Genomic DNA, 56,845 nt, shown 5'->3' with positions numbered 1-56,845 from the left:
GGACGCGGCCACCAGCTTCATCGTCGACCCGGGTTCGGTGCACAAGGCGATCACGTTCGGGGCGGCGTTGCAGGAGGGCGTCATCACCAAGGACACCGTCTTCCCGGTCGCCAACGGAATCCGCAAGGGCGACACGTGGTTCCGGGACACGTTCCCGGCGAACGGGAGGCGGATGAGCGTGGCCGGGATGATGGCCCACTCCTCCAACGTCGGCACCATCCAGATCGCCGACCAGCTCGGCCCGGAGCGGCTGCTCGACTACCAGCAGCGGTTCGGGCTCGGCAAGCCGACCGGTGTCGGGATGCCGGGCGAGGCGGGTGGGCGGCTGCTGCCGGTGCAGGAGTGGAGCGAGTCGTCGCACGGCTCGGTGCCGATCGGGCACAGCGTGGACGCCACCCCGTTGCAGATGGCCGCCGCGTACGCCGCCATCGCCAACGACGGCACGTACGTGCAGCCGAGGCTGGTCAAGGAGACGATCGGGCCGGACGGGAAGCCGACACCGGCCGAGGCGCCGACGACCCGTCAGGTGCTCAGCCCGGACAACGCCGCCGCGCTGCGCACCATCCTGGAGGCGGTCACCACCGTCGACAACGCCACCGGCCTGGCGGCGGCGGTGCCCGGTTACCGGGTGGCGGGCAAGACCGGCACCGGGTGGCGGCTGGTCGAGGGGAAGAAACAGCCCGGCGAGGTCGCCTCGTTCATCGGGATGGCGCCGGCGGACAATCCGCAGTACGTGATCGCGGTGTTCGTGCACAGCCCGAGTGGTGGCGGCGGCAGGGTCGCGGCACCGGCTTTCAAGGAAATGATGACCTTCGCGCTGCGGCATTTCCGGGTGCCGCCGTCGAGCGATCCGGCGCCGAAGTTCACCGTATTCCCGTAACTGTCGTCGTCGTCAATTCCTCGGGTCGCCGGCACCGCCACCGGTGACCCGAGGAATTGACGTACGCACATTCGTCGACCTGTTTTCCGGTGTTTTTGCGGCGACCGTGCCCGGGTGCGTCGTCTTTCCGAATCCGCCCGCCTCGAAATGGTCGTCCGGTGACGACGTCGTCCGGATCGCGCCCGCTGCGGTGGCCGGGCACCCGGTGACCGCGCGCTCAGGCGCGCCGACGGCGGTACGCCTGTCGGGTGCACCGGCTGCCACCTGCGGTTCGACTTCGTGCGGCGGAGATTCAGGCGCGCCGTGCGGCCGGGCCCGGGCGACCGGGTAGGGTCTGACGCCGTGCGCGGCAATCCTCGTCCCCGTACCGTGACCGGAATCCGGCTCGGTGACCTAGCCGCCCTGCTCACCGTGGCGCCCTCCACCAGCGCCGATCCGTTGGTGACCGGGGTGACCCACGCCAGTCAGGAGGTCCGACCCGGCGACCTGTACGCGGCCCTGCCCGGCGCGCGCCGGCACGGCGCGGAGTTCGCCGCCGGTGCGGCCCAGGCCGGCGCGGTCGCGGTGCTGACCGACCCGGCCGGTGCCGAGTCGGCCGCCGGCACCGGACTGCCGGTCCTGGTGGTCGACGACCCGCGCGCGGTGCTGGGCCCGGTCGCCTCGACGATCTACGGCGACCCGACCGCGCACCTGCTGACGATCGGAGTCACCGGCACCGCCGGGAAGACCTCCACCGCCTACCTCGTCGAGTCCGGGCTACGTGCCGCCGGCCACACCACCGGCCTGATCGGCACCGTCGAGACGCGCCTGGGCGACCTGGTGGTGGACAGCGTGCGGACCACGCCGGAGGCCACCGACCTGCACGCGATGCTCGCCGCCGCCCGTGAGCGGGGCGTCACCGCAGTGGTCATGGAGGTCTCCAGCCACGCGCTGGCGATGGGCCGGGTCGGCGGGGTGCGATTCCGGGTGGGCGGCTGGACCAACTTCGGCTCCGACCACCTGGACTTCCACGCCGACGCCGAGGACTACTTCGCGGCCAAGGCGCGGCTGTTCGACGGGCGCTGCGCGGTGGAGGTGCTCAACCGCGACGACCCGGCGCTGGAGCCGCTGTTCCGACCGGCCACGGTCAGCTACTCGGCGGCCGGTGACCCGACCGCCACCTGGTGGGCCGACAAGATCGACGGCGACGGGTACGCCCAGCGTTTCACCGCGCACGGCCCGGACGGGTTGACGCTGCCCGCCGGGGTGGCGCTGCCCGGCCGGCACAACGTGGCGAACGCCCTGCTGGCCATCGCCGCGCTGGTCGCCGCCGGAGTCGACCCGGCGACCGCCGCCGAGGGGGTGGCCGCCTGCGGTGGCGTACCCGGGCGGTTGGAGTCGGTGGGCGTGGCCGGCGGGGTACGCGGGGTGGTCGACTACGCGCACAAGACCGACGCCGTGGTGGCCGCGTTGGCCGCACTGCGCGAACTCAGCGCCGGCCGACTGATCTGCGTGATCGGTGCGGGCGGCGACCGGGATCGGGGCAAGCGGCCCCTGATGGGTGCCGCTGCCGCGGAGGGAGCCGACGTGGTCGTGGTGACCGACGACAACCCGCGCACCGAGGAGCCGTCGGCGATCCGCGCCGAGGTGCTCGCCGGTGCCTACCAGGCCGGTGCGGCGGCTCGGATCATCGAGGTGGCCGGGCGTCGCGCGGCGATCGACGAGGCGGTCCGGCTGGCCGAGCCGCAGGACGTGGTGGCACTGTTGGGCAAGGGCCACGAACGCGGCCAGGAGATCGCGGGCGAGACGCACCCGTTCGACGACCGGACGGAGCTCGCCGACGCGCTCCGGGCCCGTTTCGGGGACCTGGCGGGCCAGCGGTGATCGCGCTGCGCCTGGCCGAGATCGCCTCGGCCGTCGACGGTCGGCTGGTCGACGCCGACCCCGCCGCACAGGTCACCGGCAGTGTCGAGTTCGACTCGCGCAAGGTCGTCGCCGGTGGACTCTTCGTCGCGTTCGACGGGGAGAAGGTCGACGGGCACGACTACGCGGCGGGGGCCGTGGAAAGCGGCGCGGTGGCGGTGCTGGGCACCCGCGAGGTGCCCGGCGTACCGATGATCGTGGTCGCCGACGCGCTGACCGCGATGGGCCGGCTGGCCCGGGCGGTGGTCGACCGGCTGCCGGAGCTGACCGTGATCGGGCTGACCGGTTCCTCCGGCAAGACCACCACCAAGGATCTGATCGCCCAGCTCACCGCCCGACTCGGGGAGACGGTGGCGCCGCCCGGCTCGTTCAACAACGAGCTGGGGCACCCGTACACCGCGTTGCAGGCCGGGCCGACGACCCGCTACCTGGTGATGGAGAAGGGCGCGCGGGGCATCGGCCACGTGCGCTACCTCTGCGAGGTGGCGCCGCCGCGCATCTCCGTGGTGCTCAACGTCGGGGTGTCACACATCGGGGAGTTCGGTTCGCAGGAGAACATCGCGGTGGCCAAGGGCGAACTGGTGGAGGCGCTGTCGGCCGACGGTCTGGCGGTGCTCAACGCCGACGACCCGCTGGTCGACGCGATGGCGAGCCGCACCGTGGCCCGGGTGGTCCGGTACGGCGAGGCGGCGCACGCCGACATCCGGGCCGAGGACGTGACGCTGGACGAGCGTGGCCGACCGGCGTACACCCTGGTGACGCCGGAGGGGGACGCGCCGGTGCGGCTCGGGCTCGCCGGGCGGCACCAGGTCTCCAACAGCCTGGCCGCCGCGGCGGTGGCCCGGGAACTGGGCATGCCGCTGACCGAGCTGGCCGTCGCGCTGGGCGCGCTCGGCTTGGTCTCCACCCGTCGGATGGACGTCTTCGAACGCACCGACGGGGTGACCGTGATCGACGACTCGTACAACGCCAATCCGGCGTCGATGGCGGTGGCGCTGCGCGCGCTCGCCGGCATCGGCACCGGGAGGCGGACCGTCGCCGTGCTCGGCTACATGGCCGAGCTGGGTGACTTCGAGACGCAGGGGCACGCCGACATGGGCCGTCTCGCGGCCGAGCTGGGCGTCGCCCGGCTGCTGGTGGTCGGTGAGGCCGCGGCGCCGATTCACCACGGGGCGACATCGGTAGGTGACTGGGGAGGAGAGTCGGTGTTGCTCACCGATCAGGCGGCGGCCGTCGAGGTGCTGCGCAGCGAGCTACGACCGGGCGATGTCGTCCTGGTGAAGGGCTCCCGGTACCGGACCTGGGAGGTGGCCGACGCGCTGCGCGTCGAGGCGGCCGCAGACGGCGAGGGTGACGCTTCGTGAGAGCGGTCATCGTGGCCATCGGGGTGGCCTTCCTCGTCTCGCTGTTCTGCACCCCGATCGCGATCAAGGTGTTCACCCGGCTGAAGGCCGGGCAGCCGATCCGGGCCGAGGGCCCGCAGATGCACCAGGGCAAGAAGGGCACCCCGACCATGGGCGGGGTGGTGTTCATCCTGGCCACCGTCATTGCGTACGTGGCCGGGCACCTGGCCCTGACCACCCTGCCGGACGCGCAGATCGCCCAGGTCGAGCCGACGATCACCGCGCTGGTGCTGCTGGGTCTGATGGTCTTCTGCGGTGCGGTCGGCTTCGTCGACGACTTCCTCAAGGTGCGTAAGCGGCACAGCGGCGGGTTGAGCGCGCGGGGCAAGCTGCTCGGCCAGATCCTGGTCGGTGCGCTGTTCGGGGTGGTGGCGCTCTACTTCCCGTCCACCATGACCGACTCCAGCGGGGAGGTGACCAACACCGAGACCGTCGGCAGCACGACGCTCAGCTTCATCCGGGACATCCCGGCGCTGGACGTCACCAAGATCGGCGCGGTGATCATCTTCATCTTCGTGGTGATGGCGGCGACCAACGGCGTGAACCTCACCGACGGCCTCGACGGTCTGGCCACCGGTGCCTCGGTGATGGTGCTCGGCGCGTACGCGGTGATCGCGTTCTGGCAGTACCGGCACTGGTGCGCCGACCCGTCGTACACCGCCAACCCGAACAACTACTGCTACGCGGTCCGGGACCCGCTGGAGATCGCGTTGATCGCCGGTGCCGCCGCCGGTGCCTGTGTCGGCTTCCTCTGGTGGAACACCTCGCCGGCCCGGATCTTCATGGGCGACACCGGCGCGCTCGGCCTGGGCGGCCTGATCGCCGGCATGGCGATGTCCACCCGGACGGTGCTGCTGCTCCCGATCATCGGTGGCCTGTTCGTGATCATCACGATGTCCGTGGTGATCCAGATCATCTCCTTCAAGACCACCGGCAAGCGGGTCTTCCGGATGTCGCCGCTGCAACACCACTTCGAGCTCGCCGGCTGGAGCGAGGTCAACATCGTGGTCCGCTTCTGGATCATCGCCGGCATCGGTGTGGCCATCGCCCTCGGCCTCTTCTACAGCGACTTCCTGGCCAACATGGGCTGACCCCACCGCATCCGCCCCCACGCTCCACCGCCTCGGCGATCATGGAGTGGTGGCACGGACGAAAGCCCCGTACCGGGACTCTTCGCCAGCCACCACTCCATGATCGCGGGGGCTGGGCGGGTGGGGACGGCGGGGCGGGGGTGTCGGAGGGTGATCGGGAGGCGGCGGAATGTGGCTGAACGCAAGTTCGACACGCCGACCGGCCGGTACCGCCGGTGTCAGGTCCCCGGAGCGGCGATGATGGCGCTGTGGGGGAGGTGCGAGAAGACGACGGCGCGCGGCCTGCCCGGCGGTCGTCCCGGGTAGGGCCCGCCGGGGGGACGTCCGTGGCGGTCGGGACCGAGGAGGTGGCGCGGCCGGGTGGACCGGGAGCGACCGGCGGCACGCGCGCGAACGCCGGATCGGGTACCGGTCGTACCGGTGGATCGGGTACGGCCGGCGCGGCACCGGGTGGTGGGCCGTGGCGGGGCCTGGACGCGGTGGGCGGGTTGGCCGCGCTGCGTGGCCTGCTGTCCCGGCCGCTGGCCTCCTACCACCTGCTGCTCGCCAGCGCCGGACTGCTGCTGCTGATCGGCCTGACCATGGTCTTCTCGGCCACCAGCGTGCGCGACTACGCGCAGGGCGGCAGCGCCTCGACGTCGCTGACCAGGCAGGCGATCTTCGCGGTGATCGGCATCGTGGTGTTCTGGGCCTGCCAGCGGCTGCCCGCCAGCACCTACCGGTCGCTGGGTCGCCCGGCGCTGGCCGTCTCGGTGGCACTGCTGGTGGTGCTGAACCTGCTGGAGGCGTACGGGCGGCTGACCGACGGCGATCCCCGGATCGGCCCGCTGGAGGCCGACCTGCTCTGGCTGTACGTGTTCGGGTTCGGCCTGCAACCCTCCGAGCTGGCGAAGTTCGCCCTGGTGCTGTGGGGGGCGTACGTGCTGGCCCGCAAGGGCGCGGCGCTGGGCTGGTGGCGGGAGCTGGCCACCCCGCTGTTCCCGGTGGTGGCCCTGATGTTCGTCCTGGTCGGCTACAACGACCTGGGCAGCATGCTCTGCCTGCTGGCCCTGGTGGTCGGTCTGCTCTGGGCGGCCGGGGTGCGGTTGCGGATCTTCGCCGCGCTCGGCGCGATCGGTCTGGCCGGCATCGGACTGCTGGTCGCGGTGGCCTCGCTCGGCGCCGGCTCCGGCGTCCGTGGCGAGGAGAACTACCGGCTGGCGCGGCTCACCGTCTTCTTCAACCCGCCGCCGCTGGACGACTGCCGCGACGCGCTCTGCTACCAGATGGTCCAGGCCCGCTACGCCATCGCCAACGGCGGCTGGTTCGGCACCGGGCTGGGGCAGGGGCGCACCAAGTGGGCCTGGCTGCCGGCGGCCGAGAACGACTTCATCTTCGCGGTCATCGCCGAGGAACTCGGCGTGGTCGGCTGCGCGGTGGTGGTGGTGCTGTTCGCCGTGCTCGCCTACACCGGCCTGCGGATCGCCCGCCGGATCGACGACCCGTTCCGCCGGCTGGCCGCCGCCGGGGCCACCGCGTGGCTGGTCGGCCAGGCGTTCATCAACATGGGTGGCGTGATCGGGCTGCTGCCACTGACCGGTGTGCCGCTGCCGTTCATCTCCGACGGCGGCAGCGCCCTCGTCGTCACGCTCGCCGCCGTCGGCATGCTGGCCTCATTCGCCCGGGCGGAACCCGATGCGGCCCGGGCCCTGCATGCCCGTCCGCCGGCCCGATGGGTCCGACTAGTGTGGGCTCCGTTGCCGCCGCTTCCCGGCCGGCGCCGCCGCGCGGCGCCGCCGACGGCTGCCCGTGGGTCCGTACCCCAGGCACGCAAGCGGCGCAGGGACGACCAGGCCGCACCGCGTGGCACCCGGGAGAGCCGGGGCCGTGGCGGGTCGGCGGACGAGAGGAGACGTTGATGGGTCCGCTGCGTTCGGTGGTGCTCGCAGGAGGTGGCACCGGGGGGCACATCTACCCGCTGCTGGCCTTCGCCGACTGCCTTCGCCGACACGACCCCGGCGTCCGGATCACCTGCCTCGGCACACCCAAGGGCCTGGAGAACGAGCTGATCCCGCCGGCCGGCTACGACCTGCGCAACATCCCGGCCTACCAGTTGCCCCGGTCGGTCAACCTGAACCTGGTCCGCACGCCGGGCCGGATGTGGACCGCGGCCCGCGCCGCCGGCAAGGTGATCGACGAGGTGCGCGCCGACGCGGTGGTCGGCTTCGGCGGGTACGTGTCGGTGCCGGCGTACCTGGCCGCGTGGCGGCGGGAACTGCCGATCGTGATCCACGAGGTGAACGTGCCGCCGGGCGTGGCCAACCGGCTGGGCATGAAGTTCACCAAGCACGTGGCGGTCGGCTTCCCGCACCAGCCGGCCCAGGCCGAGTCGCTGCGGGACGCCCGGGTGGTCGGGGTGCCGCTGCGCCGGGCCATCGCCGGGCTGGACCGCGCCGCCATGCGCAACGCCGCCCGCGCCCACTTCGGACTCCGTCCCGACCTGCCGGTGCTCTTCGTCGCCGGTGGCTCCCAGGGCGCCCGGTCGATCAACCTGGCGGTGGCCGGGGCGGCCAAGGAGCTGGCCCGCAACGGCATCCAGGTGCTGCACGTGATGGGTGCCCGCAACGAGCCGGTGCCGATCCCGACCGACCTGCCGGTGCCGTACGTGACCCTGCCGTACCTGTCCGACATGGATGCCGGGTACGCCGCCGCGGATCTGCTGCTGGGCCGGGGCGGGGCGATGACCTGTGCCGAGGTGGCCGCGATCGGCCTGCCGACCATCTACGTGCCCTACCCGCACAGCAACCAGGAGCAGAAGCGTAACGCGCTGCCGGTGGTGGAGGCCGGTGGCGGGCTGCTGGTCGACGACGCCGAGCTGACCCCGGACTGGCTGGAGCGGACGGTGATCCCGCTGGTCCGCGACCCGCAGCGGCTGCACGCGATGGGCACCGCCGCCGCCGCGTACGGCCGGCGGGACGGCGACGAGGCGCTGCTGAACTTCGTCTACGAGGCGGTGAACCGGTGAAGCGACCGGATTCCCGAACGAAAGGTTGGTCCCGATGACCACGTTCAGCCCGGCCGGCACGCTGACCGCCGAGGACCTGGGCCACATCCACCTGATCGGGGTGGGTGGCGTCGGGATGAGTGGCCTGGCCCGGCTCTTCCTCACCCGGGGGTTGCCGGTCTCCGGCAGCGAGCTGCGGGAATGGCCGTCCCTGGCCGGTCTGCGGGCGCTCGGCGGGACGATCCACATGACCCACGAGGCGACCAACCTGGACGGTGTGGACACGGTCGTGTACTCCTCGGCCATCCCCGCCGACCACCTGGAGATGGTCGAGGCGCGGGAGCGGGGGCTGCGGGTGCTGCACCGGTCGGAGGCGCTGGCGGCGGCGATGACCGGCCGGCGCACGGTGGCGGTGGCGGGGACGCACGGCAAGACCACCACCACCTCGATGGTGACCATGGTGCTCCAGCGGGCCGGCACCGATCCGTCCTTCGTGATCGGTGGGGAGATCTCCGAGGGCGGCTCCGGGGCGCACCACGGCACCGGTGAGTACTTCGTGGTCGAGGCGGACGAGAGCGACCGCTCGTTCCTCATCTACCGGCCGTTCGTCTCGATCATCACGAACGTCGAGGCCGATCACCTGAACACCTACGGTGACCTGGCCACCCTGGAGGCGGCGTTCGCCGAGTTCGCCCGGCTCACCGACCCGGCGGGTTTCGTCATCACCTGCGCCGACGACCCGGGCGGTCGGCGGCTGGCGGCCACGCTGCGCGCCGAGGGGCGGCGGGTGTACACCTACGGCGAGGCCGACGACGCCGACCTGCGGTTGAGCGACATCGTGTCGTCGGCCCAGGGGGTGCGCTACCGGGCCCACGTCGACGGCCGGTCGCTGGGCGAGTTCCGGCTGCCGGTGCCGGGTCGGCACATGGGGCTCAACAGCGCCTCGGCGGTGCTGGCGACGTACCTGCTGGAGCTGCCGCTGACGGCGGCCGAGGCCGCGTTGGCGGCCTTCCCCGGCGTCCGCCGACGGTTCGAGCGCAAGGGCGTGGTGGACGGGGTGCTCGTCTACGACGAGTACGCCTACCACCCGACCTCGATGACGCTGGCCCTGCAGACGCTGCGGGAGGTGGCCGGGGAGGGACGGCTGATCGTCGTCTTCCAGCCCTACCGGCTCTACCGCACCCGGGACCTACAGGCGGAGATCGCCGAGGCGCTGGCGATCGCCGACGAGCTGGTGCTGCTGGAGGTCTTCGGCCCGGGCGAGCTGCGCGGCCCGGGCGAGGGTTCGGCGGCGCTGATCCAGGCGGTGGAGTTGCCGGCGGCGCAGAAGGTTTTCGTCGAGTCGTGGGAGGACGCGCCGGTGGAGGTGGCCCGGCGGGCCCGTCCCGGTGACGTGGTGGTGACCATGGGCGCTCCGCCGATCTCGCTGATGGGCGACGAGCTGCTCGTCGCCTTGACCGCGCGGGCCGCAGGTTCGCCGGTGGCGGCCGGCGGTGGCACGGCGCTCGGCGTGGACCGTACGGCGGAATGAGTCCCGGCCCGGCGCGCGGGCGCGGCACCGGTGTGGACGGCGGCGGAGGTCGCCGTCCCACCCGGCGGTGGCAACTGGTCCGGGCGGGCCGGGACGCGGTGCCCGCCTCGACCCGGCGGTTCATGGCCCGGGCCCGGCGTCGGCGGATGCGCGCCGCGCTGCCCTGGGCGGTGGCCGGTGGCGTGCTCGCCCTCGCCGGTCTGGTCGTGTGGACGCTGCTGGGCACCGGCTTGTTCGGGGTGCGCGAGATGCGGGTGGAGGGCGCCGAGCTGGTCACTGCCGTGCAGGTGCGGGACGTGGCCGGGGTGCCCGACGGCGCGCCGCTGGCCCGGGTCGACCTGGCCGAGTTGGCCGCCCGGATCGGCACGCTGCCGCCGGTGGAGCGGGCCACCGTGCACCGGGACTGGCCGGACGGGCTGGTGGTGCGGCTGACGGAGCGGACCGGTGTGGCGGTGGTGCCGCGTGGGCAGCAGTTCGACGTGATCGACGCGTCCGGGGTGGCGTTCCGGACGGCGCCGCAGCGGCCGGACGGCCTGCCGTTGCTGCGGCTGACCGACGCCGGGCCGGAGGATCCGGACACCCGGGCGGGGCTGACGGTGCTCGGCGAGCTGACTCCGCAGTTGCGCGGTGAGCTGGTGGAGGTACGGGTCGAGGGACTGGCCCGGATCAGCGTGCTGCTGCGCGAAGGCCGCACGGTCTTCTGGGGTGACGCGACCCGTGGGGCGGACAAGGCCCGGGTCGCCACCGCCCTGCTCGGCGAGGAGGCCGACCGGATCGACGTCAGCGCGCCGGACGTGGTCACCTTCCGGTGAGTGACCGATCAGGCTGTGAGGCGCCCCGCTCCACCGGCGACACGCCGGAAAGGTCCTTGGCACATCGCTCGGCTGCGCTTACGTTGCCCGGAAGAGGATCAGTGGTTGACATAACTGTAACCCTCTAGTAGAGGGTGAGGGTTTGCCTCGCGACCTCGCTGGTGACAGCCGAGTCGACCGCAGGTCTGGCCACGCCGAAGCCGGTCGGGGAGCAGCCAATCTCGAAGGGAAAGGACCGGAGATGACACCTCCGCACAACTACCTGGCGGTCATCAAGGTCGTCGGCATCGGGGGCGGCGGCGTCAACGCCGTCAACCGGATGATCGAGGTTGGGCTCAAGGGCGTCGAGTTCATCGCGATCAACACGGACGCGCAGGCGTTGCTGATGAGCGACGCCGACGTGAAGCTCGACGTCGGTCGCGAACTGACCCGGGGCCTCGGCGCCGGGGCCAACCCGGACGTCGGCAAGAACGCCGCCGAGGACCACCGCGACGAGATCGAGGAGGTGCTCAAGGGCGCCGACATGGTCTTCGTGACCTGCGGCGAGGGCGGCGGCACCGGCACCGGCGGCGCTCCGGTGGTGGCGAACATCGCCCGCAAGCTGGGCGCGTTGACCATCGGTGTGGTGACCCGTCCCTTCTCCTTCGAGGGCAAGCGTCGGCAGGTGCAGGCCGAGGCCGGCATCGACGAGCTGCGCAACCAGTGCGACACCCTGATCGTCATCCCCAACGACCGGCTGCTGGCCCTCGGCGACCGCAACATCAGCATGATGGACGCGTTCCGCACCGCCGACCAGGTGCTGCTCTCCGGTGTTCAGGGCATCACCGACCTGATCACCACGCCGGGTCTGATCAACCTGGACTTCGCGGACGTCAAGAGCGTGATGAGCGGCGCGGGCAGCGCGCTGATGGGCATCGGCAGCGCACGCGGTGAGAACCGTGCCGTGGAGGCCGCCGAGGCGGCCATCTCCAGCCCGCTGCTGGAGCAGAGCATGGACGGCGCGCGTGGCGTGCTGCTCTCCATCGCGGGCGGCTCCGACCTGGGCCTGTTCGAGATCAACGACGCCGCTCAGCTGGTCACCGACGCGGCGCACCCGGACGCCAACATCATCTTCGGTGCGGTGATCGACGACGCGCTCGGCGACGAGGTGCGGGTGACCGTCATCGCCGCCGGATTCGACGGTGGCACTCCGGCGTACAAGGCGGCCGAGTCGCCGCGCAAGACCAACCAGAACCAGCCGACGCAGCCGAGCACGCCGGTCGTGCCGTCGCCCGCCGTGCCGGCGCCACCGCAGTCGCCGCGTCGGGTGCTGTTCGACGACGTCGACGTGCCCGACTTCCTCAAGAACGGGTCCTGAGCGGCACCGATGACCGACAGCCCCGCACTGGTACGACCCGACCGGCGTGCCGAACTCGCCGCCGGGCTGGCCCGGGTGCGCGCCCGCATCGCCGACGCGTGCGCCGCCGCGGGCCGGGACCGGGCCGAGGTGACGATGATCGCGGTGACCAAGACCTACCCGGCCGCCGACGTGGTCGCGCTGGCCGGGCTCGGCGTGACCGACGTGGGGGAGAACCGCGACCAGGAGGCGGCCCCGAAGGCCGCCGAGGTCGCCGCGGCCGGCGTCGCGCCCCGCTGGCACTTCGTCGGTCGGCTGCAACGCAACAAGGTGAAGTCGGTGCTGCGCTACGCCGACATGATCCAGTCCGTCGACAGCGTGCGGCTGGCGTCCACGTTGGCCGCCGCAGCCGGCGGACGGGACCGGCCGTTGGAGGTGTTGGTGCAGGTCAGCATCGACGGCGACCCGTCCCGGGGCGGTGCGGTGCCGTCCGGTGCCGACCCGGACCTCGGGCTCGGTCCGGTCACCGAGGCGGTGGCCGCCGCACAGGGCCTACGGCTGGCCGGACTGATGGCGGTGGCGCCGCTCGGCTGGGAACCGGAGCGGGCCTTCGCCCGACTGGCCGAGCTCGCCGCCGAGGTGCGTGCCGCGCATCCGGACGCCACGGTGCTCTCGGCGGGTATGAGCGGCGACCTGGAGGCGGCCATCGGCCACGGCGCGACACATGTCCGCGTCGGTAGCGCGTTGCTCGGAATGCGTCCCACGCTGCGGTAGCCTGGCCGCGAGAGAAGCAAATTACATCAGTGTTGTTTGCGGGAACGGCCTTCCTCGCCACGGGGGGCGTGACGTGCAACGCGAATTGCGCGTCGGAGGATTGCCGTTCCGGTCCAGTGGGCAGGAACGGCCCACTCGCGACAGGCGACACGGCGGGGGCGTGTGCCGCACGGCGGACGGGAAGGGCGCGGGGATGGGTGCACTGCGCAAGGCGGGGGTCTGGCTCGGACTGGTCGAAGAGGACGAGGAGCGGGCCTACGACGACGGTGGCTACGAAAAGGGTGGCTACCGCGAGTCGCGTTACCGGCAGAGCCGGTACGCCGAGGAGTTCGCCGACGATGACGACGACGAGGTGGACGAGGCGCCTGCGCCCCGGCCACGGCTCGGCGACCGGGGGCGGTTGAGCGAGCGCGCCGGAGGCCGCCTCGGTGACTCCGACCGGCTGGAGTCGGAGCGGCCGGAGCGGTCCGAGCGGTCCAGCGTGCGGTCGATCACCCGGGCGTCCGCCGACTCGTCCGGCGGGACCACCTACCACACCCGGGACAACCTGGCCCTGGCGCCGCAGGTGCAGCCGCGTGAGCGGGTGATGCCCGAGGAGGAGCAGCGCTACCAGATCACCACGCTGCACCCGACCACCTACCGGGAGGCGCGGACCATCGGCGAGCACTTCCGGGACGGCGTACCCGTGATCATCAACCTCACCGAGATGGACGAGGCGGATGCCCGCCGTCTGGTGGACTTCGCCGCCGGGTTGGCGTTCGGGCTGCGCGGTACGATCGAGCGCGTGACCAACCGGGTGTTCCTACTCTCGCCGGCCAACGTCCAGGTCACCGCGGAGGACAAGGCCAAGATCGCTGAGGGTGGGTTCTTCAGCCTGAGTTGACCCGCCCGACCCGAGGGACGCCACAAGCCGTGTTGTCGATCTTGCTACAGGTTCTCTACCTGATCACGTATGTCTTTCTGATCGTTCTTTTGGCCCGTTTCGTGTTGAGCGCCGTCCTCCAGTACGGGCGGCGTTGGCAACCTGGTCGCGGAGCATCGGCCGGACTGGAATCCGTGTGGAGCGTCACTGATCCCCCGCTCTGGGCGTTGAGGCGTGTGATCCCTCCGCTGCGAATTGGTACCGTGAGCATCGACCTGGCCTCCCTTGTGCTCCTGGTTATCCTGTTCGTGCTGATGAGGTTTGTGTTAGAGCCGGCGATCATCAGGACCGCCTGATGACCGACGCGCTATCGCGGCCGCAACTGACCCGAGGAGTTTCGATGCCGCTGACCCCGGCCGACGTCCACAACGTCGCCTTCAAGAAGCCGCCGATCGGCAAGCGGGGCTACGACGAGGAGGAGGTCGACGCCTTCCTGGACGAGGTCGAGCGCGAACTCGCCCGTCTGATCGAGGAGAACAACGAGCTGCGCGCCCAGGTGGAGCGCGGCGGTCGGGGCGGCGCCCCGACCGGTCCCGGTGGTGACGCCCGCCTCGCCGCCGAGCTCAACGACGTCAAGGCGCAGCTCGACCGCGTGCAGCGGGACAAGGCCGCCGCCGAGCAGGCCGCCCGCGCGATGCAGGCCGAGCTGGAGCAGACCCGCTCCGCCGGTGGTGCGGTGCCGGGCGGTGACGGCGAGCAGCAGGCGCTGCGAGTGCTGATGATGGCCCAGCGCACGGCGGACGACCACGTCTCCGACGCGCGCCGCGAGGCCGACCAGTTGCTCTCCGAGGCCCGTTCCAAGGCCGAGGAGGTCACCCGTGAGGCGCGGGCCAAGGCCGACGCGCTGGAGCGGGACGCCCGCCAGCGGCACCAGGAGGCCATGGGCGGCCTGGACGCCAAGCGCACCGCGCTGCAGAAGCACATCGAGGAGCTCAAGCAGTTCGAGCGCGAGTACCGCACCCGGCTCAAGGCATACCTGGAGAGCCAGTTGCGTGACCTCGACGGTCGCGGTCAGGGCCTGGAGGCCGAGATGACCCGCGGGGACGGCAACCGGGCCGCCGGCAACGGCCTGGCCGCCGCCGGGCTCGCCGGTTCCTACGGCGGCGGTCGCTCCGGCGCTCTCGAGGCCGGTCGCTGACTCGGGCCGGTGACCGCCGTCGACACGGCGGTCGCCCGCCCTGCCTGATCGGTACGACGCGGCGGGGGTGAGCGGTGATAGTCGTCAGTCTTGCGCTCATCCTCGTCGCCGTGGTGCTGCTGGTGCTCGGTCTGGCCGGTGGCTCCAGTCCGTTGCTGGTCGTCTCGATCGGCGCCAGCCTGCTGGCCGCCGTCGCTCTGGTCACCGGCGCCCGCCAGGCCGCCACCGGCCGCGCGGCGGCCCGTGGTGACCGGCCGCCGGACGACGCCACCGGGACGACCGTCCAGGCGAGCCCGTCGGGCATCCCGACACAGCACGTCCCGCCGACCGTCGACACCGGCGACTCCGGGTGGCGGCAACCACCCGGTTCGCCGGTGACGGTCGACGCGGCGGGCCTCATCGAGGGTGCGGTGGTCGACGGGTACGACGACGAACCGGCCGCCCAGCAGATCACGCCGGAGCAGGCCGCCCGGCTGGCCCGGCTGCCGGACGAGGTCCGGGTGGTGGACGGACGGCCCCGCTACCATCTGGCCGAGTGCGTGCATCTGGTCGGTCGCGACCACGAGCCGCTGCCCGCCGCCGAGGCGGCGGAACTCGGCTTCACGCCGTGTGGGCTCTGCGCCCCCGGCACCGTCCTGCTCTCCGAGTCCGGCCGCCGCTGAGTGGTGGCCGAGGTGCTCACCGTCGCCGTACGGGTGAAGCCGGGGGCGTCCCGGGCCCGGGTGGGTGGCCGGTTCGACGGCCCGCACGGTCCCGCCCTGGTGATCGCCGTCAACGCTCCGGCGGTGGACGGACGGGCCACCGAGGCGGCGCGTCGTGCGTTGGCCGACGCGCTCGGCGTCCGACCGTCGGCCGTGTCACTGCGGGCGGGCGCGGCCAGCCGCGACAAACTCTTCCTGATCGCCGCCGCCGGGCCGGAGCCGGTGTCACGGCTGTCCCGGTTGCGCGACGGCGCGGCCCCGCCCGGCTGACCGGCAGGACCCCGGATCGGGGGTACGGGGGCGGCGAACCGGCTGGCGACGTGGTCGCGATCTGCTAGCGTTCCCCGTGCCCCGGTAATGGCATGAAACGGGGCGGATGGTGCGTTTCGGTGCGGCAGATTGTCGGACGCCTGTACGTTCCGTATCCTTGCCAGCCTCCGGAGTGCGCGGCCAGGTCGCCGCGCGCCCGTTCTGTACCTGGGGCAGCCGATGTCGGCGGCCCCTGTTCAGGTGCCGCGGACTTCCCGTGGCGCCGTGGCCGAGGGAGCGACTATGGCCAAGCCAGCCGACACCAGGACCGCAGGCCGCAAGCCGGCGCCGAAGTCCACCCGCAGTGCCGCGGAGACCGAGAAGATCCGTGCCGCGCTGGCGGCCCGCCATGACGAGTTGCGCGCCGAGTACGATCAGACGCTGAGCGAGATCACCGAGCTGCAGCGCGACCGCCTGACCGACTCGGCCGGGGACGACCAGGCCGACACCGGGACCAAGACGCTCGAGCGGGAGCAGGAGATCTCCCTCGCCAACAGCATCCTGGAACGGATCACGCAGGTCGAGCGCGCGCTGGAGCGGCTCGACGAGGGTGGTTACGGCTGGTGCGCGCGGTGCGGCAACCCCATCCCGGTGGAGCGCCTGGCCGCGTTCCCGTCGGCCACCCTCTGCGTGACCTGCAAGCAGCTGGAGGAGCGGCGCTGAAGGCTGTCTCCCCGGCACTGGTGCGCGGCGGTGCGACCGCACCGCCGCGATCGTCGATGGGGAGCGAATGAGCGCAGCACCGCCCGCGGGACCCGGCACCGCCGAGCCGGAGGCCGCCACGAAGTCGCGGCGCCGGCCGGTCACGCTCCTGCTCAGCCTGGCGCTGTTCGCGGTGGCGGTCGACCTGTTCACCAAGCACCTGGCGCTGCAGGAGTTGAGCGACCGGGAGCCGGTACGCCTGCTCGGCGGTGCGCTGTACCTCTCGCTGACCCGCAACAGCGGGGCCGCGTGGAGCATGGGCTCGGACTACACCTTCGTCTTCCCGGTGATCGCGGTCGGCGTCCTGGGCTGGATCGCCTGGATGACGCGGACGCTGCGCTCGGTGCCGTGGGCGATCTCCCTCGGCCTGGTGGTCGGCGGCGTGACCGGCAACCTGATCGACCGGATCTTCCGCGCCCCGGGTTGGTTCGTCGGGCACGTGGTGGACATGATCAGCGTCTTCGACCCGTACGGCCGGGTCTTCCCGATCTTCAACATCGCGGACAGCGCCCTGGTCTGCGGGGTCGTGCTCGCGGTCGGCCTGGAGTTCACCGGCCGTCAGCGCGACGGCACCCGGGCCGTGGGCGAGGAGCGGCCCGTACCGGCGGCCACAGACGACGACGCGACGCCGGTCGGTGACGCCGACGCCGGTCTCCGGGCCGAGGCGCCGACGACCGACGACGGACGGCGGGAGCGGGCGTGACGGCCACCTTCGCCGCCGGCGGCGACCACCGCAGCCTGCCCGTTCCCGACGGCCTCGACGGGATGCGGCTGGACCAGGCCGTGGCCCGGCTGTTCGGCCTCTCCCGCACCGCCGCCGCCGCGCTCGTCGACGACGGGGCCGCGCTCGTCGACGGCGCGGTACGAGCCAATTCGCACAAGGTGCGGGCGGGCTCCTGGCTGGAGGTGACGCTGCCGCCGCCGGCCACCGCGCCGGTGGTGGTGCCGCAGGCGGTGCCGGGACTGCGGGTGGTGCACGCCGACGACGACATCGTGGTGGTGGACAAGCCGGTCGGCGTGGCGGCGCATCCGAGCCCCGGCTGGTCGGGGCCGACGGTGATCGGCGGGTTGGCCGCGATCGGGCACACCATCGCCACCAGTGGCGCGGCCGAGCGCCAGGGCGTGGTGCACCGGCTCGACGTCGGCACCACCGGCGTGATGGTGGTGGCCAAGAGCGAGCAGGCGTACAGCGTGCTGAAGCGGGCCTTCAAGTACCGCGAGGTGGAGAAGCGGTACCACGCGGTGGTGCAGGGGCACCTGGACCCGCTGCGCGGCACCGTGGACGCCCCGATCGACCGGCACCCGCACCACGACTACCGCTGGGCGGTGGTCTCCGGCGGCAAGCCGAGCATCACCCACTACGACACCATCGAGGCGTTCCCGTCGGCCAGCCTGGTCGACGTCCGGCTGGAGACCGGTCGCACCCACCAGATCCGGGTGCACTTCTCCACCCTGCGGCATCCCTGCGTCGGTGACCTGACGTACGGTGCGGATCCGACGCTCGCCGCCCGGCTCAAGCTGGATCGGCAGTGGTTGCACGCCAGAGAGTTGAGCTTCCAGCACCCCCGTACGGGGGACGAGGTCCGCTTCGTCAGCGACTACCCTGACGACCTGGGACGTGCGCTGGAACTCCTCCGCGACTGACGCGCCCCACCCGTCCCGACCCACCCGACGAGGGGGCTGCCCGTGCGTGCCGGCGACCTGCTGCGGCAGTTGGACCAGCGGCTGCTGCCCCGTATCGCCGCCGCGACGACCCGGCTCGGGCAGGGGCCGACCCGGGTCCCGTTGCTCGGATGGGTGGCGGTGCTGTCCTGCGCCGCCGTGCTGACCACCGCCGTGCTCGCCACCAATGGCCCGCCGGTGCCGGACCGCACCGTCGGTGAGGTGACCCGGGTCGGGGTCTCCGACGGCGACTCCATCCCCGGCTACGAGCGCACCGCCGCTGCCGACCTGGCCGCGCTGGGCGGCGCGTCCCGCACCGACGGCACGTACGCGCTGGTCTCGTTGACCGAGTACCGCACCCCGCAGTCGCTGGCGGCGGTCGTCGGCGACGTCGGCGTGGCGGTGGTCTTCGGTCGGGTGCCGTTGCCGGAGCGACAGACCGAGATCGTCCGGATCCCCGCCCAGCGGCTGCCGGAGGACGTGACCGCCGGGATGACCCGGTTGGCCGAGCGCAAGGAGCGGGAGGCGACCGACTACCGGGCGCGGGCCGCCGCGCTCGGCGGCGGTGGACCGCAGCAGCGCGAGTTGCGTGAGCTCTACGAGAGCGGCGCGCAGGTGGCGGCGGCGGAGGCCACCGCCTACCGGTCCGGTTGTGCCTGCCTCTACGCGCTGGTGGTCCGGGCCGCACCGGCGCAGTTGCGCGGCGTGGCCGCCCGGCCGGGTGTGCGGGTGGTCGACCCCGCCCCGGAGGTACGGCGGTTGGAGCGCGCCGTCTTCACCCCGCCGCTGCCCGAGCAGCGGGACGTGGTCCGGCCGCCGATCGACCACGGTCACACCGCGTCGCCGATGCCGACCACCGCGACGGGCTCGCCCGCGCCGTCCTCGACTGCGGAGCGCGACACGTCGGCTTCGCCGGAGGTGACGGATTCGTCACCATCACCGGTGGTTCCGTCGTCGGCACCCCCCGTCATCCCACGTGAGACACCCTCCACCTCGGTGGACAGTGCCGAGGAGAGCGAAGCGAGCCCGACACCGTGACGGTTGCGGACACATCGGTACGCCGCCCGGTGTGGCCTGAACGAGGTTTCGTTCGTAGCCTGTCAGACGGAAACCAAAGCGCTGGGAGGGCGAGCCGTGGACGGCAGCGAGACCGGTTGGGGACGGCCCGCCGAACCGGCACCGCGATGGCGGGCGCTGCTGGATCGAGCCCGCCTGGGTGGTCGCGGCAGCGACCAGCCCGGTGACCGGCGCGCCGACGAGGAACAGTCGCCGCCACCGTCGCCCGATCCGCTGCCGCGCCGCGGGCCGGGCCCCGGCTATTCCGGGCGGGTGGCGCCGGTCGGGCCGCCTCCGGTCGGACAGTCACCGGTCGGACCTCCGCCGCCGCACCGGCAGCCGTACGGTGTGGAGCCCGGCTACCGGGCCGAGGCGAGTTACCGGGTCGAGCCGCCGCGTCCCGCGCCGAGCTACTCCGGGCCGCCCGGCGGGCACCCGGTCGAGCCCGGCTACCCGGGCGATCCGGGGTATCCGGGCGATCCGGGGTATCCGCCGGTGCCCGAGCAGCGCCGACCCGAGCCACGCCGCCCCGACCAGCGCGGTGCCGAGCCGCCCGAGTCGCGGTACACGCTGCTGGACAACGGCTACCGGCACGCGGCCCCGCCGGTGGAGTCGCGGTACGCGTTGCTGGACAACGGCGGCTACCAGCCGCCCGTACCGCCGGCACCCGCACCGCCCGTGGCCCCGCCCGGGCCGCCCGCCCAGGGGTCCCCCACCGGGCCGCCGGGCGCGGGGGTCGGCGGTCGCCCGGGACGCTTCGAGTGGCGGGCGCAGAACGCCGGTGGTGACCTCGAACGAGCCGCCGCCGTGCTCCGGCGCGACCTGGGCACCCCCCGGGTGGTCGCCTTCGCCAACCCCAAGGGCGGCGTGCACAAGACCACCGCGACCGTGCTGGCCGCCGCCACCGTCGGCAGCGTACGCGGGCGAGGCGTACTCGCCTGGGACGACAACGAGTTGCGGGGCACCCTCGGGCTGCGCGCCGGCAGCGCCCGACATGCCCGGACGATCCGGCACCTCGTCTCCGACCTGGTGCAGATCGAGATCCGCGAGGGGCCGGAGCTGCTGGAGATCCTCGACGACTACCTGCGACACGCCTCCGACGGCTCGTACGACGTGCTGGCCGGTGAGGAGAGCCCCCGGTTCGCCCAGCGGCTGGACCAGTTCACCGTCAAGCGGGTACTCGAACTGCTGCGCCGGACCCACGACGTGATCTGCGTGGACACCGGCAACAACGTGGAGAGCCCGAACTGGCGCACCGTCATGCAGGCCGCCGACCAGCTCGTGGTCACCACCGTGCCGCGCGAGGACGCCGCGTTCAGCGCCGACTGGATGCTCGACCTGCTGCACGAGGAGGGGATGGGTGAGCTGGCCGACAACGCGGTCACGCTGATCTCCTGCCCGACGCCGGGTCGGCTGCCGTTGCAGGGTGATCTGGAGCGGCACTTCGCGACCCGCACCCGGGCGGTGACCGTGGTGCCGTACGACCCGGCGCTGGAAACCGGCTCCTCGATCGAGTACCACCAGCTCCAGGGCGAGACCCGGCAGGCATGGCTGCGGGCGGCGGCGGCGATGCTGGAGCCCTTCGGCCGGTGACGCGTCGGGGCGGCTCACCACCGACGGGAGTGGCGTAGTGGCGACACCGTGCGCGGCGTCCGACGGCAACTGCGAGGATCATCGGGTGAGCCCGGAGACCCCCGCCGCCGAACCGCCCGCGCCGGTACCGCCGGCCGTCCCGCAGCCGCCGCCCGGACCGCCGCGCCGTCCCGCCCGTACGCTGCGGTTCGGTGCGCTGACAGCGCTCGTGATGGGCCTGCTGGGCGTCCCGCTGGGGCTGCTCTGGGCGGCGCTCGCCCCGGCCACCCCCGTGATCAAGAGCGCTCCCGGTCAGGCCGTCTACGGGCAGGCGCAACCGGAGCAGCCGATCGCCGCCGACGGCTGGTTCAGCCTGCTCGGCCTCGGTTTCGGGGTGCTCGCCGCGCTCGTCGTCTGGCTGGTGCTGCGGCACTACCGAGGGCCGGTCGGACTGGTCGTCGTGGTGACCGGCGGCCTGGCCGCCGCCCTGGTCGCCTGGCAGGTGGGGCGCCGCATCGGGTTGGGCGGCTACGAGCGGCTGCTGGAGGGCGCGCCGGACGGCACCCGGCTGGCCAAACCCGCCGACCTGCGGGCCGGTGGCATCGAGATGGTGCTCGGCGTACTGCCGGTGCCGCACGGCAACCTGCTGCTGCCGGCGTTCGGCGCCGCGGTGGCGTACACCCTGCTGGCCGGTTGGTCCCGGTGGCCGTCGCTGCGGCCCGAGCCGGAGCCCGACCCGGCCTGGTTCGTCCCGCCGGCCGGCTTCCCGGGCGGCGTCGCACGGCCGCCGCTCGACCACCCGGGCGGGCCGGTGCCGCCGTCAGCCGGGCACCCGGGCGGCACCGTCGGCTACCTGGGCGGCACCGCGCAGCCGCCGGTCAGTTCGGAGTCGGCGGCGCCGTGGCCAGCTCCGCCAGCGGCACCGGCACCGCCCGCACCTGGCGCAGCAGAGCCGCCTCGCGGTTGAGTAGCGTCAGCTCGGCGCGCAGCCGGGCGGCGGTGTCGTCGATCGCCAGCAGCCGTTGCCGGTCGGCCACGGTCAGCGCGGCGGTCGCGGCCACCAGGTGGGAGAGCACCGTCGGGTCCTCGGGCAACTGCTCGCTGAGCTGCTCGGGCTCGGCCCGCATCAGCCCGAGGTACTGCCGGAACACGGCGGTGACCCGGGCCGCCAGCAGCGCGGCGGCCTCGTCCGGGCCGCTCGGCTCGGGCAGCCACTGCACCTCGGCCGTCAGGTACGGCGCGGAGGCGGAGTCGATCTCGGTGACCCGGAACCGTCGCTTGCCCACCGTGACGATGTCGAACCCGCCGTCGGGCAACTCGGCGACCTCCCGCAGCTCGGCGGTGCAGCCCACCTCGTGCAGGGTCACCTCGCCGGTGCCGGGGGTGACCCGGCCGGGGCCGGGGGCGACCTCCCAGCCACTGCGGATGGCCACCACACCGAACTCGCGGGGCGCGCCCGACGGCAGGTCGACCAGGTGGCGGACCAGCGCGCGGTAGCGCTCCTCGAAGATGTGCAGCGGCAGCACCAGACCGGGGAAGAGCACCGTGGTGAGCGGGAACACCGGCAGCCGTGCGGTCACGTGATCGAGCGTAGCCCCACCCGGTGCCACCGGCGTGTCCCGGCTCACCGTCCCGGACAGCGGGCGGCGTCGGTCGGCCCGGAGACGGGCCGCCTAGACTCGCAGGGGTGTTGAACCGGATCGACCTGCGCGGTGGCGAGCCCGACCCACGCCACCTGCTGCCCCGTGCCCAACTCGACGTGTCGGTGGCCGTCGAGCGCATCCGCCCGATCGTGGAGGCGGTCCGGGAGCATGGTTACCCGGCGGTCCGCGAGGCCAGCGAACGGTTCGACGGGATCGCCCCGGAGGTGCTCCGGGTGCCGGTCGAGGCGATCGCCGAGGCGGAGGGCACCCTCGACCCGCAGGTCCGCGCCGCGTTGCTGGAGTCGATCAGTAGGGCCCGCAAGGTGCACGACGACCAGCGGCGCACCGATCACACCACCCAGGTCGTGCCGGGCGGCACGGTCACCGAGCGCTGGGTGCCGGTCGACCGGGTGGGTCTCTACGTCCCCGGCGGCCTGGCGATGTACCCGTCGACCGTGGTGATGAACGTGGTGCCCGCCCAGGCGGCCGGAGTCCGGTCGCTGGTGGTGGCCTCGCCGCCGCAGAAGGAGAACGGCGGGCTGCCGGACGCCCGGGTGCTGGCCGCCTGCGCGTTGCTCGGCGTCGAGGAGGTCTACGCCGTCGGCGGGGCGCAGGCGGTGGCCATGCTGGCGTACGGCTGCGCGGTGGACGCCGCCGGGAGCGCGCACTGCGCTCCGGTCGACATGATCACCGGGCCGGGCAACATCTGGGTCACCGCCGCCAAGCGGCTGCTGCGCGGCGTGGTGGGCATCGACGCCGAGGCCGGTCCGACCGAGATCGCCGTCCTCGCCGACGACACCGCCGACCCGGCGCACGTCGCCGCCGACCTGATCAGCCAGGCCGAACACGACCCGCTGGCGGCGAGCGTGCTGGTCACCCCGTCGGTGGCGCTGGCCGACGCGGTGGACCGCGAACTCGCCCGGCAGGTGCCGGCCACCAAGCACGCCGACCGGGTCGCCACGGCGCTGGGCGGGGAGCAGAGCGGCGTCGTACTCGTCGACGACCTGGCCGCCGGGCTGCGGGTGGTCGACGCGTACGCGGCGGAGCACCTGGAGATCCAGACCGTCGACGCCCGGGAGTGGGCGATGCGGGTCCGCAACGCCGGGGCGATCTTCGTCGGCGCGTACTCGCCGGTGTCGCTGGGCGACTACTGCGCCGGCTCCAACCACGTGCTGCCCACCGGCGGTTGCGCCCGGCACTCGTCCGGGCTCTCGGTGCAGTCCTTCCTGCGCGGCGTCCACCTGGTGGAGTACACCGAGGAGGCGCTGCGGGAGGTGGCTCCGCACGTGGTGGCGTTGGCCACCGCGGAGGACCTGCCCGCACACGGCCAGGCGGTCTCCGCCCGATTCGCCGGGGAAGCATCATGACCGAGCTGTCCGACCTGCCGATCCGGGACGATCTGCGCGGGCTGTCGCCGTACGGCGCCCCGCAGCTCGACGTGCCGGTGCGGCTGAACACCAACGAGAACTCCTACCCGGTGCCGGAGCCGGTGGTGGAGGCGATCGGCAAGGCCGTCGCCGCCGAGCTGCGGGACCTCAACCGGTACCCGGACCGCGACGCGGTGGCGCTCCGCGCCGACCTGGCCGAGTACCTCGGCCACGGACTCACCACCGACGGCGTGTGGGCGGCCAACGGCTCCAACGAGATCCAGCAGCAGCTCCTACAGGCGTTCGGCGGGCCGGGGCGGACCGCGCTCGGCTTCACCCCGGCGTACTCGATGCATCCGCTGCTGGCGTTGGGCACCGGGACCCGGTGGGTGCCGGCCCGGCGCGGCGCCGACTTCGGGCTGACCGCCGACGAGGCGGTGACCCAGGTCCGCGCGCACCGGCCCGACGTGGTCTTCCTCTGCTCGCCGAACAACCCCACCGGCACCGCGCTCGACCCGGCGGTGGTCACCGCCGTGTTGGACGTGGCGCCGGGCATGGTGGTGGTCGACGAGGCGTACGCGGAGTTCGCCCGGCCGGGCACGGTCAGCGCCCTGGCGGTGCTGCCCGGGCACCCTCGGCTGGTGGTGACCCGCACGATGAGCAAGGCGTTCGGGTTCGCCGGTGGGCGGCTGGGCTACCTGGCGGCCGACCCGGCCGTGGTGGCGGCGGTGCAGCTCGTGCGCCTGCCGTACCATCTCTCCGCGCTCACCCAGGCCGCCGCGCGGGCGGCGCTGGCGCACCGCGAGACGCTGCTCGGCACCGTCGCGGAGATCATGCGCCAGCGCGACCGGATCGTCGCCGCGCTGCGCGAGCGGGGCCTGCGGGTGGCCGACAGCGACGCCAACTTCGTGCTCTACCAGGTGGGCGGCGACCAGAGTGTGGCCTGGCGCGCGCTGCTGGCGCAGGGGGTGCTGGTCCGCGACGTCGGCCTGCCGGGCTGGCTGCGGGTCACCGCCGGCAACCCGGCCGAGACCGACGCCTTCCTGGCCGCCGTGGACGAGACCCAGCGCGAGGGCCAGGCCGCCCCGCCGCGACCGAAAGGCACCACATCATGAGCCGGACCGCCCGGGTGGAGCGGATCACCAAGGAGACCAAGGTCCTGGTGGAGATCGACCTCGACGGCACCGGAGCGGTCGAGATCAGCACCGGGGTCGGTTTCTACGACCACATGCTGCACCAGATCGCCCGGCACGGCGGTTTCGACCTGACCGTGCAGACCGTGGGTGACCTGGAGATCGACGCCCACCACACGATGGAGGACACCGCGTTGGCGCTGGGCGCCGCGTTCGACCAGGCGCTGGGCGACAAGGCCGGCATCCGGCGGTACGGCTCGGCCGTCGTCCCGATGGACGAGGTGCTGGTCCGGGCCGCCGTCGACCTGTCCGGCCGGCCGTACGTGGTGCACGACGAGCCGGCGCTGGCGCCGTACATCGGGCCGGTCTACCCGACCAGCATGACCCGGCACATCTGGGAGTCGTTCGGTCAGGCGGCCCGGATCACGCTGCACGTGGACGTGCTGCGGGCGGCCCGCCCCGGTGGGCACCCGGACGCCCACCACGTGGTGGAGGCGCAGTTCAAGGCGGTCTCCCGGGCGCTGCGCGAGGCGACCGCGCTGGACCCGCGCTCCGCGGGCGCGATCCCGAGCACCAAGGGCGCGCTGTGACCGGCCGGAGTGCGCGCGGGCGGGGGTGCCGCTGATGGGCGCGGTGCTGCCGACGCTGCTGCTGATCTTCGCCGGGGTGCTGGTGGGCGGGACGCTCTCCCTGCACCGGCAGGGCGCGCCCCGGGGCGCGGTGGTGGTCTGCGGTCTGCTGGCGCTGCTGGCCAGCGTCGCCGGTGTGCTGTGGCTGCTGCCGGGGGAGGGATAGTGGCCGACGTGAACAGCGGTGACGAGGGCATGCGTCGGATCGTGGTGCTCGACTACGGGTCGGGCAACCTGCGCTCGGCGGAACGCGCGATGGCCGCCGCCGGTGCCGACGTGGTGGTCACCGGGGACCTGGCCGCCGCCGCCGAGGCCGACGGTCTGGTGGTGCCCGGGGTGGGTGCCTTCGCCGCCTGCATGGCCGGCATCGAGGAGATCGGCGCGGGTCCGGTGGTCGCCGAGCGGGTCGCCGCCGGTCGTCCGGTGCTGGGCATCTGCGTGGGTATGCAGATCCTCTTCGAGTCCGGCGACGAGCACGGGGTGGTCACCAAGGGGCTGGGTCTGCTGCCGGGTGGCGTCAGTCGGCTGCCCGCCGCCCGGTTGCCGCACATGGGCTGGAACACCGTGCAGGCGCCGGTCGGTTCGGTGCTCTTCGCCGGACTGCCCGCCGACAGCCGCTTCTACTTCGTGCACTCGTACGCGGCCGGTGACGTGGCCGCGCTCACCGAGGCCGGCGCCAAGGTGACCACCGCCCACCACGACGGCGACTTCGTCGCGGCGGTGGAGCGGGGTTCGTTGTCGGCCGCCCAGTTCCACCCGGAGAAGTCGGCCGACACCGGTGCCGCCCTGCTGCGCAACTGGCTGGCCACGGTGCCCGTCGGTGACTGACCGGGGCGGGGCCCGGCGACCGGGCCGGACGCGGGGGCGCCGGTGAGCAAGGAACGGGCCCGCCGTCGCGCGGTCCGCGAGGCGGAGGCCGCCCGACGTCAGGTGGTCCGGGAACGGGCGATGGCCCGTCGGGCCCGGCGTCGCGCGCTGGTCCGCCGGTTCGTGCCCACCGTCCGCCGGGGCCGGACCGGCCGGTTGCTCCGGTACTCCCGGGGTGAACGCGCCGCGATCGTGGCGCTGACCCTGGCTGCGGTCGTCCTGATCTGGCTGCTCGTGCCCGATCCGGGGCTGCGGCTGTTGTTGATCGTGTTGTTGTTGCTCGTCCTGCCGGTGATCGTGGTGATCGCCCTGAACCGCCGTTCCTGATCTGAGAGGACCAAGATTCGTGAGCCTCACCCTGTTGCCCGCCGTGGACGTCGCCGACGGCCAGGCCGTCCGACTCGTGCAGGGCGCCGCGGGTAGCGAGACCACCTACGGCGATCCGCTGGAGGCCGCGTTGGCCTGGCAGCAGGACGGTGCCGAGTGGATCCACCTGGTCGACCTCGACGCGGCGTTCGGCCGGGGCTCCAACGCGGCGCTGCTCGCCGAGGTGGTGCGCCGGCTCGACGTACGCGTCGAACTGTCCGGCGGCATCCGTGACGACGCGTCCCTGCGGGCCGCGCTGGCCACCGGTGCCGAGCGGGTCAACATCGGCACCGCGGCGCTGGAGGACCCGCAGTGGTGCGACCGGATCTGCGGCGAGTACGGCGACCGCGTCGCCATCGGGCTGGACGTGCGGGGTCGTACCCTGGCGGCGCGCGGGTGGACCCGCGACGGCGGTGACCTGTACGAGGTGCTGGAGCGGCTGGACAAGGCCGGTGCCTCCCGGTACGTGGTCACCGACATCACCAAGGACGGCACCATGCGCGGGCCGAACCTGGACCTGCTGCGGGCGGTGTGTGGACGCACCGACGCCCCGGTGATCGCCTCCGGGGGTGTCTCGACCCTGGACGACCTGCGGGCGTTGGCGACGCTGGAGCCGATCGGGGTGGAGGGCGTGATCGCCGGCAAGGCGCTCTACGCGGGCGCGTTCACCGTCGCCCAGGCCCTGGAGACCCTCGCCGAGCGGTAAGGAAGGGCACCTTGCCAACGCCTGCGGTAGAGAAGGGTCCCCTGCTGACACCTCACCCGGCCGGAGCCCGGGTACGGCCGGTCAGCGCACCGGCACCGAGCGATAGGCTTCCGGCATGACGGTGGCGGTGCGCGTGATCCCCTGTCTCGACGTGGACGCCGGTCGGGTGGTCAAGGGGGTCAACTTCCTCGACCTGCGGGACGCCGGTGACCCGGTCGAGCTGGCGGCGGCGTACGACCGGGCGGGCGCGGACGAGCTGACCTTCCTGGACGTGACCGCCTCCTCCAGCGACCGGGGCACCATGCTCGACGTGGTGCGGCGTACCGCCGAGTCGGTCTTCATCCCGCTGACCGTGGGCGGTGGTGTGCGTGCGGTGGCGGACGTGGACACGCTGCTGCGCGCCGGGGCCGACAAGGTCGGGGTGAACACCGCGGCCATCGCCCGGCCGGAGCTGATCGCCGAGATCGCGGACCGGTTCGGCCGGCAGGTGCTGGTGCTCTCGCTGGACGTACGGCGGGCACCGGCCGGCACCACCGACAGCGGCTTCGAGGTGACCACGCACGGCGGACGGCGGGGGACCGGGCTGGACGCGGTGTGGTGGGCGGCGCGCGGCGCGGAGCTCGGCGCCGGGGAGATCCTGCTGAACTCGATGGACGCCGACGGCACCAAGGCCGGGTTCGACCTCGAACTCATCGCCGCGGTGCGCCGGGTGGTCGACGTGCCGGTGGTGGCCAGCGGTGGCGCGGGCGAGGTGGCGCACTTCCCCCCGGCGATCGGCGCGGGTGCCGACGCGGTCCTCGCGGCGAGCGTCTTCCACTTCGGCGAGCTGACCGTCACCGAGGTGAAGGACGCCCTGCGCGGGGCGGGTCACCCCGTCCGCTGATCCCGGCGTCGCGCCCGGGACGCTGATCCGGCCGCGCGGCGCGGGCCGTCGAACCCGGCGGTCAGCCCCGGCCGGAGTGGCCCTCGGGCGAGCGGCGGGGCATCGGGATCGAGCGAACCAGATATTCCTGTACGGCTGCGGCGTGCTCGGCTTCGTCGAGGTGCCATTCGGCGTTGCCGGGCGGGTGTCGTCGGCTGAGCACGCCCTGCACGGTGTCGACGGTGGTGGCCAGCCCGGCGCTGGGTCGGGTCCGCCAGAGCCGTTCGCCGTCGGCGGTGAGCCGGAACCAGCCGTCGGAGACGTCCACGAGGCCGGCGCCGAGCAGTCGACGGATCGCACCCTCGATGTCGTGTCGTTCGGGCAGTGTCCGGTCGAGGTGGTCGGCGGTGGAGATCACGTCGGCCAGGCGTACGCCCTCGGGCCTGCGTGTTGTCGGGGAACGCCGGTGCCTCCCCGCGCCGCTGGCGATCACCAGCGAGACGAAGATCCACGCATCGGTCCGACGCCAGGCGTTCTCCCCCATGTGGAGATTCTGCCGTCAGCCCGGCGGGAAGGAAACACCACCCGACCTACTGCGACTCTGCGTCACTGTCCGATAGCCGAGGGTCGATGTGGTGTGTCGGTCGCCGGTGCCGCCGGTGCCGCCGGTGCGTGGGGTGGCGTGGCGGCGCCGTCAGGTGGCGGGCGCGGTCTCCACCGGGGCGGGACCCGGCTCGGGGGTGTCGAGGACCGGTAGGAAGAACTGGGCGAGCGGGCCGATGGTCAGCGCGTACGCGACGGTGCCGAGGCCGACCGTCCCACCGAGCAGCCAGCCGACGCCCAGCACGCCGATCTCGATGGCGGTGCGGACCAGGCGCAGCGACCAGCCGGGACGGCGGGCGACGAGGCCGGTCATCAGCCCGTCGCGGGGCCCGGGGCCGAGCCGGGCGCCGAGGTAGAGGGCGGTGGCGACGCCGTTGCCGACGATGCCGGCCACCAGCAGTGCGATCCGCAGCGGTAGCGGCCCGCCGGTGGGCAGCACGGCCAGCGTCGCGTCGACGGCCAGGCCGATCACCACCACGTTGGCCACGGTGCCGATGCCGGGGCGTTGCCGTAGCGGGATCCAGGCCAGTAGCACCAGGGCGCCCACCAGGATGACCGTGGTGCCCATGGTCATCCCGGTCAGGCGGGACAGCCCCTGGTGGAACACGTCCCAGGGGTTCAGGCCCAGCTCGGAACGGATCATCAGCGCCATGCTGAAGCCGTAGAGGAGGAGGCCGACGTGCAGTTGGGTCAGTCGTCGGACCGGCCGGTGGCGGAGGTTGCCAATCAGGGTCACGCGTGCCACTCTAGGGGCCAATCTGGGCGCGCATAGAGCCAATTTTCGGGGAGTGGCCATGGCGAGTCAGGTCCGTGGGGTGCAATTGGCCCGACTGCTCGGCCAGTGGCATGCCCTGCCCGGGCGACGACGCAGTCCCGACTACGCCGCGCTGGCCGGCGCGGTACGCGGCCTGCTCGCCGACGGTCGACTGCCGTTGGGCGTACGCCTGCCGGCGGAACGGGACCTGGCCGAGGCGCTGCGGATCAGCCGGACCACCGTCACCGCCGCCTACCGCGAACTGCGCGACAGCGGGCACCTGTCCAGCCGCCGGGGTGCGGGGAGCTGGACCCGGCTGCCCGGTACGCACCGGGTGGCGCCCAACGGGCTGTGGATCCCGCTGGACGACCGGGACATGATCGACCTGGGCGTGGCGGCGCTGGCCGCCCCACCGGAGCTGCTGCCGGCGGCCCGGGCCGCCACCGAGGATCTGCCCCGCTATCTCGGCGGCGCCGGCTATCACCCGACCGGCATCATCGAGCTTCGGGAGGCGGTGGCCCAGGGCTACACCGACCGGGGACTGCCCACCTCGCCCGATCAGATCATGGTCACCAACGGCACCCAGCACGCCCTGGACCTGGTTCTCCGACTGGCCCTGGCACCGGGCGGCGGTGTGCTGGTCGAGTCGCCGAGCTACCCCAACGCGCTGGCCGCGCTGGCCGCCCGGCGGGCCCGGATCACCACGCACGGCCTGGCCGCCGACGCCACCGGCTGGGACGCCGACCTGATGCTCGGCTCACTCCGACAGGTACGCCCCCGGGTCGCCTACCTGATCCCGGACTTCCAGAACCCGACCGGGCACCTGATGGCGGCGGAGCTGCGTGAGCGGTTGGTGACCACCGCCCACGCCGTCGGCACCGACCTGGTGATCGACGAGTCCTTCGTGGACCTCCCGCTGGACGGCACCGCCCTGCCGCCGCCGACCGCGAGTTTCGACCGGCACTCCCGGGTGGTCAGCATCGGGGGCATGAGCAAGCCCTTCTGGGGCGGCCTGCGGATCGGCTGGATCAGGGCGTCCGCGCCGCAGGTGCAGCGGCTGGCCGCGGCCCGGGTCGGCGTCGACATGTCCAGTCCGGTGCTGGACCAACTCGTCGCCGTGCACCTGCTGGCCGCCGCGCCGGGCATCGTCGCCGCCCGGCGTACGCAACTCGCGGCGCAACGGGACGCGTTGCTCGCCGCGCTGGCCGACCGACTGCCGGAGTGGCGGGTCACCGTGCCGCGCGGCGGTGTGACGCTCTGGGCCGAGCTGGACGGCCCGATCTCCAGCGCGCTGGCCCGGGCGACCGAGGAGGTCGGCGTACGCCTGGCGCCGGGTCCCCGGTTCGGCCTGGACGGCACGTTGGAACGCTTCCTGCGGCTGCCCTTCACCCTGCCCGCCGCGGATCTGGTCGAGGCGGTGGGCCGGATCGCCGCGGTCCGGTACGACCTGGACCGCACCGGGCTGCCCCGGTGGCGGGAACCGAGCGTCATCGCCTGACCGGGGTCCCGCCGGTGCCGATCCGGCTGATCGACCTCGCCCGTCGGTCGGTGGCGGGCAGACTGCCGAGGTGGACGGACTGAGAGGTGTGCGGTGGTCGCGCGGGGTGCGGCCGGGGGCACCCGGGTCCCGCGCCACCCGCCTGGAACTCTTCTACGACCTGGTCTTCGTCTTCGCCTTCATCCAGGTCACCACGCTCACCGCCGACAACTTCACGCCGCGCGGCCTGCTCCAGTGCGTGGTCGTGCTGGTGCTGCTGTGGTGGGCCTGGACCGGCTTCGCGGTGATCGGCAACCTGGTCCGTACCGACCAGGGGGTGCTGCCCTTCCTCGCGTTCGCCACCATGGGCGGGGCGCTGGTCTTCGCGCTCGCCATGCCGCAGGCGTTCCGCAGTGAGGCCGGTGGGCTGTCCGGGCCGCTGGTCTTCGCGATCTGCTACTTCCTGGTCCGGGCCGTCCAGGTGGGCATCCTGGGCTGGCTGGCCCGGGGCGACCCCGAGCTGCGTCGCCGTTTCCTGGCCGCGACGGGACGGGCGGCGGTGGTCGGCACGCTGGTGCTGGCCGCCGCGCTGCTGCCGCAGCGGCTCGCCGACGAGCCGGGCGAGGTCGGGCTGCGGCTGCTGCTCTGGATCGCGGCGATCGTCGTCGAGTACGGAGCGGCAGTGGCCCTGGGCAGCAGCAACTGGACGCTGCTCTCGGCCGGGCACTGGGCCGAGCGGCACGCCCTGATCGTGCTGGTGGCGCTCGGCGAGACGATCATCGCGCTGGGGCTCGGCGCGGGCTTCGTCGTCGAGCTGCCGCTGACCTGGCTGGTGATCATCTCGGCGATGCTCGCGGTGGCGGTGGTCGCCGCGCTCTGGTGGGCGTACTTCGACACGCTGGCGCTGGCGCTGGAACAGGTGCTGCACCGCACCCGGGACCCGCGAGCGCGGTCGGCCTTGGCCCGCGACGCCTACACCTACCTGCACCTGCCGCTGGTCGCCGGCCCGATCCTGTTCGCGCTCGGGCTCAAACGGGTGCTCAGCGGTGCCGCCGAGCCGGCCACCCCGGCCGGGAGCCTGCTGCCCGGCGGGGACCTGCTGGTGCTGCACGGCGGGGTGGCGGTCTATCTGGTGACGTTGGTGGCGCTGGGCTGGTGGGTGCTGCACACGATCCGGTGGCCGACCGTCGGCGGCGTGTGTCTGTTGGTGCTGCTGGTCCCGGTCGCCGCCCAGGTGCCGGAACTGGTCGCCCTGACGCTGCTCACCGTGGTCGTGCTGGCGGTGGCGGTGGTGCAGACGCTGACCGACGCGACGCTGCGCCACCAGGTCCGGGAGGTGGCGATGGCCGAGCAACTCGCCACCGAGGCCGAACAGACCACCTGGCGGGGGCGCCACCTGTGAGCGGGTACGCGTCGGCCCCGCGCCCACTGCTGGGCACGGGGCCGACGACGGGCGGCCGGTAGGCGAGGGCGGTCAGATCTCGGCGACCGTGCCCGCGTACATCTTGTCGATCTCGGCGGAGAAGTTGCTCTCCACCCCACGCCGCTTGATCTTGAGTGACGGCGTGATCTCGCCGTCCTCGATGGTCAGGTCGCGCGGCAGGATGGTGACCTTCTTGATGGTCTCCCAGCGGTTGAGCTTGGTGTTCAGCTCGGCCACGTACTGCTCCACCATGGCCTGCGCCTCCGGCGAGGAGACGATCTCGCCGTACGGGCGGCCCTCCAGGGGAGTGCCCGCGGCCCAGCCGGCGATCGCGTCCGGATCCAGCGTGACCAGCAGGGTGCAGAAGTTGCGGGCCTGCGCGACGACCACCGCCTGCGAGGTGTACGGGCAGGTGGCCTTGAACATGCCCTCGATGTGCGACGGCGCGATGTACTTGCCGCCGGACGTCTTGACCAGGTCCTTCTTCCGGTCCGTGATGCGCAGGTAGCCGTCGGCGCCGAGGCTGCCGATGTCACCGGTCCGGAAGAATCCGTCCTCGGTGAAGACGGCGGCGGTTTCCTCCGGCAGGTTGTGGTAGCCGCGCATGACCGGCCGTCCCTTGATCAGGATCTCGCCGTCGTCGTCGATGCGGCACTCCAGGTCGCCCATGGCCTTGCCGACGGTGCCGATCCGGAGTTGCCCCGGCGGGTTGACGAAGTTGCCGGCGCTGCTCTCGGTCAGCCCGTAGCCCTCGGAGATCGGCAGGTTCGCCGCGGCGAAGAAGGTGGCGATCTCCGGGCTGAGCGGCGCGGCACCGGACACCAGCACCCGGATCCGCCCGCCGAGGCGGGCCTGGAGCTTGCTGAAGACCAACTTCTCGGCCACCGCGTACTTGAGCTTCAACCCACCCGGCACCGGCTTGCCGGCCTGGTCGAGGGCGACCTTCTCCTTGCCGACCCCGACCGCCCAGGCGAAGATCTTCGCCTTCGCGCCGCCGGCGTCCTGCGCGGTGGTCACCGACTTGTTGTAGACCTTCTCGAAGACCCGGGGCGCGCCGCACATCAGCGTCGGGCGGACCACCGAGAGCAGCTCGACGAGCTTGTCGACCCGCCCGTCCACGTACGTCGGCATGCCGACGTGGGTGGTGCCGCAGAGCAGCGTCTTGCCGAACGAGTGCGACAGCGGCAGCCAGAGGTACTGGAGGTCGTCCTCGCGCAGCAGGCCCACCGCCTCCTGGGCCACCCCCTCCCAGCACCAGCCGCCGTGCAGCAGCTCGACGCCCTTCGGGCGGCCGGTGGTGCCGGAGGTGTAGATCAGGGTCGCCAGGTGCTCCGGACCGATGCCGGCCACGATGCGGTCGACCAGCTCCGGGTCCTCGGCGAGCCGCTGGGCGCCCTGCTCCTCCAGTTGGGCGAGGGTCAGTTGGGGCACTGCCGCCGCCGGGTCGGGCTCGCCGTCGAAGAGGACCACGTGGGTCAGTGCGGGCAGGTCCGCGCCGACGATCTTGGCGGCCTGGGTCGGGTCCTCGGCGAACAGCACCTTGGAGGCGGAGTCGGCGAGGATGTAGGTGGCGTCCTGCGGTTCGGTCGTCGGGTAGACCGTGGTCGTCGCGCCGCTGGCGCACATGATGCCGAAGTCGGCGATCACCCAGTCGAGCCGGGTGTTCGCCAGGATCGCCACCGGGTCCTCCTGGCCGACGCCCAGGCCGTGCAGACCGGCGGCGACCGCCTTCGCCCGCGTGGCGACCTGCGTCCAGGTCAGCCAGACCGGCGTGTTGTCCGGACCGGGGTGGGCGAAAGCGTGGCGGTCGGGGGTGGCCGCCACACGCTTGAGGAACATGTCAGGAATGGAACGGTACGGTACATCGAGAGCCATCGCTGTAGCCGCCTTCGGGGGTGGAGGCGTGACGGTCGTCACGTCGGTGTTCGTTACCGAAGAGTATTGCCTGCGCCCGGGCATCGGCTAGCCCTGACGATCATCCACGGCCCCCGTACCGGCCGATGCCGGTGTCGTGCTACGCGTACCGCTCGGCGGCTCGGGACCAGTCGTAGGTGGCCCGGATCCAGTTGCGGCGGGCCTTCAGCGCCGGACGGACCACCTCGCCGTGGCTGGCCAGCAACCCGTTCTCGGCGGTCAGGTACGCGCTCAGGCCGTCGTTGAACCGCTCCGCGGCGGCCCGCAGCGCCGCCGTCTCGTCGCCGGTCTCCCCGGTCAGCACCGTGACCAGGTTGTGCGCGTCCGGGCCGTCCCGGTGCTCCTTGCCGTAGGAGAAGACGTCGTTGCACCAGCAGACCAGGTCGGCGGCGAGCAGGTCCAACTCGGCCCAGTCGGGATCGGCCCGCTGGTCGACCGGCGGGAAGCCGTCCAGGGCCAGATCGGTGAGCGTGATGCTGGGATAGACGCCGCCGGTGTGTCGGCGCATCTGGACGTACTCGTCGACCGGCGGCACCCGCCCGTGCTCGCGGTTCGCCGCCTCCCACAGCAGCGCCAGCAGGTAGCCCCGCATGGCGGCGGTGAAGTGCAGCAGCACCGCCGGTCGTCGGCGGGCCCGCACCCGCTGGCACAGGTCGGCCAGCGCGAGCCCCAGGGGCCCGGCCGTGTCGACCGCCGCCTCCGTCGGCGTGCCCTGGCGGTCCAGCACGTCGAGCAGCGCGGCCACCGTCGGCGCCAGTCGGGTCGGGTCGCTGCCCAGGCCGTCCTCGTCGCAGGCGTCGTCCATGACGAACAGCCAGGAGATCAGGTCGGCCAGCAGGCGCAGCCCGTCCAGCGACGCCTCCGGGCAGGCCCGGCCGGCCAGCCCGGCTGCGTCCGCCCGGCGCAGGCGTTGCCCGTTACTGATCAGACCCAGGTGTTGCGCCCAGTCCGTACTCTCCCGGGCAACCTGCTCGGTGTCGTGATGCCGGTCGCCGGAGAACGGTGGCTCCCGCAGGGCCGAGACCGCAAAGCTTCGCATCGGGCTCCCTGTCACGCCGCCCCCCCACGAGGCAGCGCGGACAGCGTACGGGAGCAGTGCGCAGGGCCGGGCGATCGGACGAATAACGTTTCGGATATCGCCGTGACCGGTTCCGCACAGACGGTTAGAAGCCCAGGTTGGCGTCGCGGAGCCGCTCCGCCGACTCGGAACCGCCCTCGACCTGCACCCGCGCCGCCCGCTGCCGGCCACTCAGGAACAGCACCAGCTCGCTCGGCGCGCCGATCAACCCCAGCGCCTCCTCGCCGCGTCCGGCGGTCACCTCGCCGTGCCCGGGCGCCCGGACGGTCACCCGGGCCGGGAAGCGACGCAGCGTCATCCGGGCCAGGGTGGAGACCCGCCGCCACAACGCCTGGTCCAGGCCGGTCGGCAACACGCGAGGCTGCCATTCGGGCTGGGCCCGCCGGACGTCCTCGTGGTGGATGAAGAACTCCATCAGGTTGGCCGGCTCGTCGGTGAGCGGGTTGCTCACCGGACTCCACACCGGTGGCCGGCGTACCTGGCCGAGCAGGTCGGCCCAGTCCTGGGCGGCGATCTCGAGCCGGACCCGCTCGGCGCGGTCGCGCAGCGGACCGATCAGGATGCCGGCGGCGGCGTCCGGCCGCCGCTCCCGCACCACGAGGTGCGCGGCCAGGTCACGGATGGTCCAGCCCTCGTTGAGCGTCGGGGCGTCCGGACCCAGGGTCGACATCAGGTCGGTGAGCGCCTCGCGCTCCGACCGGGCGTAGCGCGGCATGTGGTGATCGTAGGCGCAGCGGGCCCGGTCCGCCCGGTCGGCGGCGACTCGCGGGGTGACGTCGGACATATCCCGGCGGGTCGGCGGGACCGGCGCGCTGCGGTAAGGATGAGGGAGGATCGTGGTGGCTTACGGCGGGGGAGATACGTGGCGAGCGGGACTAGTCGGGAGGTGCTCGGTCGCGGGCTGGCCGTCCTGTGGCGGGCCATCCGTGAGCAACCGAGGATCTTCGCGGTCGCGGTCAGCGGCAGTGTGCTGTTCGGCGTGATGGTGGTGGGCAGCGCGTTCGTGGTCGGCGCGGTGGTGGGCGACGTGGTCGTCCCGGCCATCGAACGCGGGGCGGTCGGTGTGAGCGCACTGGCCCTGGCCGCCGCCGCGCTGCTCGGGATCAGCGTGCTGCGGGTGGTCGGCATCTTCGGCCGACGGCTCGGCGCGGGATACATGCAGTACCGCCTCCAGGCCGACTACCGACGTCGGGTCACCCGCCGCTATCTGGAACTGCCGCTGTCCTGGCACCACCGCAACGCCACCGGCACCCTGCTGTCCAACGCCAACTCCGACGTGGAGGCCGCCTGGCACCCGATCGCGCCGCTGCCGTTCGCGGTCGGCACGCTGGTGATGCTGGTCGGGGCGGTGGCGTCGCTGTTCGTCACCGACTGGGCGTTGGCCCTGGTCGGGTTGGCCGTGTTCCCGGCGCTGTTCGCGCTCAACGTGGCCTACTCCCGCCGGATGGCCCCGCGCCAGGCCCGTGCGCAGCGGCTGCGTGCCGAGGTCAGTGGCATCGCGCACGAGAGCTTCGACGGCGCGCTGGTGGTCAAGACGATGGGTCGGGAGGCGCAGGAGACCGACCGGTTCGCGGCCCGCGCCGGTCAGTTGCGCGACGCCCTGATCTCGGTCGGGCGGCTGCGCGGCATCTTCGACCCGATGCTGGAGACCCTGCCCAGCCTCGGCACGCTCGCCGTGCTGGTGGTCGGCGCGTACCGGTTGCAGCAGGGCGCGATCTCGGTCGCCGAGCTGGTCAGCGTCGCGTTCCTCTTCACCGTGCTGGCCTTCCCGGTGCGGGCCATCGGCTGGGTCCTGGCCGAACTGCCGCGCAGCGTCGCCGGGTGGGACCGGGTCCGCCGGGTGCTCGACGCCACCGGCGAGATGCCGTACGGCAGCACCCGGCTCGACCCGGACGCCGAGGCGCCCGCCACGCTCTCCTTCACCGACGTCGCCTTCGCCTACGAGCCGGCCGAGGCGCACCTGCCCGGCGCCGAGGTGCTCGGCGAGGTCACCTTCACCGTGCCGGCCGGCAAGACGGTGGCGCTGGTCGGGCCGACCGGTGCCGGCAAGTCCACCGTGGCGTCGCTGGCGGTGCGGCTGGTCGACCCCCGCGCCGGGACGGTCGGCCTCGACGGCGTGGACGTGCGCGAGCTGACCGCCGACTCGTTGGCCGGCACCGTGGCACTGGTGGCGCAGGTGCCGTTCGTCTTCGACGACACCGTCCGGGCCAACGTCTCCCTGGACCGGCCGGGTATCGACGACGAGGCCGTCTGGGCGGCGTTGCGCCTGGCCGAGGCCGACGGGTTCGTCGCCGCGCTACCGCACGGGTTGGACACCATGGTCGGCGAGCGGGGCACCTCGCTCTCCGGCGGGCAGCGGCAGCGACTCACGTTGGCCCGGGCGCTGGCCGGGCGCCCCCGGCTGCTGGTGCTCGACGACGCCACCAGCGCGGTCGACCCGCGTGTGGAGGCCGCCATCCTGGCCGGGCTGCGCTCGCCCGAGGCGGGCGGCTCCGGTGCGTCGATCCTGGTGGTGGCCTACCGCCGGGCCACCATCGCCCTCGCCGACGAGGTCATCTATCTGGAGCAGGGGCGGGTGGTCGCCCGCGGCACACACGCCACGCTGCTGGACACCGTGACCGGCTACGCCAACCTGGTCACCGCGTACGAGCAGGCCGAGGTCGACCAGGAACGGCAACCGACGTACGACGAGGTCACCCCGCTGACCTCCGGCCTGGAGGTGGACCGGTGAGCGCGAGGAACGCAGCGGAGCGGAGTCCCGCAGTCGCGAACGAAGGACGGCACCGGTGAGCGCGAGTGTGACGACGGAGGTGCCGGAGCCGGCGGAGTCGACCTGGCGGACGCTGCGCCGGGGGTTGGCGCTGTCGCCGGAGTTGCGGGTGGGACTGGGCGGCACCCTCGCCCTGGCGCTGGTCTACATGGTCGGCCGGGTGGCAGTGCCGGTGGCGGTGCAGCAGGGCATCGACCGGGGCATCGTCGGTGGGCTCGACCTGCACGCCTTGTTCGTCGTCGTGGCGGTCACCGCCGCCGTGCTGGTGGTGACCACCGCCTCCGGCTATCTGATGATGCGGCGGCTGTTCACGGTCAGCGAGACGGCGCTGGCCGGGGTCCGGGTGCGGGCGTTCCGGCACGTGCACGACCTGTCGATGCTGCACCAGCAGTCCGAGCGGCGGGGTTCGCTGGTCTCCCGGGTCACCAGCGACGTCGACCAGATCACCCAGTTCCTCCAGTGGGGCGGGGTGATCCTGCTGGTGAACCTGGGGCAGCTGGCGGTGACGACGGCGGTGATGCTGGCGTACTCGTGGCAACTGACGCTCGTGGTCTTCGCGGCGTTCGTGCCGGCAGTGCTGGTGATCCGGTTGATCCAGCGTCGCCTCGCCGCCGCGTACGGGGTGGTGCGGCAGCGGACCGGCACGTTGCTGGCGGCGGTCGGCGAGAGCGTGGTCGGCGCGCCGGTGATCCGGGCGTACGGCATCGCCGGCCGGACGTCGCGGCGGTTGGACGCGGCGATCGACAGTCAGCAGCAGGCGCAGCGCAAGGCCATCCGGATCAGCATCCTCGGCAGTTCGGTGGGGGAGTTGGCGGCCGGGGTGGCGCTGGCCGGTGTGGTGGTGCTCGGCGTGTACCTCGGCGCCGACCAGACGTTGAGCATCGGTGCGATCACCGCGTTCCTGTTCCTGGTGACGCTGTTCATCCAACCGGTGCAGATCGCCACCGAGGTGCTCAACGAGGCGCAGAACGCGATCGCCGGGTGGCGGCGGGTGCTGGACGTGCTGGACGTCGCGCCGGACGTGGCCGACCCGGGCCCGCAGGGGCGGGAGCTGCCCGGTGGTCCGCTGGACATCCGGTTCGCGCAGGTGCGGTTCGCCTATCCGGACGGGCCGACCGTGCTGCACGACGTGAGCCTGGACATCCCGGCGAAGAGTCGGGTCGCGGTGGTGGGCGAGACGGGCAGCGGCAAGACGACCTTCGCCAAGCTGCTGACCCGGTTGATGGACCCGACGGCGGGGGCGGTGCTGCTGTCCGGGGTGCCGTTGACCGACGTCCGCTTCGACTCGCTGCGGTCCCGGGTGGTGATGGTGCCGCAGGACGGTTTCCTGTTCGACGCCTCGGTGGCGGACAACGTGCGGTTCGGTCGTCCCGAGTTGACCGACGAGCAGCTCACCACGGCCTTCAGTGACCTGGGGCTGGCCGACTGGCTGGACGGGCTGCCGGCCGGGTTGGCCACCGGGGTGGGTGAGCGCGGCGAGGCGTTGAGCGTCGGGGAGCGGCAGTTGGTGGCGCTGGCCCGGGCGTACGTGGCCGACCCGGATCTGCTGGTGCTGGACGAGGCGACCAGCGCGGTCGACCCGGCCACCGAGGTACGCCTGCAACGGACCCTGGACGCGGTGACCCGGGGGCGGACCACGCTGGCGATCGCGCACCGGCTCTCCACCGCGCAGGGCGCCGACGAGGTGATCGTGGTGGACCGGGGGCGGATCGTGCAGCGCGGGCCGCACGAGGAGTTGGTCCAGGACCCGGACTCGATCTACGGCCTGCTCTACGCCTCCTGGTTGGAGCAGACGCGGTGAGCGGCGCGGACGTGGCGCGGCGACGCCGTGCCCGGATCCGGTGGACGTCGGCGGCACGATGCCCTAGTCTTCGGGTTAGGTAAGCCTAACCTTAGAAGGAGGTCGTGCCATGCGGCCGAGTCCTGCCGAGATCGTCCGTACCCTCGTCGCGGGCCGGTTGGCCGGTCTCGTCCACGTGGCCTGCCGGCCCGGTCTGCACCACGTCCGTCACGTCACCGACCGCGACGGCCGGGTACTGCTGCTGGTCCCGGTGGTCAGTGACCTCACCGCCGCCCTGCGCGCCACCGGTCCGGACCGCCCGCTCGCGGTGGCGCTGGACGTGCTGGACCTGCCGCCCGCCGCGGGCGCGCCGTCGCTGGGCCGCGCGCTGGTCTCCGGCTGGGTACGCCAGTTGACCGGCCCCGAGGAACGCGCCGCCGCGCTGGACTTCGCCGAGGCGGATCCCACCGGGGACCTGCTCGACGTCGGCACCCGGTTCCGGCTGTGCCGCTTCGAGGTGGAGCAGGCCCAGTGGGACCGCGCCGGCACAGTGCGCCGGATCGACCCGGCGGCGTACGCGGAGGCGGAGCCGGACCCGCTGCACCCGGTCGAGGCGGTGCTGCTGGCCGACCTGGCCGACCGGTACGCCGACCGGCTGAGCGCCTACCTGTGCCGCCGACTGGGGCGCACCGGCGTCGACGTGACGCCCCGGGTGGAGCGGATCGACCGGTACGGGATGCTGGTCTCGTTCGGACACGCGGGTGCCCGGCACCGGACCCGGCTCGCCTTCACGCGTCCGGTGGCCGGACACGACGAGATTCCCCGGCTGTTCGACGAGATGCTGCATCCGGCGGCCGGCGCCTGAGTGCGGCTCAGTCGACCAGTTCGCCGGTGAGGTAGCGCTGCACGGTCGGCCCGACGGTGGCGACCAGGGTCTCCGGTTCGGCGGAGGCGATCGGCTCCAGCCGGACCACGTGCCGCATGACGGCGAGCCCGATCAACTGGGTCGCCACCAGCCCGCCGCGCAACGGAAGCTGGGCCGGGTCGACGTCGAGGTGGTCGAGGATCCGGCGCAGCACCTGGGTCGTCAGGAACTCCCGGACCAGCCGGGCGGTCCACTCGTTGCCGACCGCCGACCGCAGCAGGGCCACCCCGGCGACGCCGGCCGGTGAGTCCCACACCGCGACGAACGTGCGGACCAGTCGTTCCCCGACCCCGTCGCGGTCGCCCGCGAGCACCGCCGGCAGCAGTTCCCGAGGGTCGACCGGCGCCTGCACGGCGGCCAGGAACAACTGCTCCTTGCTGCCGAAGTAGTGGTGCACCAGCGCCGGGTCGACCTCGGCGGCGGCGGCGATGGCCCGGATGGTGGCGGCGTCGAAGCCCCGCTCCGCGAAGGTGGCGCGGGCCGCGGTCAGGATCGCGTCCCGGGTCGCCGGATTGCCGGGTCGCCGTCCGCTGCGCCGTGCCATCGCCCTCTCTTCCCGCTCGGTGCCCCGTCAGCCGCTGCGCCGCCGCAGCGTGGCCGAGGCGAGCACCAGCGCCAGCACCGCCGCACCGGCGACCACCGCCACGTCCCGCCACATCGTCGCGGTCGGCTCGGCGTGCGCGCCGACCTCCTGAAGGGCCTCGACGGCGTACGACAGGGGGAGCACGTCGCTGACCGCCTGCAACCAGCCGGCCATCTCGTCGCGCGGCACGAACAGCCCGCAGAGCAGCAGTTGTGGGGCGACCACGACCGGCATGAACTGTACGGCCTGGAACTCGGTGCGGGCGAAGGCACTGCACAGCAGCCCGAGCGCGACGGCGAGCACGGCGTTCAGCGCCGCGATCAGGATCACCAGTGCGCTGCTGCCGGCGGTCTGCAGACCGAAGACCCGGTACGCCACGGCCGAGGCGATGGTGGCCTGCACCGCACCGGCCAGCCCGAACGCGATGCCGTAGCCGAAGAGCAGGTCGGTGCGGGCCAGCGGGGTGGTGAGCAGCCGTTCCAGCGTGCCGCTGGTCCGCTCGCGCAGCATGGCGATGCTGGTCACCAGGAACATGATGAGGAACGGGAAGAAGCCGAGCATCACCAGCGCGATGCGGTCGAAGGTGGACGGCTGGCCGGGCGGGGTGGGCTGGTCGGCGTACATGTAGTAGACCAGGGTGAGCAGCGCGGTGGGCACCAGCACCAGCAGCGCCACCGTACGCCGGTCGTGGCGCAGTTGCCGCAGGATGCGGCCGACGGTGGCGGCCAGGATTCGCGGGTTCATCGCGCCTCCCCGCCGGTCGTGTCGCCGGCCCCGCCCGCCCGGATCAACCGCAGGAACGCCTCGTCGAGGTCGTCGACCCCGGCGGCGGCCCGGATCGCGGCCGGGGTGTCGTCGGCGATCAGCCGTCCCGCGCGGATCAGCAGTAGTCGGTCGCAGCGGGCCGCCTCGTCCATCACGTGGCTGGAGACCAGCAGGGTCGTCCCGGCCGCCGCGAGTGCGTGGAACCGGGCCCAGAGCTCGGCCCGCAGCACCGGGTCCTGGCCGACGGTGGGTTCGTCGAGCACGATCAGCTCCGGCTCGCCGACCAGCGCGCAGGCCAGTGACGCCCGGCTGCGTTGCCCGCCGGAGAGGGTGCCGACCATCTGCCCCGCCGCCGGTGCCAGCCCGACGTCGGCCACCGCCCGGTCCGCCTCGGCCCGGCCCCGGCCGTGCAGCGCGGCGAAGTATCGGGCGTTCTCGCGCACCGTCAGATCCGCGTAGACGCTCGGTGCCTGGGTGAGGTAGCCGACCCGGTGGCGCAGCTCCGACGCGCCGGCCGGGTGCCCCAGCACGGTCACCGTGCCGGCGGTGACCACCTGCACCCCGACGACCGCGCGCAGCAGTGTGGTCTTGCCGCTGCCGCTCGGGCCGAGCAGCCCGGTGACCGCGCCGCGCGGCACCCCGGCGTCGATCCCGTGCAGTACCCGCCGTCCGCCCCGGTCCACGACCAGGTCCCGGACGGCGATCGCCTCCGCCATCGCCCACCTCCAGAACTCATCACCTGTTGAAATCAACGGTAGTTGAATTTCACCGGACGAGCCAGGCCCCGATTTCGCCATAGCACGGGCTTTAGCCTTCGTATCGGACAGTGTGTCCGGTGTCGGGCATTGCGCCCGGATCGGACCTGCGGCACGATGGCGCAGTGGATCACGCTCCGTCACCGGACAGTGGGTTCTTCGACGACTGGGCCGCGCGGCTGCGGGCGAGCGCCGACCGGCCCGTGGTCGGCATCCTGCTGCGCGGAAGCCACGCCCGTCGAGCCGCCACCCCGCACAGCGACGTCGACGTCGACGTACTGGTCGGCGGAGCACCGTACGCCGTCCGCCGGGCGTACCTCGCGGAGCACTCCGGGCGGCTGACCCACGTCTCGGTCGCCGCCCGCGACATCCACTCCTGGGTGACGCGGCTGGGCGAACCGGCCGACTGGGCGTTCGGGCTGCCGGTGACCGCTCCGACGCGGCTGCTCTGGGCCGATCCGCACTGGCGGGACCGGATCGACCTGACCGTGCTCTGCCAGCCGGCCGACGAACCTCGGCTGGAGGAGTTGATCGCCACCCTCGGCAAGGTGGCCGCCGCCCGCGACGCCGACGACCCGCTCGGCGTCCGGCTGGCCGCCGCCGACCTGGCCCGGCTCTGCCCCTCGGTCCTGCGGTTGGCCAACCCCTCGGTCCGGGTGGTGTCCCGCCGCTCGGCCTTCGCCGCCGCGCTCGACCTGCCGGTGGCCCCGCCCGGCTACCGGCAGGACATGCTGCGCTGTCTCGGCCTGCTGCCCGGGGCCATCGGGCAACTCTGGGCCGCCGCGGTCCGGCTGGTCGCCGGTACCCTGCCGCTGATCCGCCCGTACGCCGCCGAGGTGGCCGAGGCCGCCGGTGACGACTTCGCCGAAGCCCTGCTCGACGGACGCCTGGACCGGTACGTCACCCAGTTGCGCCAGCCCGTCGCCCCTGCGCCGTCCGCCAGCCGGGAGCCCACTGGGGTGCCGGCGCCGCGTGCGGGACAATGGGTCACTGTGCCCGTACCTGACGCGCCGACGAGCGGCGCCCACCCCTCCCCGCCGGAGCCGCCGGTCGGCCCGGACCGGCCGTCGCGACTCGACCCGGCGATCGCCGCGCGGCTGCGCCGTACCCCCGACGGCCTGGTCGCCGCCGTGGTCCGCCAGCACGACAGCGGTGAGGTGCTGATGGTGGCCTGGATGGACGACGAGGCCCTGCACCGCACCCTGACCACCGGCCGGGCCACCTACTGGTCGCGCAGCCGCCGCGAGTACTGGGTCAAGGGCGCCACCTCCGGCCACCACCAGTACGTCCGGTCCGTGGCGCTGGACTGCGACGGTGACGCGGTGCTGGTCAGCGTCGAGCAGGTCGGTGCGGCCTGCCACACCGGCCAGCGCACCTGCTTCTCCACCGAGCTCCCGGTGACTTCCCGTGAGGTGGGCCCGTGACCGACGGCACGGTCAGCCCGGATCTGGCCACCTTCACCGACCTGGCCGCCCGCTGGCGGGTGGTGCCGGTCACCCGACGGCTGCTGGCCGACGCGGAGACGCCGGTCGGGGTCTACCGCAAGCTCGCCGGTGGACCCGGGACGTTCCTGCTGGAGTCCGCCGAGCAGGGCGTCGGCACGTCGGGGCTGGCCTGGTCCCGCTACTCCTTCGTCGGCGTACGCAGCAGCGCCACCCTGGTCGAGCGGGACGGCTCGGCCGCCTGGCTCGGCGAGCCGCCCGCCGGGCTGCCTGCCACCGGCGACCCGGTCGAGGTGCTGCGGGCCACGGTGGCGGCGCTGGCCGGTCCGCCCGGAGAGCAGGACCATTCCGTGCCCCCGCTGACCGGCGGCATGGTCGGCTACCTCGGCTACGACCTGATCCGCCGCTTCGAACGGCTGCCCTCGCTCACCGAGGACGACCTGCGCGTACCCGAACTGGGCATGATGCTCGCCACCGACCTGGTAGTGCTGGACCACTTCGACGGCTCGGCCATCCTGGTCGCCAACGCGGTCCTGCCCCCGCTCGACGATCCGGGCCGCGAGGCGCAGGTGGCCGCCGCCTACCACCACGCGGTGGGCCGGCTGGACGCGATGACCACCGCGCTGTCCCGGCCGATCCCGCCGATGGTCTCCACGGTCCGCCGCCCCAGCGCCGACGAGGTGCGCAGCCGTACCCCCGAGGGCGGCTACCCCAAGGCGGTCGAGGCGGCCAAGGAGGCGATCCGGGCCGGCGAGTGCTTCCAGATCGTGCTCGCCCAGCGGTTCGAACGCGACACCGACGCCGACCCGCTGGACGTCTACCGGGTGCTGCGCACCACCAACCCGAGCCCGTACATGTACCTGCTGCGCTTCGACGACTTCGACATCGTCGGCTCGTCGCCGGAGGCACACCTGAAGGTGACCGCCGAGGTCGACGGCGAGCGGCGCGCGCTGCTGCACCCGATCGCGGGCACCCGTCCGCGCGGCGCGACCCCGGAGGCCGACGCCCGGCTCGCCGCCGAACTGCTCGCCGACCCGAAGGAACGCGCGGAGCACGTGATGCTCGTCGACCTGGGCCGCAACGACCTGGGCCGGGTCTGCCGACCGGGCACCGTCGAGGTGCCGGAGTTCGCCACCATCGAGCGGTACAGCCACGTCATGCACATCGTCTCCACCGTGGTCGGGACGCTGCGCGCCGACCGCACCGCCTTCGACGCGCTGGCCGCGACGTTCCCGGCGGGCACGCTGTCCGGCGCGCCGAAGGTGCGCGCCATGGAGATCATCGAGGAGCTGGAACCGGTACGCCGGGGCCTGTACGGCGGCACCGTCGGCTACTTCGGCTTCGGTGGCGACCTCGACATGGCCATCGCCATCCGCACCGCGCTGATCCGGGCCGGGCGGGCGTACGTGCAGGCCGGTGCCGGGGTGGTGGCCGACTCCGATCCGGCCGCCGAGGACCAGGAGACCAGGAACAAGGCCGCCGCGGTGCTCGCCGCGATCGCCGCCGCCGAAACCCTCAGGCCGGCCCGGTGAGTGAGCAGGTCCGGTCCGTGTCGGGGCGGCGCGAGTTGGCGTACGCCGTGCTGCTCTGCCTGGCCGGTGCGGGGCTGGCGCTCTGGGCGGTGACCCGCACCTGGGCGGTGGACACCGACGTGGTGGGCGTGCCGACGCCGCTGGCGGACGAGGGACGGACCGGTACGCAACTGTTGCCCTGGTTGCCGGCGCTCGCCCTGGTCGGGCTGGCCGGTGGTGGCGCGGTGCTGGCCACCCGTGGCCGGCTGCGGCAGGTCCTCGGCGGGTTGCTGGCGCTGCTCGGCCTGATGCTGGCCGGTGGCGGCGGGTACGGGCTGGTCGCCGACCTCGGCGACCAGGTGGCCCGGCAGTGGCCGGCGCTCACCCTGCTCGGTGGGCTGCTGGCGGCGGTCGGTGGGCTGCTGACGGCGCTACGCGGGCGGCACTGGCCGGCGATGGGTGCCCGGTACGAGCGTGGGTCCCGGCCGTCGGCACCGGCGGCGGGCCCGATCCGGGGGGCCGGCACCGTCGAGGCGTGGGACGCGCTCGACCGGGGCGAGGACCCGACCGAGCGCTGAGTACGACCGGGCCGGCGGGTCAGCCGACCGGCTGGTGGTCCCGGGCGCGGCCGGCGGCGAGTTCGGCGACCAGCCGGTCCAGCGCGGCCCGCTGGTCGGCGCGGGCCCGGTCGGCGCAGATGGCCTCCCAGGCGTTGCCACGGGCGGTCCGGATCCGGGTCGGGCCGACCACGGCGCGTTCCACCGTGTGGACGACACCGACGGCGAGCGATGCGACGGTACGCGAGATGGTGGTGAGTCCGATGGTCTGCTGCGGCGCGGAAGAGTTCATGATCACCCCGGGGAGAGATCGTCGTGGCGATGGGGTAGGCGCGTCATCGAGTGTGCCCGAGTCCGATGCTGCTCGGTTCACGTTTCGCGGTGATGACCACGACATCAACACTGCGGCAGGCGGTCTGAGCAGGCAACGGGCCGTTCGGCCTTGACCTTGCTCACAGCATCGACCGGCCTCGACGGGAGTGGACCGGTAAGGTCGGGGCTGCCGTCGATATGGGTGGGCGTCGATAAGGGGGTGACGCAGCGTCACTCCCTGTTCGCGCAGGTCGGTCATTATGCCGCAGCCCATTTCGTGAGGCGCGCCATACCCCCACCGGTCGGTGCCAGGTGGCGGCACCTAGCATCGGCCCATGACACCCGGAGAGGGGAGTCCGTTGGTGACTGCTGAGCATCCGCACGCGGAGGGGAACGAGGCCGGCCCGGCAGCGTCCGGCAGCGTGCTCGACGAGATCCTGGCCGGCGTCCGCGAGGACGTGGCCCGGCGGCAGGAGCAGGTCCCGATGGAGCGGATCCGCGAACTCGCCGCCGCCGCCCCGCCGCCGCTGGACGCGTACGCCGCGCTGCGCCGGCCCGGCGTCGCGGTCATCGCCGAGGTGAAGCGCTCCTCGCCGTCCAAGGGGAAGATCGCCGACATCGCCGACCCGGCGGACCTGGCCGGTGACTACGCGGCCGGTGGCGCGCGGGCGATCAGCGTGCTCACCGAGGGGCGCTGGTTCGGCGGTTCGCTGGAGGACCTCGCCGCCGTCCGGGCCGCGGTCAGCGTCCCGGTGCTGCGCAAGGACTTCGTGGTCTCCAGCTACCAGGTGCACGAGGCCCGCGCGCACGGTGCCGACCTGGTGCTGCTGATCGTCGCCGCGCTGGAGCAGAACGTCCTGGTCGGGCTGCTGGAGCGGATCGAGTCGCTGGGCATGACCGCGCTGGTCGAGGTGCACGACGAGGAGGAGGCCGACCGGGCCCTGGAGGCCGGCGCGCAGGTGATCGGCGTCAACGCCCGCGATCTGCGTACGCTGGAGGTCGACCGGTCGGTGTTCGAGCGGATCGCGCCCGGTCTGCCGAGCAACGTCGTCAAGATCGCCGAGTCGGGTGTCCGTGGTCCGCACGACCTGATCCGCTACGCCTCGGCCGGGGCGGACGCGGTGCTGGTCGGTGAGGGTCTGGTGACCCAGAAGAGCCCGCGGGAGGCGGTGGCCGAACTGGTCAACGCGGGCAACCACCCCGCCACGCCCCGCCCGGTGCGCTGACGCCGTCGCGGCGAGAGGAATCGACATGAGCGAGCCTGTCGAGCGAATCATCCACGCGGTGACTGATGGCGGCGCGCAGCGGAGCGGAGTGTCGGCATGAGCGAGCCTGTCGAGCGAGTCATCGGTGCGGTGGTGCCTCACGGGGGCACGCAGCGGAGCGGAGTGTCAGCGTGAGCGAGCAGGCGTCATTCCCGGACGCGGCCGGACATTTCGGCCGGTTCGGTGGTCGGTTCGTGCCGGAGGCGCTGGTCGCCGCGCTGGACGAGCTGGACGCGGCGCACCGCGCGGCGATGGCCGACGAGTCGTTCCGGGCAGAGTTCGCCGCCCTGCTGCGCGACTACGCCGGCACCCCGTCGCTGCTCTACGAGGCCCGCCGGTTCTCCGCCCGGGTCGGCGCCCGGGTGCTGCTCAAGCGGGAGGACCTCAACCACACCGGCGCGCACAAGGTGCGCAACGTGCTCGGTCAGGCGCTGCTGACCCGACGGATGGGCAAGAAGCGGGTGATCGCCGAGACCGGCGCCGGTCAGCACGGCGTCGCCACCGCCACCGCCGCCGCCCTGTTCGACCTGGACTGTGTGGTCTACATGGGGCAGGTCGACACCGAGCGGCAGGCGCTCAACGTGGCCCGGATGCGGATGCTGGGCGCCGAGGTGGTGCCGGTGACGAACGGCTCCCGCACCCTCAAGGACGCGATGAACGAGGCGATGCGGGACTGGGTCGCCAACGTCGACGACACGCACTACCTGATCGGGACCGCCGCCGGTCCGCACCCGTTCCCGGCCCTGGTACGCGACTTCGTGCGCGGCATCGGCGACGAGGCGCGGGCCCAGTGCCAGGAGCTCACCGGCGGCCTGCCGGACGCGGTCACCGCCTGTGTCGGTGGCGGCTCCAACGCGCTGGGCATCTTCCACGCCTTCGTCGGTGACCCGCAGGTGCGGCTCTACGGCTTCGAGGCCGGCGGCGACGGGGTGACCACCGGGCGGCACGCGGCCAGCATCACCGGCGGCTCCACCGGTGTGCTGCACGGCACGCGGACCTTCGTGTTGCAGGACGAGGACGGCCAGACCGTCGAGTCGCACTCGATCTCGGCCGGACTGGACTACCCGGGCGTCGGGCCGGAGCACGCCTGGCTGCACGACACCGGCCGGGCCCACTACCTGCCGGTCACCGACGACGAGGCGATGGCCGCGTTCGAACTGCTCTGCCGTACCGAGGGGATCATCCCGGCGATCGAGAGCGCGCACGCGCTGGCCGGCACCCTGGCCGTGGCCCCGAAGCTCGCCGCCGAGCTGGGCCGGGAGCCCACCATCGTGGTCAACCTCTCCGGGCGCGGCGACAAGGACGTGCACACCGCCGGCGAGTACTTCGGCATCCTGGGTTCGGAGCGAAGCGGAGCGGTGTCATGAGTGAGCGTCAGCGAGCGAATCATCGGTTCCGTGCCCTGGTGTCTCATGGCGGCGCGGAGCGAAGCGGAGCGGTGTCATGAGCGAGCGTCAGCGAGCGAACCATCTGGTCCGGGCTGCTCATGGCGGCGCGGAGCGAAGCGGAGCGGCGGCATGAGCCGGATCGGCGGGGTGTTCGAGAAGGCTCGGGCCGACGGCCGGGCACTGTTGGTCGGCTGCATGCCGGCCGGCTTCCCGACGGTCGAGGGCAGCATCGCCGCGATGAAGGCGATGGTCTCGGCGGGCGTCGACGTGATCGAGGTGGAGATCCCGTACTCCGATCCGGTGATGGACGGTCCGGTGATCCAGCGGGCCAGCGACATCGCGCTGGCCGGTGGCGTCCGTACCCGGGACACGCTGCGGATCGTGGAGGAGGTCGCGGCCACCGGTGCGCCGGTGGTGACGATGACCTACTGGAACCCGATCGAGCGGTACGGCGTGGACGCCTTCGCCCGGGACTACGCGGCGGCCGGCGGCACCGGGCTGGTCACTCCCGACCTGATCCCCGACGAGGCCCAGGAGTGGCTGGCCGCCTCGGACGCGCACGGGCTGGACCGCACGTTCCTGGTCGCCCCGTCGTCCACCGACGCCCGGCTGGCGATGACCGTGGAGCACTGTCGTGGCTTCGTCTACGCCACCGCGATCATGGGGGTCACCGGGGCCCGGGCACAGACCTCGGAGGCGGCGCCGGTGCTGGTGTCGCGGGTCCGGGAGATCAGCGAGATCCCGGTCGGCGTCGGGTTGGGCGTGGGCACCGGGGAGCAGGCCGCCACCGTCGCCGGGTACGCCGACGCGGTGATCGTCGGCAGCGCGCTGATCCGTTGCCTGCTGGACGCCCCCGACCAGGAGGCCGGGCTGACCGCGCTGCGGACGCTCAGCGCGGAACTGGCCGAGGGCGTACGCAACCCGGCCCGCTGACCCGACCCGTACGCCATCTGCGGGTGGGGCCCGGCGCGCGCGACGATCCGGCGGACAAATAGCCCAGCGGACCACGGAACCCGGGCGCATGAGGCGGACCGGGGTGACGTTCCGGGGGTCCGCAGCGGTAGCGTGTGCACCCGTGAGTCTCGCCTCGCCGACGTTCCTGGCCGCCCTGCCCAGCCCGAGCAACGCCGTATGGCATCTCGGCCCGATCCCGCTGCGGGCGTACGCGCTGTGCATCATCGCCGGCATCGTGGTGGCCTGCTGGGTCACCGAGCGGCGGTTGCGCCAGCGTGGCGTGGCCCCCGGTGCGGTGCTCGACATCGCCCTCTGGGCGGTGCCGGCCGGCATCATCGGCGCCCGGATCTACCACGTCATCACCTCCCCGCAGGCGTACTTCGGCACCGGCGGCGACCCGATCAAGGTCTTCTTCATCCACGAGGGCGGCCTGGGCATCTGGGGTGCGGTCGCCGGTGGCGCGGTCGGTGCCTACATCGCCGCCCGGCAGCTCGGCATCCCGTTCGCGGTGGTCGCCGACGCGCTGGCACCGGGCCTGCCGCTGGCACAGGCGATCGGCCGGCTGGGCAACTGGTTCAACAACGAGCTCTACGGCGGCCGGACGGACCTGCCCTGGGGGCTGGAGATCCACCGGATGGACGGCGGTCAGGCGCTGCGCGACGAGGCGGGCCGACCGATCCTGGAGGAGGGGCTCTATCACCCGACCTTCGCGTACGAGGCGCTCTGGAACGTCGGCGTCGCCGCGTTGGTGTTCTTCCTCGACCGCAAGCTGCGCCTCGGCCGGGGTCGGGCGTTCGCCCTCTATGTGATGGGGTACACCGCCGGCCGGTTCTGGATCGAGATGATGCGGACCGACGACGCCACCACCATCCTCGGCGTACGCCTCAACGTCTGGACGGCGGCCCTGGTCTTCGTCGGCGCGTTGATCTACTTCCTGCGGGTGCGCGGGCCGCGTGAGTACCTGATCCCGGTGGGGCTGCCGGTCGCCACCACGGCACCGGCCGACTCCGACGTCTCCCAGGTCGACCTGTCAGCCACGCGTGCCGGCCGGACCGAACCGGCGGTGCCGGAGGGCTACCGGGTGGTCAGCGAGGAACAGTTCGCGCACTGGCGGCAGACCGGCGAGGCCCCCGACGAGGTGACGAACCCCGCCGACCCCGCCCCGGGCACCGGCACCTCGACCGATGACGACGAGGACACCCCGACCGCCGCCGAGGGCGCGTCGGCACGTCCGGCCGATCGCGACAGCTGAGGCCATGCGCAGCGCGGTGGTGGTCGGCGGCGGGCTCGGCGGCCTGGCGGTCTCCGGTGCGCTGGCCCGCTCGGGATGGCAGGTCACCCTGCTGGAACGGGCCGACCGGATCCGTCCCGAGCCGACCGCCGTGGTGCTCTGGCCCAACGGCGTACGGGCGCTGCGGGCCCTGGACCTCGGTGCCGGCCTGGAGGCCATCGCCACCCCGCTGCCCGACGGCGGGGTACGCCGCCCGGACGGGCACTGGCTGGTGCAGCCCCGGCAGACCCCGGCCGAGCGCCTGCCGGTCGTGGTGCACCGGGAGGACCTGCACGACACACTGATCGCGGGCCTGGGTGAGCGGGTCGAGCTGCGGACCGGCGTGACGGTACGCACCGTACGCGCAGCCCCGGGGGCCCGGCCGGCGGTCGGTGACGGACGGCAGACCTTCGAGGCGGACCTGGTGGTCGCGGCCGACGGCGCGGACAGCGTGATCCGCCGCCAGCTCGCCCCGGAGGCGAACGTCATCAGTTCCGGCTGTGCCGCCTGGCGCGCGGTGATCCCCTGGTACCGCGCACCGAATCTGGCCGACGGCGCGCCCGTCGGCGGGGAGATCCTCGGCGCCGGCTACCGTTTCGCCGCCGCCTCGCTGGGCGAGCGCGGCTCCTCCGGCGCGTCCAGCCGGGGCGGCATCTACTGGATGGCGACCGCCGCCGGGGCGCCCCGTCCGGAGTCGCCGGAGACCCAGTTGGCGCTGCTGCGCCGCTGGTACGCGGGCTGGCCCGCACCGGTCGACGAGCTGCTGGCCGCCACCGACCCGGCCGACCTGGTGCAGCAGGAGATCCGCGAACTGCGCCCGCTGCCCAAGTCGTACGGCTTCCCGGTCGGGCCGGGCGGGGTGGTGCTGCTGGGCGACGCCGCCCACGCCATGCCGCCGCACCTCGGGCAGGGCGCCTGCCTCGCCTTCGAGGACGCCGTGACGCTCGCCGCCCTGTTGCGCGAGTCCACGCTGCCGGACGCGGTGCTCGCGTACGACCGGACCCGCCGCCCCCGCGCGGCGACGGTGGTCCGCCAGACCCGCCGCATGTCGGCGGTCCTGCAGACCCGAGGCCGGCTGGCCCTACGCGCCCGCGACGCCGCCCTCGGCACCATCACCCCCCGCCTCCTCGGCAGCGCCGCCTCGGTGGCCGCCCAGTGGCGCCCCCCAACCTGACCCAACCCCCGCCCTCCCGCGCCGCCCCGCCCTAGCGTGCCCGCGCCGCCATGCCCTGGCGTCCCCGCGCCGCCATGCCCTGGCGTGCCCGCGCCGCCACGGCTCGCCGCTGCACCCGCTCGCCGCTGCGCCCGCCCGCCTCGCCGCTGCGCCCGCCCGCGCCGCGCCACACACTCGCCTCGCCGCCGTTGCCGCTTCCTGTGCCCTGCCGCGCTCGCCTCCTGTGCTTTCGCCGCGCGCCTCCCCCCCCCTGCCTTGCCGCGCGCGCCTCCTGCCTTGCCGCGTCGATCATGGAGTTGTGGCGGAGACAAAAGCCGCAAAACATGCCAAATCACCGACCACAACCCCATGATCGGCGGAGATGCCTCACGGTGCGGCATGGCGCGACGCCTTGCTCCGCCGTGAGCCGCGCCGGCCGGGGCCTGCCACCCGCAATCCGCCGCCATCCCTGTTGATCAAGAAGTTTCAGTGCTAGTTGATCACCACGAGCGCCCAAACTTCTTGATCATCGGGGTGGGCGACCGGGGTGGGTGGCCGGGGTGGGGGTGTCAGGGGGTGACGGTGGGGGGGTTGGCTATGCAGGCGGTGCCGACGCGGTGGAAGCCGACGCGTAGGTAGACCCGGGCGATCTCCTCGCTGCCGGCGGAGAGGAAGACCAGGTCGGTGCCGCCGTCCAGCAGGGCGCGGGCCAGGGTCGCGGTGACCGCGGCGGCCAGGCCCCGGCGGCGGGCGCTGGGCAGGGTGGCCACTCCGGCGATCTCGGCCACGTCGCCGACCCGCATGGCCATCCCGCTGGCCAGCGCGCCCTCGGTGGGGGTCTCGGCCAGGGCGGAGAGGCGGCTGCCGTCGGCGATCCGGGCTCGTTCCTCGTCCAGCGCGGCGACGTCGAGGCCGATCATGGCCGCGTCGCGTTCGGTCGGGCCGCCGGGGCCTCGGCCGGTGCCGGGTGCCGCGAAGCCGACGGCCGCGACGGCCCGGCGGGCGGCCACGTCGGCGGCGAGGTCCGGCGCGGCGGCGGTCAGCATCCGTACCGGCACGTCGGTGTACGTCGCCGGGTCGCCGACGGCCTGCGGGTCGAGCACCATCAGTGGGGCTTCGAGTACGGCGAGTCCGGCCGAGCGGGCGACCGCGAGCAGGTCGGGGTTGATCTCGTGGATCCATTCCAGGGCCTCGGGCAGGCCGAGTTCCCGCTGCCGGTTGCGTACGGTGGTCAGATCGGCTAATGAGGGCGGATGGTCCGCGTCGAGGCGCGGACGGGCATAGAACGGCCATCCGGGGCCTTCGCGGACGAACAGCACGCACCCGCCGTGTTCCTCCGCGCGGGCCGCGTCGCGGGGTACCGCGTCGTAGAACCGCTCCAGCCGATCGAGCAGGTCGGCGTACCGTCTATCCACCGCGCGAGACTACACGTCCCAGACTCTGGACGGTGTGATCAATCTGCACTGGCCTTGCGCACCGCGCCCTAACGTAGACTCAATAGTCCGATACAGGGCCGACGTCGTCCCGACCATGATCCACGCCTGAGTGACGACAGGAGGCCCGGGTGGCCTTTGCGTACCCACACCACCCCCAGCCGGCACCGCGCGACGGCCAGGTAGCGTCCCCTGCCGGCCTGTACGACGCCGCCCACGAGCACGACGCGTGCGGTGTGGCCTTCGTGGCGGACCTGCACGGGCGGCGCTCGCACACGGTGGTCGCCAGCGGTCTCGGCGCCCTGTGCCGGCTGGACCACCGAGGTGCCCGGGGCGCCGAACCGAACACCGGTGACGGCGCGGGCATCATGATCCAGGTGCCGGACGCGTTCCTGCGCGCGGTGGTCGACTTCCCGTTGCCTCCGGCCGGCGAGTACGCCACCGGCCTGGTCTTCTTCCCCGACGACGACGCCGCAGAGGCCCGTGCCCGCCAGGTGATCGAGAAGTACGCCCTGGTGGAGGGCGCCGAGCTGCTCGGCTGGCGGGACGTCCCGGTCGACGCCTCGGACCTCGGCGAGACGGCCCTGGCGGCGATGCCCCGGGTACGGCAGCTCTTCCTCGCCGCGGACCGGTTGACCGACACCCCCGCCGGACCGGCCGGCTCCCCGCTGCGCGGCATCGAGCTGGAGCGGGTCGCGTTCTGCGTCCGCAAGCAGGCCGAGCGGGAGTCGGCCGAGCGCGGCGTGCCGGCGTACTTCCCGTCGCTGTCCGGGCGGACCATGGTCTACAAGGGGATGCTCACCCCGGACCAGTTGCCCGCGTTCTATCCGGACCTGACCGACGAGCGGGTGGACAGCGCCATCGCACTGGTGCACTCGCGCTTCTCCACGAACACGTTCCCGTCCTGGCCGTTGGCCCACCCGTACCGGTTCATCGCGCACAACGGTGAGATCAACACGATCCGTGGCAACCGGAACTGGATGCAGGCCCGCGAGGCGCTGCTGCGGACGCCGGAGCTGTCCGGCAACATCCGCCGGGTCTTCCCGATCTGCACCCCGGCCGCCTCCGACTCGGCCAACTTCGACGAGGTCCTGGAGCTGCTGCACCTGGCCGGGCGCAGCCTGCCGCACGCGGTGCTGATGATGATCCCGGAGGCGTGGGAGAACGACCCGGACATGGCCGCCGACAAGCGGGCCTTCTACCGGTTCCACGCCAGCCTGATGGAGCCGTGGGACGGTCCGGCGTCGGTCGCCTTCACCGACGGCGAGATCGTCGGCGCGGTGCTCGACCGCAACGGGCTGCGTCCGGGCCGCTGGTGGCAGACCGCCGACGGGCTCGTGGTGCTGGGCAGCGAGGCGGGCGTGCTCGACCTCGACCCGGCCACCGTGGTCGCCAAGGGTCGGCTCCAGCCCGGCAAGATGTTCCTGGTCGACACCACCGCCGGTCGGATCGTGCACGACGACGAGATCAAGACCGAGCTGGCCGCCGCCCAGCCGTACGCGGACTGGCTGCACGCCGGGCTGATCGAGATGGACGACCTGCCGCACCGCGAGCACGAGGTCTACACCCACGACTCGGTACGTCGCCGCCAGCAGACCTTCGGCTACACCGAGGAGGAGCTGAAGATCCTGCTCGCCCCGATGGCCCGTACCGGCGCGGAACCGATCGGCTCGATGGGCACCGACACCCCGATCGCCCCGCTGTCCACCCGGCCACGGCTGCTCTACGACTACTTCCACCAGCTCTTCGCCCAGGTCACCAACCCGCCGCTGGACGCCATCCGCGAGGAACTGGTGACCAGCCTGGCGACGACCATCGGGCCGGAGGGCAACCTGCTCGACCCGGGCCCGGCGAGCTGTCGGCAGATCGTGCTGCCCCACCCGGTGATCGACAACGACGAGCTGGCCAAGATCCTCTCCGTCGACGAGGACGGCGACCTGCCCGGCTTCAAGGCGGTCCGGGTCTCCGGGCTCTACCGGATCCGGGACGGCGGCGCCGGCATCAAGGCCCGGCTGACCGAGATCTGCCGGCACGTCTCCGAGGCGATCGAGGACGGCGTCCGCATCCTGGTGCTCTCCGACCGGGACTCCAACGCCGACCTCGCACCGATCCCGTCGCTGCTGCTCACCGCCGCGGTGCACCAGCACCTGGTCCGGGAGCAGACGCGGACCCAGGTGGCGCTGATCGTGGAGTCCGGGGACTGCCGCGAGGTGCACCACGCGGCGGTGCTCATCGGCTACGGCGCGGCGGCGGTCAACCCGTACCTCGCCTTCGAGTCGGTGGAGGACATGATCTCCACGGGTGCCCTGGCCGGGGTCGAGCCGCACACCGCGATCCGCAACTACGTCAAGGCGCTCGGCAAGGGCGTCCTGAAGATCATGTCCAA

At 73.1% G+C, this 56,845-nt stretch carries 54 protein-coding genes and 1 pseudogene (2 of these 55 only partly in view); 44 read left to right on the top strand and 11 right to left on the bottom strand.

Going from position 1 to position 56,845, the window contains the following annotated elements:
• The 21 genes from ACIBMZ_RS12575 to ACIBMZ_RS12475 all read left to right on the top strand — a co-directional run.
• A protein-coding gene (locus ACIBMZ_RS12575; protein WP_396693050.1) for a penicillin-binding transpeptidase domain-containing protein crosses the window boundary here: on the top strand, window positions 1-880 show its 3' end. 1,316 nt of this gene lie to the left of the window's left edge; only the last 880 of its 2,196 coding nucleotides appear in the window; its start codon lies beyond the left edge, outside the window; its stop codon occupies window positions 878-880.
• A gap of 303 nt (window positions 881-1,183) precedes the next feature.
• Window positions 1,184-2,743 carry a UDP-N-acetylmuramoyl-L-alanyl-D-glutamate--2,6-diaminopimelate ligase gene (locus tag ACIBMZ_RS12570; protein WP_396693048.1) on the top strand — a complete coding sequence of 520 codons (1,560 nt, stop codon included), beginning with the start codon at window positions 1,184-1,186 and terminating at the stop codon, window positions 2,741-2,743.
• Entirely contained in the window at window positions 2,740-4,146 is a 1,407-nt protein-coding gene (murF, locus tag ACIBMZ_RS12565; RefSeq protein WP_396693046.1) for a UDP-N-acetylmuramoyl-tripeptide--D-alanyl-D-alanine ligase, read from the top strand. The genes ACIBMZ_RS12570 and murF overlap by 4 nt, the downstream gene beginning before the upstream one ends.
• Window positions 4,143-5,276, top strand: coding sequence for a phospho-N-acetylmuramoyl-pentapeptide-transferase (gene mraY / locus ACIBMZ_RS12560; protein WP_396693044.1), 1,134 nt, complete (start codon window positions 4,143-4,145; stop codon window positions 5,274-5,276). The genes murF and mraY overlap by 4 nt, the downstream gene beginning before the upstream one ends.
• Before the next feature lie 488 nt (window positions 5,277-5,764).
• Window positions 5,765-7,174 (top strand): FtsW/RodA/SpoVE family cell cycle protein, encoded by a 1,410-nt coding sequence (locus ACIBMZ_RS12555; protein ID WP_396693513.1) that lies wholly within the window; start codon window positions 5,765-5,767, stop codon window positions 7,172-7,174.
• The gene (gene murG / locus ACIBMZ_RS12550; RefSeq protein WP_396693042.1) at window positions 7,174-8,280 is read left to right on the top strand and encodes an undecaprenyldiphospho-muramoylpentapeptide beta-N-acetylglucosaminyltransferase; all 1,107 of its coding nucleotides are present in this window, start codon (window positions 7,174-7,176) and stop codon (window positions 8,278-8,280) included. Before ACIBMZ_RS12555 ends, murG begins: the two co-directional genes overlap by 1 nt.
• A 34-nt stretch (window positions 8,281-8,314) precedes the next feature.
• Window positions 8,315-9,790, top strand: a complete 1,476-nt coding sequence (murC, locus tag ACIBMZ_RS12545; protein ID WP_396693040.1) for a UDP-N-acetylmuramate--L-alanine ligase — start codon at window positions 8,315-8,317, stop codon at window positions 9,788-9,790.
• A 32-nt stretch (window positions 9,791-9,822) separates the two neighbouring features.
• Window positions 9,823-10,602 carry a cell division protein FtsQ/DivIB gene (locus tag ACIBMZ_RS12540; protein WP_396693512.1) on the top strand — a complete coding sequence of 260 codons (780 nt, stop codon included), beginning with the start codon at window positions 9,823-9,825 and terminating at the stop codon, window positions 10,600-10,602.
• Between the two features lie 241 nt (window positions 10,603-10,843).
• The gene (ftsZ, locus tag ACIBMZ_RS12535; protein ID WP_396693038.1) at window positions 10,844-11,959 is read left to right on the top strand and encodes a cell division protein FtsZ; all 1,116 of its coding nucleotides are present in this window, start codon (window positions 10,844-10,846) and stop codon (window positions 11,957-11,959) included.
• A 9-nt stretch (window positions 11,960-11,968) separates the two neighbouring features.
• On the top strand, window positions 11,969-12,712 hold the full coding sequence (locus ACIBMZ_RS12530; RefSeq protein WP_396693036.1) for a YggS family pyridoxal phosphate-dependent enzyme: 744 nt from the start codon (window positions 11,969-11,971) through the stop codon (window positions 12,710-12,712).
• A gap of 193 nt (window positions 12,713-12,905) precedes the next feature.
• On the top strand, window positions 12,906-13,595 hold the full coding sequence (locus ACIBMZ_RS12525; protein ID WP_396693034.1) for a cell division protein SepF: 690 nt from the start codon (window positions 12,906-12,908) through the stop codon (window positions 13,593-13,595).
• Between the two features lie 29 nt (window positions 13,596-13,624).
• Window positions 13,625-13,930, top strand: coding sequence for a YggT family protein (locus tag ACIBMZ_RS12520; RefSeq protein ID WP_111212523.1), 306 nt, complete (start codon window positions 13,625-13,627; stop codon window positions 13,928-13,930).
• Window positions 13,931-13,974: 44 nt separating this feature from the next.
• The gene (locus tag ACIBMZ_RS12515) at window positions 13,975-14,772 is read left to right on the top strand and encodes a DivIVA domain-containing protein (RefSeq protein WP_396693031.1); all 798 of its coding nucleotides are present in this window, start codon (window positions 13,975-13,977) and stop codon (window positions 14,770-14,772) included.
• 74 nt (window positions 14,773-14,846) lie between these two features.
• Entirely contained in the window at window positions 14,847-15,434 is a 588-nt protein-coding gene (locus ACIBMZ_RS12510; RefSeq protein WP_396693029.1) for a hypothetical protein, read from the top strand.
• Between the two features lie 3 nt (window positions 15,435-15,437).
• Window positions 15,438-15,743 carry a DUF167 domain-containing protein gene (locus ACIBMZ_RS12505; RefSeq protein WP_396693027.1) on the top strand — a complete coding sequence of 102 codons (306 nt, stop codon included), beginning with the start codon at window positions 15,438-15,440 and terminating at the stop codon, window positions 15,741-15,743.
• A 282-nt stretch (window positions 15,744-16,025) separates the two neighbouring features.
• On the top strand, window positions 16,026-16,445 hold the full coding sequence (locus tag ACIBMZ_RS12500) for a TraR/DksA C4-type zinc finger protein (protein WP_117227075.1): 420 nt from the start codon (window positions 16,026-16,028) through the stop codon (window positions 16,443-16,445).
• A 67-nt stretch (window positions 16,446-16,512) separates the two neighbouring features.
• A complete protein-coding gene (lspA, locus tag ACIBMZ_RS12495; RefSeq protein ID WP_396693025.1) occupies window positions 16,513-17,187 on the top strand; it encodes a signal peptidase II in 675 nt (224 codons plus the stop codon).
• Entirely contained in the window at window positions 17,184-18,128 is a 945-nt protein-coding gene (locus ACIBMZ_RS12490; RefSeq protein ID WP_396693023.1) for an RluA family pseudouridine synthase, read from the top strand. The genes lspA and ACIBMZ_RS12490 overlap by 4 nt, the downstream gene beginning before the upstream one ends.
• Before the next feature lie 42 nt (window positions 18,129-18,170).
• Complete coding sequence (locus tag ACIBMZ_RS12485; RefSeq protein ID WP_396693021.1) at window positions 18,171-19,184, top strand: hypothetical protein; 1,014 nt, start codon at window positions 18,171-18,173, stop codon at window positions 19,182-19,184.
• A gap of 96 nt (window positions 19,185-19,280) precedes the next feature.
• Window positions 19,281-20,795 carry an AAA family ATPase gene (locus ACIBMZ_RS12480; protein ID WP_396693019.1) on the top strand — a complete coding sequence of 505 codons (1,515 nt, stop codon included), beginning with the start codon at window positions 19,281-19,283 and terminating at the stop codon, window positions 20,793-20,795.
• A 37-nt stretch (window positions 20,796-20,832) separates the two neighbouring features.
• Window positions 20,833-21,741 carry a DUF2567 domain-containing protein gene (locus ACIBMZ_RS12475; RefSeq protein ID WP_396693018.1) on the top strand — a complete coding sequence of 303 codons (909 nt, stop codon included), beginning with the start codon at window positions 20,833-20,835 and terminating at the stop codon, window positions 21,739-21,741.
• On the opposite strand, the gene ACIBMZ_RS12470 is transcribed toward ACIBMZ_RS12475, so the two are convergent.
• The gene (locus ACIBMZ_RS12470; protein ID WP_396693016.1) at window positions 21,653-22,354 is read right to left on the bottom strand and encodes an LON peptidase substrate-binding domain-containing protein; all 702 of its coding nucleotides are present in this window, start codon (window positions 22,352-22,354) and stop codon (window positions 21,653-21,655) included. The genes ACIBMZ_RS12475 and ACIBMZ_RS12470 overlap by 89 nt on opposite strands.
• A gap of 107 nt (window positions 22,355-22,461) precedes the next feature.
• Here ACIBMZ_RS12470 and hisD point away from each other — a divergent pair, with 107 nt between their 5' ends.
• The 8 genes from hisD to hisF all read left to right on the top strand — a co-directional run bounded on the left by hisD (window position 22,462) and on the right by hisF (window position 28,368).
• Complete coding sequence (gene hisD, locus ACIBMZ_RS12465; RefSeq protein WP_396693014.1) at window positions 22,462-23,784, top strand: histidinol dehydrogenase; 1,323 nt, start codon at window positions 22,462-22,464, stop codon at window positions 23,782-23,784.
• Entirely contained in the window at window positions 23,781-24,899 is a 1,119-nt protein-coding gene (locus ACIBMZ_RS12460; protein WP_396693012.1) for a histidinol-phosphate transaminase, read from the top strand. Before hisD ends, ACIBMZ_RS12460 begins: the two co-directional genes overlap by 4 nt.
• Window positions 24,896-25,507: an imidazoleglycerol-phosphate dehydratase HisB gene (gene hisB / locus ACIBMZ_RS12455; RefSeq protein ID WP_396693010.1), complete on the top strand. Its 612-nt coding sequence runs from the start codon at window positions 24,896-24,898 to the stop codon at window positions 25,505-25,507. The genes ACIBMZ_RS12460 and hisB overlap by 4 nt, the downstream gene beginning before the upstream one ends.
• Before the next feature lie 34 nt (window positions 25,508-25,541).
• Entirely contained in the window at window positions 25,542-25,712 is a 171-nt protein-coding gene (locus ACIBMZ_RS12450; RefSeq protein WP_396693008.1) for a hypothetical protein, read from the top strand.
• A 29-nt stretch (window positions 25,713-25,741) separates the two neighbouring features.
• Window positions 25,742-26,374, top strand: coding sequence for an imidazole glycerol phosphate synthase subunit HisH (hisH, locus tag ACIBMZ_RS12445; protein ID WP_396693510.1), 633 nt, complete (start codon window positions 25,742-25,744; stop codon window positions 26,372-26,374).
• A gap of 42 nt (window positions 26,375-26,416) precedes the next feature.
• Window positions 26,417-26,740: a hypothetical protein gene (locus tag ACIBMZ_RS12440; RefSeq protein ID WP_396693006.1), complete on the top strand. Its 324-nt coding sequence runs from the start codon at window positions 26,417-26,419 to the stop codon at window positions 26,738-26,740.
• Between the two features lie 19 nt (window positions 26,741-26,759).
• A complete protein-coding gene (gene priA, locus ACIBMZ_RS12435; RefSeq protein WP_396693004.1) occupies window positions 26,760-27,485 on the top strand; it encodes a bifunctional 1-(5-phosphoribosyl)-5-((5-phosphoribosylamino)methylideneamino)imidazole-4-carboxamide isomerase/phosphoribosylanthranilate isomerase PriA in 726 nt (241 codons plus the stop codon).
• A 115-nt stretch (window positions 27,486-27,600) separates the two neighbouring features.
• Window positions 27,601-28,368, top strand: a complete 768-nt coding sequence (hisF, locus tag ACIBMZ_RS12430; RefSeq protein WP_350696400.1) for an imidazole glycerol phosphate synthase subunit HisF — start codon at window positions 27,601-27,603, stop codon at window positions 28,366-28,368.
• A 61-nt stretch (window positions 28,369-28,429) separates the two neighbouring features.
• Here the strand turns inward: hisF and ACIBMZ_RS12425 are convergent, their stop codons facing one another.
• Window positions 28,430-28,891, bottom strand: a complete 462-nt coding sequence (locus tag ACIBMZ_RS12425; RefSeq protein WP_396693002.1) for a hypothetical protein — start codon at window positions 28,889-28,891, stop codon at window positions 28,430-28,432.
• 150 nt (window positions 28,892-29,041) lie between these two features.
• Complete coding sequence (locus ACIBMZ_RS12420) at window positions 29,042-29,686, bottom strand: YitT family protein (protein WP_396693000.1); 645 nt, start codon at window positions 29,684-29,686, stop codon at window positions 29,042-29,044.
• A gap of 58 nt (window positions 29,687-29,744) precedes the next feature.
• Between ACIBMZ_RS12420 and ACIBMZ_RS12415 the strand changes: the two genes are divergently transcribed.
• Window positions 29,745-31,202, top strand: coding sequence for a PLP-dependent aminotransferase family protein (locus tag ACIBMZ_RS12415; protein ID WP_396692998.1), 1,458 nt, complete (start codon window positions 29,745-29,747; stop codon window positions 31,200-31,202).
• 70 nt (window positions 31,203-31,272) lie between these two features.
• The gene (locus ACIBMZ_RS12410) at window positions 31,273-32,583 is read left to right on the top strand and encodes a low temperature requirement protein A (RefSeq protein WP_396692996.1); all 1,311 of its coding nucleotides are present in this window, start codon (window positions 31,273-31,275) and stop codon (window positions 32,581-32,583) included.
• A gap of 72 nt (window positions 32,584-32,655) precedes the next feature.
• Here the strand turns inward: ACIBMZ_RS12410 and ACIBMZ_RS12405 are convergent, their stop codons facing one another.
• The 3 genes from ACIBMZ_RS12405 to ACIBMZ_RS12395 form a co-directional block, all read right to left on the bottom strand.
• Complete coding sequence (locus tag ACIBMZ_RS12405) at window positions 32,656-34,479, bottom strand: AMP-dependent synthetase/ligase (protein ID WP_396692995.1); 1,824 nt, start codon at window positions 34,477-34,479, stop codon at window positions 32,656-32,658.
• A 139-nt stretch (window positions 34,480-34,618) separates the two neighbouring features.
• The gene (locus ACIBMZ_RS12400; RefSeq protein ID WP_396692993.1) at window positions 34,619-35,557 is read right to left on the bottom strand and encodes a terpene synthase; all 939 of its coding nucleotides are present in this window, start codon (window positions 35,555-35,557) and stop codon (window positions 34,619-34,621) included.
• A gap of 124 nt (window positions 35,558-35,681) precedes the next feature.
• Window positions 35,682-36,311 carry a TIGR03085 family metal-binding protein gene (locus ACIBMZ_RS12395; RefSeq protein WP_396692991.1) on the bottom strand — a complete coding sequence of 210 codons (630 nt, stop codon included), beginning with the start codon at window positions 36,309-36,311 and terminating at the stop codon, window positions 35,682-35,684.
• A 147-nt stretch (window positions 36,312-36,458) separates the two neighbouring features.
• Here ACIBMZ_RS12395 and ACIBMZ_RS12390 point away from each other — a divergent pair, with 147 nt between their 5' ends.
• The 3 genes from ACIBMZ_RS12390 (at window position 36,459) to ACIBMZ_RS12380 (ending at window position 41,011) form a co-directional block, all read left to right on the top strand.
• A complete protein-coding gene (locus ACIBMZ_RS12390; RefSeq protein ID WP_396692989.1) occupies window positions 36,459-38,327 on the top strand; it encodes an ABC transporter ATP-binding protein in 1,869 nt (622 codons plus the stop codon).
• A gap of 55 nt (window positions 38,328-38,382) precedes the next feature.
• Window positions 38,383-40,167, top strand: coding sequence for an ABC transporter ATP-binding protein (locus ACIBMZ_RS12385; protein WP_396692987.1), 1,785 nt, complete (start codon window positions 38,383-38,385; stop codon window positions 40,165-40,167).
• Between the two features lie 109 nt (window positions 40,168-40,276).
• On the top strand, window positions 40,277-41,011 hold the full coding sequence (locus ACIBMZ_RS12380; RefSeq protein ID WP_396692986.1) for a DUF2470 domain-containing protein: 735 nt from the start codon (window positions 40,277-40,279) through the stop codon (window positions 41,009-41,011).
• Window positions 41,012-41,018: 7 nt separating this feature from the next.
• Here ACIBMZ_RS12380 and ACIBMZ_RS12375 read toward each other — a convergent pair whose 3' ends face one another.
• From ACIBMZ_RS12375 to ACIBMZ_RS12365, 3 genes are read right to left on the bottom strand one after another with little or no spacing between them, the layout of a single operon-like run.
• Entirely contained in the window at window positions 41,019-41,615 is a 597-nt protein-coding gene (locus ACIBMZ_RS12375; RefSeq protein WP_396692984.1) for a TetR family transcriptional regulator, read from the bottom strand.
• Between the two features lie 27 nt (window positions 41,616-41,642).
• Window positions 41,643-42,398: an ABC transporter permease gene (locus ACIBMZ_RS12370; protein WP_396692982.1), complete on the bottom strand. Its 756-nt coding sequence runs from the start codon at window positions 42,396-42,398 to the stop codon at window positions 41,643-41,645.
• Entirely contained in the window at window positions 42,395-43,135 is a 741-nt protein-coding gene (locus ACIBMZ_RS12365) for an ABC transporter ATP-binding protein (protein ID WP_396692980.1), read from the bottom strand. Before ACIBMZ_RS12365 ends, ACIBMZ_RS12370 begins: the two co-directional genes overlap by 4 nt.
• 110 nt (window positions 43,136-43,245) lie before the next feature.
• On the opposite strand from ACIBMZ_RS12365, the pseudogene ACIBMZ_RS12360 reads away from it, so the two are divergent.
• From ACIBMZ_RS12360 to ACIBMZ_RS12345, 4 genes and pseudogenes are all read left to right on the top strand, one after another.
• Window positions 43,246-43,986: pseudogene (locus ACIBMZ_RS12360) on the top strand (phosphoribosyl-AMP cyclohydrolase); the annotation flags it as partial.
• A gap of 180 nt (window positions 43,987-44,166) precedes the next feature.
• Window positions 44,167-44,598 carry a phosphoribosyl-AMP cyclohydrolase gene (gene hisI / locus ACIBMZ_RS12355; protein ID WP_396693508.1) on the top strand — a complete coding sequence of 144 codons (432 nt, stop codon included), beginning with the start codon at window positions 44,167-44,169 and terminating at the stop codon, window positions 44,596-44,598.
• Window positions 44,595-46,148, top strand: coding sequence for an anthranilate synthase component I (locus tag ACIBMZ_RS12350; protein ID WP_396692978.1), 1,554 nt, complete (start codon window positions 44,595-44,597; stop codon window positions 46,146-46,148). Before hisI ends, ACIBMZ_RS12350 begins: the two co-directional genes overlap by 4 nt.
• Window positions 46,145-46,705: a Trp biosynthesis-associated membrane protein gene (locus ACIBMZ_RS12345; protein ID WP_396692976.1), complete on the top strand. Its 561-nt coding sequence runs from the start codon at window positions 46,145-46,147 to the stop codon at window positions 46,703-46,705. Before ACIBMZ_RS12350 ends, ACIBMZ_RS12345 begins: the two co-directional genes overlap by 4 nt.
• Window positions 46,706-46,724: 19 nt before the next feature.
• On the opposite strand, the gene ACIBMZ_RS12340 is transcribed toward ACIBMZ_RS12345, so the two are convergent.
• Window positions 46,725-46,976, bottom strand: coding sequence for a hypothetical protein (locus tag ACIBMZ_RS12340; RefSeq protein ID WP_396692974.1), 252 nt, complete (start codon window positions 46,974-46,976; stop codon window positions 46,725-46,727).
• A gap of 442 nt (window positions 46,977-47,418) precedes the next feature.
• On the opposite strand from ACIBMZ_RS12340, the gene trpC reads away from it, so the two are divergent.
• The 5 genes from trpC (at window position 47,419) to ACIBMZ_RS12315 (ending at window position 53,047) form a co-directional block, all read left to right on the top strand.
• The gene (gene trpC, locus ACIBMZ_RS12335) at window positions 47,419-48,222 is read left to right on the top strand and encodes an indole-3-glycerol phosphate synthase TrpC (protein WP_396693506.1); all 804 of its coding nucleotides are present in this window, start codon (window positions 47,419-47,421) and stop codon (window positions 48,220-48,222) included.
• A gap of 170 nt (window positions 48,223-48,392) precedes the next feature.
• The gene (gene trpB / locus ACIBMZ_RS12330) at window positions 48,393-49,628 is read left to right on the top strand and encodes a tryptophan synthase subunit beta (protein ID WP_396692972.1); all 1,236 of its coding nucleotides are present in this window, start codon (window positions 48,393-48,395) and stop codon (window positions 49,626-49,628) included.
• Between the two features lie 150 nt (window positions 49,629-49,778).
• Complete coding sequence (gene trpA / locus ACIBMZ_RS12325; RefSeq protein WP_396692970.1) at window positions 49,779-50,582, top strand: tryptophan synthase subunit alpha; 804 nt, start codon at window positions 49,779-49,781, stop codon at window positions 50,580-50,582.
• Window positions 50,583-50,724: 142 nt separating this feature from the next.
• Window positions 50,725-51,855 carry a prolipoprotein diacylglyceryl transferase gene (lgt, locus tag ACIBMZ_RS12320; protein ID WP_396692968.1) on the top strand — a complete coding sequence of 377 codons (1,131 nt, stop codon included), beginning with the start codon at window positions 50,725-50,727 and terminating at the stop codon, window positions 51,853-51,855.
• A 4-nt stretch (window positions 51,856-51,859) separates the two neighbouring features.
• Entirely contained in the window at window positions 51,860-53,047 is a 1,188-nt protein-coding gene (locus tag ACIBMZ_RS12315; RefSeq protein ID WP_396692966.1) for an FAD-dependent oxidoreductase, read from the top strand.
• Window positions 53,048-53,595: 548 nt separating this feature from the next.
• Here the strand turns inward: ACIBMZ_RS12315 and ACIBMZ_RS12310 are convergent.
• Window positions 53,596-54,441, bottom strand: coding sequence for a GNAT family N-acetyltransferase (locus ACIBMZ_RS12310; protein ID WP_396692964.1), 846 nt, complete (start codon window positions 54,439-54,441; stop codon window positions 53,596-53,598).
• A 149-nt stretch (window positions 54,442-54,590) separates the two neighbouring features.
• Here ACIBMZ_RS12310 and gltB point away from each other — a divergent pair, with 149 nt between their 5' ends.
• Window positions 54,591-56,845: the start of a glutamate synthase large subunit gene (gene gltB, locus ACIBMZ_RS12305; RefSeq protein WP_396692962.1), read on the top strand. The gene runs 2,473 nt beyond the window's last position; the window shows 2,255 of its 4,728 coding nt (coding positions 1-2,255); it begins with the start codon at window positions 54,591-54,593; its stop codon lies off the right edge, out of view.

This window comes from Micromonospora sp. NPDC049900, assembly GCF_044461025.1.
Lineage (GTDB): Bacteria > Actinomycetota > Actinomycetes > Mycobacteriales > Micromonosporaceae > Micromonospora.
This window is presented reverse-complemented; position numbering and strand designations above follow the sequence as displayed.

Excerpts from the sequence above, each read along its gene's own strand:
- ACIBMZ_RS12405 (WP_396692995.1), bottom strand. The coding sequence starts at position 34,479 with ATGGCTCTCGATGTACCGTACCGTTCCATTCCTGACATGTTCCTCAAG.
- hisF (WP_350696400.1), top strand. The coding sequence starts at position 27,601 with ATGACGGTGGCGGTGCGCGTGATCCCCTGTCTCGACGTGGACGCCGGT.
- murC (WP_396693040.1), top strand. The coding sequence starts at position 8,315 with ATGACCACGTTCAGCCCGGCCGGCACGCTGACCGCCGAGGACCTGGGC.
- trpA (WP_396692970.1), top strand. The coding sequence starts at position 49,779 with ATGAGCCGGATCGGCGGGGTGTTCGAGAAGGCTCGGGCCGACGGCCGG.
- ACIBMZ_RS12365 (WP_396692980.1), bottom strand. The coding sequence starts at position 43,135 with ATGGCGGAGGCGATCGCCGTCCGGGACCTGGTCGTGGACCGGGGCGGA.
- ACIBMZ_RS12450 (WP_396693008.1), top strand. The coding sequence starts at position 25,542 with ATGGGCGCGGTGCTGCCGACGCTGCTGCTGATCTTCGCCGGGGTGCTG.
- ACIBMZ_RS12500 (WP_117227075.1), top strand. The coding sequence starts at position 16,026 with ATGGCCAAGCCAGCCGACACCAGGACCGCAGGCCGCAAGCCGGCGCCG.
- ACIBMZ_RS12375 (WP_396692984.1), bottom strand. The coding sequence starts at position 41,615 with ATGGCACGGCGCAGCGGACGGCGACCCGGCAATCCGGCGACCCGGGAC.
- hisB (WP_396693010.1), top strand. The coding sequence starts at position 24,896 with ATGAGCCGGACCGCCCGGGTGGAGCGGATCACCAAGGAGACCAAGGTC.
- ACIBMZ_RS12315 (WP_396692966.1), top strand. The coding sequence starts at position 51,860 with ATGCGCAGCGCGGTGGTGGTCGGCGGCGGGCTCGGCGGCCTGGCGGTC.
- ACIBMZ_RS12515 (WP_396693031.1), top strand. The coding sequence starts at position 13,975 with ATGCCGCTGACCCCGGCCGACGTCCACAACGTCGCCTTCAAGAAGCCG.
- ACIBMZ_RS12415 (WP_396692998.1), top strand. The coding sequence starts at position 29,745 with ATGGCGAGTCAGGTCCGTGGGGTGCAATTGGCCCGACTGCTCGGCCAG.
- ACIBMZ_RS12525 (WP_396693034.1), top strand. The coding sequence starts at position 12,906 with ATGGGTGCACTGCGCAAGGCGGGGGTCTGGCTCGGACTGGTCGAAGAG.
- ACIBMZ_RS12370 (WP_396692982.1), bottom strand. The coding sequence starts at position 42,398 with ATGAACCCGCGAATCCTGGCCGCCACCGTCGGCCGCATCCTGCGGCAA.
- ACIBMZ_RS12380 (WP_396692986.1), top strand. The coding sequence starts at position 40,277 with ATGCGGCCGAGTCCTGCCGAGATCGTCCGTACCCTCGTCGCGGGCCGG.
- ACIBMZ_RS12425 (WP_396693002.1), bottom strand. The coding sequence starts at position 28,891 with ATGGGGGAGAACGCCTGGCGTCGGACCGATGCGTGGATCTTCGTCTCG.
- ACIBMZ_RS12340 (WP_396692974.1), bottom strand. The coding sequence starts at position 46,976 with ATGAACTCTTCCGCGCCGCAGCAGACCATCGGACTCACCACCATCTCG.
- ACIBMZ_RS12395 (WP_396692991.1), bottom strand. The coding sequence starts at position 36,311 with ATGCCGCGCTACGCCCGGTCGGAGCGCGAGGCGCTCACCGACCTGATG.
- hisH (WP_396693510.1), top strand. The coding sequence starts at position 25,742 with ATGCGTCGGATCGTGGTGCTCGACTACGGGTCGGGCAACCTGCGCTCG.
- ACIBMZ_RS12460 (WP_396693012.1), top strand. The coding sequence starts at position 23,781 with ATGACCGAGCTGTCCGACCTGCCGATCCGGGACGATCTGCGCGGGCTG.
- murG (WP_396693042.1), top strand. The coding sequence starts at position 7,174 with ATGGGTCCGCTGCGTTCGGTGGTGCTCGCAGGAGGTGGCACCGGGGGG.
- ACIBMZ_RS12400 (WP_396692993.1), bottom strand. The coding sequence starts at position 35,557 with ATGCGAAGCTTTGCGGTCTCGGCCCTGCGGGAGCCACCGTTCTCCGGC.
- ftsZ (WP_396693038.1), top strand. The coding sequence starts at position 10,844 with ATGACACCTCCGCACAACTACCTGGCGGTCATCAAGGTCGTCGGCATC.
- lspA (WP_396693025.1), top strand. The coding sequence starts at position 16,513 with ATGAGCGCAGCACCGCCCGCGGGACCCGGCACCGCCGAGCCGGAGGCC.
- ACIBMZ_RS12530 (WP_396693036.1), top strand. The coding sequence starts at position 11,969 with ATGACCGACAGCCCCGCACTGGTACGACCCGACCGGCGTGCCGAACTC.